Origin of the sequence: Halanaerobium salsuginis, from assembly GCF_900114545.1 — a bacterium.
Lineage (GTDB): Bacteria > Bacillota > Halanaerobiia > Halanaerobiales > Halanaerobiaceae > Halanaerobium > Halanaerobium salsuginis.
Window position 1 is genome coordinate 1 of record NZ_FOTI01000002.1, and the last position, 57,671, is coordinate 57,671.

Annotated in this window: 56 protein-coding genes and 6 tRNA genes (1 of these 62 running past the window's edge); 11 read left to right on the top strand and 51 right to left on the bottom strand. The window is 32.8% G+C overall.

Translation table 11 applies throughout. The features are described 5' to 3' along the window. The 3 genes from BMZ74_RS00950 to BMZ74_RS00960 form a co-directional block, all read left to right on the top strand. On the top strand, positions 1–275 hold a 275-nt coding region (locus BMZ74_RS00950), incomplete at its 5' end, for a transposase (RefSeq protein WP_143070132.1). Between the two features lie 173 nt (positions 276–448). Next, positions 449–1,000: an HAD hydrolase-like protein gene (locus BMZ74_RS00955; protein ID WP_245750779.1), complete on the top strand. Its 552-nt coding sequence runs from the start codon at positions 449–451 to the stop codon at positions 998–1,000. Between the two features lie 110 nt (positions 1,001–1,110). Next, positions 1,111–1,560: a 2-thiouracil desulfurase family protein gene (locus BMZ74_RS00960; protein ID WP_089858253.1), complete on the top strand. Its 450-nt coding sequence runs from the start codon at positions 1,111–1,113 to the stop codon at positions 1,558–1,560. Here BMZ74_RS00960 and BMZ74_RS00965 read toward each other — a convergent pair. Next, positions 1,552–2,430, bottom strand: a complete 879-nt coding sequence (locus tag BMZ74_RS00965) for an NAD(P)/FAD-dependent oxidoreductase (RefSeq protein ID WP_089858256.1) — start codon at positions 2,428–2,430, stop codon at positions 1,552–1,554. The two genes, BMZ74_RS00960 and BMZ74_RS00965, sit on opposite strands and share 9 nt — an antisense overlap. A gap of 188 nt (positions 2,431–2,618) precedes the next feature. Between BMZ74_RS00965 and BMZ74_RS00970 the strand changes: the two genes are divergently transcribed. The 4 genes from BMZ74_RS00970 to BMZ74_RS00985 all read left to right on the top strand — a co-directional run bounded on the left by BMZ74_RS00970 (position 2,619) and on the right by BMZ74_RS00985 (position 4,956). Then, positions 2,619–3,107 (top strand): flavodoxin family protein, encoded by a 489-nt coding sequence (locus tag BMZ74_RS00970; protein ID WP_089858259.1) that lies wholly within the window; start codon positions 2,619–2,621, stop codon positions 3,105–3,107. Between the two features lie 42 nt (positions 3,108–3,149). Beyond that, positions 3,150–3,926: an enoyl-ACP reductase FabI gene (locus BMZ74_RS00975; protein WP_089858262.1), complete on the top strand. Its 777-nt coding sequence runs from the start codon at positions 3,150–3,152 to the stop codon at positions 3,924–3,926. Positions 3,927–4,054: 128 nt separating this feature from the next. Next, positions 4,055–4,390 carry a tRNA-binding protein gene (locus BMZ74_RS00980; RefSeq protein ID WP_089858265.1) on the top strand — a complete coding sequence of 112 codons (336 nt, stop codon included), beginning with the start codon at positions 4,055–4,057 and terminating at the stop codon, positions 4,388–4,390. A gap of 47 nt (positions 4,391–4,437) precedes the next feature. Further along, positions 4,438–4,956 carry a flavin reductase family protein gene (locus tag BMZ74_RS00985; RefSeq protein WP_089858269.1) on the top strand — a complete coding sequence of 173 codons (519 nt, stop codon included), beginning with the start codon at positions 4,438–4,440 and terminating at the stop codon, positions 4,954–4,956. A gap of 428 nt (positions 4,957–5,384) precedes the next feature. Here BMZ74_RS00985 and BMZ74_RS00990 read toward each other — a convergent pair whose 3' ends face one another. From BMZ74_RS00990 to BMZ74_RS01000, 3 genes are all read right to left on the bottom strand, one after another. Continuing rightward, positions 5,385–6,335 carry an L-lactate dehydrogenase gene (locus BMZ74_RS00990; RefSeq protein ID WP_089858272.1) on the bottom strand — a complete coding sequence of 317 codons (951 nt, stop codon included), beginning with the start codon at positions 6,333–6,335 and terminating at the stop codon, positions 5,385–5,387. 105 nt (positions 6,336–6,440) lie between these two features. Next, positions 6,441–7,103, bottom strand: coding sequence for a YneB family resolvase-like protein (locus tag BMZ74_RS00995; protein ID WP_089858275.1), 663 nt, complete (start codon positions 7,101–7,103; stop codon positions 6,441–6,443). 275 nt (positions 7,104–7,378) lie between these two features. Next, entirely contained in the window at positions 7,379–7,735 is a 357-nt protein-coding gene (locus BMZ74_RS01000; protein WP_089858278.1) for a LysM peptidoglycan-binding domain-containing protein, read from the bottom strand. Positions 7,736–7,902: 167 nt separating this feature from the next. Here BMZ74_RS01000 and lexA point away from each other — a divergent pair, with 167 nt between their 5' ends. Further along, positions 7,903–8,526 carry a transcriptional repressor LexA gene (gene lexA, locus BMZ74_RS01005; protein WP_089858281.1) on the top strand — a complete coding sequence of 208 codons (624 nt, stop codon included), beginning with the start codon at positions 7,903–7,905 and terminating at the stop codon, positions 8,524–8,526. Between the two features lie 13 nt (positions 8,527–8,539). Here the strand turns inward: lexA and BMZ74_RS01010 are convergent, their stop codons facing one another. The 13 genes from BMZ74_RS01010 to gyrB form a co-directional block, all read right to left on the bottom strand. After that, the gene (locus tag BMZ74_RS01010) at positions 8,540–9,172 is read right to left on the bottom strand and encodes a uracil-DNA glycosylase (protein WP_089858284.1); all 633 of its coding nucleotides are present in this window, start codon (positions 9,170–9,172) and stop codon (positions 8,540–8,542) included. A 32-nt stretch (positions 9,173–9,204) separates the two neighbouring features. Further along, complete coding sequence (locus tag BMZ74_RS01015; protein ID WP_089858287.1) at positions 9,205–9,849, bottom strand: tetratricopeptide repeat protein; 645 nt, start codon at positions 9,847–9,849, stop codon at positions 9,205–9,207. A gap of 23 nt (positions 9,850–9,872) precedes the next feature. After that, positions 9,873–10,106, bottom strand: coding sequence for an RNA chaperone Hfq (gene hfq / locus BMZ74_RS01020; protein ID WP_089858290.1), 234 nt, complete (start codon positions 10,104–10,106; stop codon positions 9,873–9,875). 81 nt (positions 10,107–10,187) lie between these two features. After that, on the bottom strand, positions 10,188–10,565 hold the full coding sequence (locus tag BMZ74_RS01025; RefSeq protein WP_089858293.1) for a thioredoxin family protein: 378 nt from the start codon (positions 10,563–10,565) through the stop codon (positions 10,188–10,190). Beyond that, a complete protein-coding gene (gene miaA, locus BMZ74_RS01030; RefSeq protein ID WP_089858296.1) occupies positions 10,525–11,505 on the bottom strand; it encodes a tRNA (adenosine(37)-N6)-dimethylallyltransferase MiaA in 981 nt (326 codons plus the stop codon). The genes BMZ74_RS01025 and miaA overlap by 41 nt, the downstream gene beginning before the upstream one ends. Further along, entirely contained in the window at positions 11,502–13,490 is a 1,989-nt protein-coding gene (gene mutL, locus BMZ74_RS01035) for a DNA mismatch repair endonuclease MutL (RefSeq protein WP_089858300.1), read from the bottom strand. The genes miaA and mutL overlap by 4 nt, the downstream gene beginning before the upstream one ends. Position 13,491: 1 nt before the next feature. Continuing rightward, complete coding sequence (gene mutS, locus BMZ74_RS01040) at positions 13,492–16,107, bottom strand: DNA mismatch repair protein MutS (protein ID WP_089858303.1); 2,616 nt, start codon at positions 16,105–16,107, stop codon at positions 13,492–13,494. Positions 16,108–16,243: 136 nt separating this feature from the next. Next, positions 16,244–17,575 carry a tRNA (N6-isopentenyl adenosine(37)-C2)-methylthiotransferase MiaB gene (gene miaB, locus BMZ74_RS01045; protein ID WP_089858307.1) on the bottom strand — a complete coding sequence of 444 codons (1,332 nt, stop codon included), beginning with the start codon at positions 17,573–17,575 and terminating at the stop codon, positions 16,244–16,246. 36 nt (positions 17,576–17,611) lie between these two features. Beyond that, positions 17,612–18,265 (bottom strand): potassium channel family protein, encoded by a 654-nt coding sequence (locus tag BMZ74_RS01050; protein WP_089858310.1) that lies wholly within the window; start codon positions 18,263–18,265, stop codon positions 17,612–17,614. A 10-nt stretch (positions 18,266–18,275) separates the two neighbouring features. Continuing rightward, positions 18,276–19,598 (bottom strand): TrkH family potassium uptake protein, encoded by a 1,323-nt coding sequence (locus BMZ74_RS01055; protein ID WP_089858313.1) that lies wholly within the window; start codon positions 19,596–19,598, stop codon positions 18,276–18,278. Between the two features lie 160 nt (positions 19,599–19,758). Then, a complete protein-coding gene (gene rd / locus BMZ74_RS01060) occupies positions 19,759–19,923 on the bottom strand; it encodes a rubredoxin (RefSeq protein ID WP_005488503.1) in 165 nt (54 codons plus the stop codon). An 85-nt stretch (positions 19,924–20,008) separates the two neighbouring features. Next, entirely contained in the window at positions 20,009–21,280 is a 1,272-nt protein-coding gene (locus BMZ74_RS01065) for a chloride channel protein (RefSeq protein ID WP_245750773.1), read from the bottom strand. Between the two features lie 72 nt (positions 21,281–21,352). Beyond that, positions 21,353–23,269 (bottom strand): DNA topoisomerase (ATP-hydrolyzing) subunit B, encoded by a 1,917-nt coding sequence (gene gyrB / locus BMZ74_RS01070; RefSeq protein WP_089858317.1) that lies wholly within the window; start codon positions 23,267–23,269, stop codon positions 21,353–21,355. 140 nt (positions 23,270–23,409) lie between these two features. Between gyrB and gyrA the strand changes: the two genes are divergently transcribed. Beyond that, positions 23,410–25,797, top strand: coding sequence for a DNA gyrase subunit A (gene gyrA / locus BMZ74_RS01075; RefSeq protein ID WP_089858320.1), 2,388 nt, complete (start codon positions 23,410–23,412; stop codon positions 25,795–25,797). A 65-nt stretch (positions 25,798–25,862) separates the two neighbouring features. On the opposite strand, the gene BMZ74_RS01080 is transcribed toward gyrA, so the two are convergent. The 25 genes from BMZ74_RS01080 to mnmM all read right to left on the bottom strand — a co-directional run bounded on the left by BMZ74_RS01080 (position 25,863) and on the right by mnmM (position 45,445). Next, positions 25,863–26,456, bottom strand: a complete 594-nt coding sequence (locus BMZ74_RS01080) for a cell wall hydrolase (protein WP_089858323.1) — start codon at positions 26,454–26,456, stop codon at positions 25,863–25,865. A 21-nt stretch (positions 26,457–26,477) separates the two neighbouring features. Beyond that, a complete protein-coding gene (locus BMZ74_RS01085) occupies positions 26,478–27,227 on the bottom strand; it encodes an S-layer homology domain-containing protein (protein WP_089858326.1) in 750 nt (249 codons plus the stop codon). A 3-nt stretch (positions 27,228–27,230) separates the two neighbouring features. Further along, on the bottom strand, positions 27,231–29,180 hold the full coding sequence (locus tag BMZ74_RS01090) for a COG1470 family protein (RefSeq protein ID WP_245750774.1): 1,950 nt from the start codon (positions 29,178–29,180) through the stop codon (positions 27,231–27,233). Positions 29,181–29,232: 52 nt separating this feature from the next. Beyond that, positions 29,233–30,360, bottom strand: a complete 1,128-nt coding sequence (locus BMZ74_RS01095; RefSeq protein ID WP_089858332.1) for an energy transducer TonB — start codon at positions 30,358–30,360, stop codon at positions 29,233–29,235. 15 nt (positions 30,361–30,375) lie between these two features. Continuing rightward, positions 30,376–30,780, bottom strand: a complete 405-nt coding sequence (locus tag BMZ74_RS01100; RefSeq protein ID WP_089858336.1) for an ExbD/TolR family protein — start codon at positions 30,778–30,780, stop codon at positions 30,376–30,378. Then, positions 30,761–31,411 carry a MotA/TolQ/ExbB proton channel family protein gene (locus tag BMZ74_RS01105; RefSeq protein ID WP_089858339.1) on the bottom strand — a complete coding sequence of 217 codons (651 nt, stop codon included), beginning with the start codon at positions 31,409–31,411 and terminating at the stop codon, positions 30,761–30,763. Before BMZ74_RS01105 ends, BMZ74_RS01100 begins: the two co-directional genes overlap by 20 nt. A gap of 97 nt (positions 31,412–31,508) precedes the next feature. Beyond that, positions 31,509–32,909 (bottom strand): sensor histidine kinase, encoded by a 1,401-nt coding sequence (locus BMZ74_RS01110; protein ID WP_089858342.1) that lies wholly within the window; start codon positions 32,907–32,909, stop codon positions 31,509–31,511. Then, positions 32,909–33,586 carry a response regulator transcription factor gene (locus BMZ74_RS01115; RefSeq protein WP_089858346.1) on the bottom strand — a complete coding sequence of 226 codons (678 nt, stop codon included), beginning with the start codon at positions 33,584–33,586 and terminating at the stop codon, positions 32,909–32,911. The genes BMZ74_RS01110 and BMZ74_RS01115 overlap by 1 nt, the downstream gene beginning before the upstream one ends. A gap of 165 nt (positions 33,587–33,751) precedes the next feature. Continuing rightward, positions 33,752–34,012 carry a stage V sporulation protein S gene (locus BMZ74_RS01120; protein WP_089858349.1) on the bottom strand — a complete coding sequence of 87 codons (261 nt, stop codon included), beginning with the start codon at positions 34,010–34,012 and terminating at the stop codon, positions 33,752–33,754. Between the two features lie 105 nt (positions 34,013–34,117). Continuing rightward, positions 34,118–34,885 carry a TIGR00282 family metallophosphoesterase gene (locus BMZ74_RS01125; protein WP_089858352.1) on the bottom strand — a complete coding sequence of 256 codons (768 nt, stop codon included), beginning with the start codon at positions 34,883–34,885 and terminating at the stop codon, positions 34,118–34,120. Between the two features lie 92 nt (positions 34,886–34,977). Further along, positions 34,978–36,534: a ribonuclease Y gene (gene rny, locus BMZ74_RS01130; RefSeq protein WP_089858355.1), complete on the bottom strand. Its 1,557-nt coding sequence runs from the start codon at positions 36,532–36,534 to the stop codon at positions 34,978–34,980. Between the two features lie 132 nt (positions 36,535–36,666). Then, on the bottom strand, positions 36,667–37,137 hold the full coding sequence (locus BMZ74_RS01135) for a regulatory protein RecX (protein ID WP_089858358.1): 471 nt from the start codon (positions 37,135–37,137) through the stop codon (positions 36,667–36,669). A gap of 2 nt (positions 37,138–37,139) precedes the next feature. Continuing rightward, on the bottom strand, positions 37,140–38,180 hold the full coding sequence (recA, locus tag BMZ74_RS01140) for a recombinase RecA (RefSeq protein ID WP_089858361.1): 1,041 nt from the start codon (positions 38,178–38,180) through the stop codon (positions 37,140–37,142). 89 nt (positions 38,181–38,269) lie between these two features. Then, complete coding sequence (gene thpR, locus BMZ74_RS01145; protein ID WP_089858364.1) at positions 38,270–38,824, bottom strand: RNA 2',3'-cyclic phosphodiesterase; 555 nt, start codon at positions 38,822–38,824, stop codon at positions 38,270–38,272. Positions 38,825–38,853: 29 nt separating this feature from the next. After that, positions 38,854–40,065: a tetratricopeptide repeat protein gene (locus tag BMZ74_RS01150; protein ID WP_089858366.1), complete on the bottom strand. Its 1,212-nt coding sequence runs from the start codon at positions 40,063–40,065 to the stop codon at positions 38,854–38,856. Further along, positions 40,050–41,321: a competence/damage-inducible protein A gene (locus tag BMZ74_RS01155; RefSeq protein ID WP_089858369.1), complete on the bottom strand. Its 1,272-nt coding sequence runs from the start codon at positions 41,319–41,321 to the stop codon at positions 40,050–40,052. Before BMZ74_RS01155 ends, BMZ74_RS01150 begins: the two co-directional genes overlap by 16 nt. Before the next feature lie 86 nt (positions 41,322–41,407). Beyond that, positions 41,408–41,851, bottom strand: a complete 444-nt coding sequence (locus tag BMZ74_RS01160; RefSeq protein WP_089858372.1) for a phosphatidylglycerophosphatase A family protein — start codon at positions 41,849–41,851, stop codon at positions 41,408–41,410. Positions 41,852–41,863: 12 nt separating this feature from the next. Continuing rightward, on the bottom strand, positions 41,864–42,394 hold the full coding sequence (pgsA, locus tag BMZ74_RS01165; protein WP_089858375.1) for a CDP-diacylglycerol--glycerol-3-phosphate 3-phosphatidyltransferase: 531 nt from the start codon (positions 42,392–42,394) through the stop codon (positions 41,864–41,866). Beyond that, the gene (rimO, locus tag BMZ74_RS01170; protein ID WP_089858378.1) at positions 42,378–43,715 is read right to left on the bottom strand and encodes a 30S ribosomal protein S12 methylthiotransferase RimO; all 1,338 of its coding nucleotides are present in this window, start codon (positions 43,713–43,715) and stop codon (positions 42,378–42,380) included. The genes pgsA and rimO overlap by 17 nt, the downstream gene beginning before the upstream one ends. A gap of 106 nt (positions 43,716–43,821) precedes the next feature. Next, positions 43,822–43,898, bottom strand: a tRNA-Pro gene (locus BMZ74_RS01175). 100 nt (positions 43,899–43,998) lie between these two features. Beyond that, complete coding sequence (locus tag BMZ74_RS01180) at positions 43,999–44,292, bottom strand: DUF2103 domain-containing protein (protein ID WP_089858381.1); 294 nt, start codon at positions 44,290–44,292, stop codon at positions 43,999–44,001. A gap of 95 nt (positions 44,293–44,387) precedes the next feature. Continuing rightward, positions 44,388–44,463 (bottom strand) — tRNA-Thr (locus tag BMZ74_RS01185). 23 nt (positions 44,464–44,486) lie between these two features. Further along, a tRNA-Trp gene (locus BMZ74_RS01190) sits at positions 44,487–44,562 on the bottom strand. Positions 44,563–44,569: 7 nt separating this feature from the next. After that, a tRNA-Thr gene (locus BMZ74_RS01195) sits at positions 44,570–44,645 on the bottom strand. Positions 44,646–44,866: 221 nt separating this feature from the next. After that, a complete protein-coding gene (mnmM, locus tag BMZ74_RS01200) occupies positions 44,867–45,445 on the bottom strand; it encodes a tRNA 5-(aminomethyl)-2-thiouridylate-methyltransferase MnmM (protein ID WP_089858386.1) in 579 nt (192 codons plus the stop codon). A 202-nt stretch (positions 45,446–45,647) separates the two neighbouring features. On the opposite strand from mnmM, the gene BMZ74_RS01205 reads away from it, so the two are divergent. Both BMZ74_RS01205 and BMZ74_RS01210 read left to right on the top strand, forming a co-directional pair. Beyond that, positions 45,648–45,723: transfer RNA gene (locus BMZ74_RS01205), tRNA-Glu, on the top strand. A 22-nt stretch (positions 45,724–45,745) separates the two neighbouring features. Continuing rightward, a tRNA-Tyr gene (locus tag BMZ74_RS01210) sits at positions 45,746–45,830 on the top strand. Positions 45,831–45,908: 78 nt separating this feature from the next. Here the strand turns inward: BMZ74_RS01210 and BMZ74_RS01215 are convergent. The 9 genes from BMZ74_RS01215 to BMZ74_RS01255 all read right to left on the bottom strand — a co-directional run. Next, on the bottom strand, positions 45,909–47,051 hold the full coding sequence (locus BMZ74_RS01215; RefSeq protein ID WP_143070133.1) for a helix-turn-helix domain-containing protein: 1,143 nt from the start codon (positions 47,049–47,051) through the stop codon (positions 45,909–45,911). 280 nt (positions 47,052–47,331) lie between these two features. Then, positions 47,332–48,231 carry an ABC transporter permease gene (locus BMZ74_RS01220; protein WP_089858391.1) on the bottom strand — a complete coding sequence of 300 codons (900 nt, stop codon included), beginning with the start codon at positions 48,229–48,231 and terminating at the stop codon, positions 47,332–47,334. Next, positions 48,231–49,343 (bottom strand): ABC transporter permease, encoded by a 1,113-nt coding sequence (locus BMZ74_RS01225; RefSeq protein ID WP_089858394.1) that lies wholly within the window; start codon positions 49,341–49,343, stop codon positions 48,231–48,233. Before BMZ74_RS01225 ends, BMZ74_RS01220 begins: the two co-directional genes overlap by 1 nt. Beyond that, a complete protein-coding gene (locus BMZ74_RS01230) occupies positions 49,336–50,880 on the bottom strand; it encodes an ABC transporter ATP-binding protein (RefSeq protein ID WP_089858396.1) in 1,545 nt (514 codons plus the stop codon). The genes BMZ74_RS01225 and BMZ74_RS01230 overlap by 8 nt, the downstream gene beginning before the upstream one ends. Positions 50,881–50,968: 88 nt before the next feature. Beyond that, the gene (locus BMZ74_RS01235; RefSeq protein ID WP_089858399.1) at positions 50,969–52,051 is read right to left on the bottom strand and encodes a BMP family lipoprotein; all 1,083 of its coding nucleotides are present in this window, start codon (positions 52,049–52,051) and stop codon (positions 50,969–50,971) included. Positions 52,052–52,186: 135 nt separating this feature from the next. Beyond that, positions 52,187–52,882, bottom strand: a complete 696-nt coding sequence (locus tag BMZ74_RS01240) for a GntR family transcriptional regulator (protein ID WP_245750775.1) — start codon at positions 52,880–52,882, stop codon at positions 52,187–52,189. A 127-nt stretch (positions 52,883–53,009) separates the two neighbouring features. Next, the gene (locus tag BMZ74_RS01245) at positions 53,010–55,361 is read right to left on the bottom strand and encodes a DNA translocase FtsK (protein ID WP_089858406.1); all 2,352 of its coding nucleotides are present in this window, start codon (positions 55,359–55,361) and stop codon (positions 53,010–53,012) included. Positions 55,362–55,390: 29 nt separating this feature from the next. Continuing rightward, positions 55,391–56,170: an undecaprenyl-diphosphate phosphatase gene (locus tag BMZ74_RS01250; RefSeq protein WP_089858409.1), complete on the bottom strand. Its 780-nt coding sequence runs from the start codon at positions 56,168–56,170 to the stop codon at positions 55,391–55,393. Between the two features lie 100 nt (positions 56,171–56,270). Then, on the bottom strand, positions 56,271–57,671 hold the 3' portion of the coding sequence (locus BMZ74_RS01255; RefSeq protein WP_089858411.1) for a ribonuclease J. Its footprint extends 276 nt past the window's final position; the window shows 1,401 of its 1,677 coding nt (coding positions 277–1,677); its start codon lies beyond the right edge, outside the window — the gene reads right to left on this strand; the stop codon is at positions 56,271–56,273.

The window sequence follows — 57,671 nt, forward strand, 5'->3', positions numbered from 1 at the left end:
ATTTACTACAGATTCCTGATGTTAAAGAGTCTATTCAAGCTTTAAATAACTGGTATGAAAATGTTAGTCAGTCTAAATTAAATCTTTTCTATAGAGCTAAAGGAACAGTAAAACGCTGGGAACAACACATTATTAACTATTTTAAAACTAGAATAACCAACGGATTTGCTGAAGGATTAAACAACAAAATCAAATTAATCAAAAGAATTGGCTACGGTGTTCCCAAAGTTGAAAACTTAAAACGCCGAGTATTTTTATCATTGCTAAGTATTTAAGAGTAATTCAAAAAAACAAAGAGATAACATGATTCAAACGGTGCTATTTAGATTTCACAACATTTGTCAAAGAACCTATTTTATTTCATGATTGGACAGAAGAATTAAAATCATGGCAAATTTTTGCTGAAAAATTTTTTGATTTTAATTTAACTAAAGATAATTTCATTAAGATAGCTGCTTTTCATAACTATAGTTATCATAAAATTATTAATGATCTAGCTGGCAAGAAACTTGATAAAAGCAAATTAAATGACCTATTAGCTAAAAAATCAGTTATTTATCAAAATTTATGTTTAGAAAATAAATTAGATCTTAAAATTGATCCAGCTGCTAAATTTCTGCTAACTGAATTACAAACAAGAAAAGTAAAATTAATTTTAGTTATGATTAATAACAGTTTTAATTTTGATTTTTATCTAAATAATTTTGCTTTAAAAAATTATTTTAAAGCAAAAGATATTATTTTTTTAAAAGACTTCTTACCAGGGCCACCTCAGCCAAATTTTTATCAGGAACTAATTAATGAAAAAAATTTATCAGCCCAAAATACTATAGTTTTTGAAAATACTAGAGCAGGTATAAAAGCTGCTCAAAAAGCAAATTTAGGAAATATAATAATTTTTGCGCCTAAACATCGCAATTTTGATTATTTAAACATACCAGAAATAACCGATATAATTAATAGCTTTTATCAATTTAATCGTCTGCTTTTAAGAGAATAAATTTCTGCTAAATAGACTTGATAATCAGAATAAGCAGTGATATTCTTGTAACAGATACTATAAAAAATCAAGAGACAGAATATTTAAGCAAAAGTTAGGGGATTGAGATAATGTATTTAGTAAGTGCCTGTCTGGCTGGTATTAACTGCCGTTATAATGGTAAAAGCAGTGAGCAAAAAGAAATTATAGAACTTGTTAAAGAAGGAAAAGCAGTTCCAGTCTGCCCGGAACTGCTGGCTGGTTTGCAAACACCACGTCCTTGTTCTGAAATAATTAATCCCTTTTCAGAATCTCGAAAAAAGAAAGTAGTTAGTAAAGCTGGTCAAGACCTCAGCTCTCAATTTAGATCAGGAGCACAAAAGACATTAGCAATTGCAAAAATTATTGAGGTTGATCAAGCAATATTAAAAAGCAGAAGCCCATCCTGTGGTTATAATTTGATTTATGATGGCACTTTTTCTGGTAATCTAGTTCAAGCAAATGGAATAACTGCTGATTTATTAGAAGCAAATGGAATTAAGATTTATAATGAACATAATTTTAGTCAATCTCTAGCTTAATTTATTTTTTTCTTTTCGAATCTGACTGGCTGCATTTAGTGCTGCTAATTGACCTTCTGCAACTGCCTTGGCAACTTGATAGGGAGTCCCAGTACAATCACCAGCCGCATAGATTCCCGCAAAATTTGTTTCTAATTTATGATCAACTTTTATATGATTATCATTTAATTCTAGTCCATAAATTAATTTATCAGCTGGAGTAGTATCACGATAAATGAAGACACCATCGACTTCTAGCTGTTGATTTTCTAACTCAACTACTGGAGAATTATCGGGCAGATTAATTGCTGTTGGCTTTTCTTGAATAACACTTATTTCTGGTAAATTTGCTTCAGCTTCAAGTTCAAACTGAGGAATTAAATAAACCTGATTTGTTATTTCAGCTAAAAACTTAGCATCTTCAATTCCTTCAGGATTATAAGCAACAACAGCTACATTTTTTCCTTTATAAAGAGGACCATCACAAGTTGCACAATAACTAACACCACTGCCAACCAGATCTTCTTCACCCTGAATTAGTTTAGCTGTACTAATTCCAGGAGCTAAAATTATTTTATAACTGCGATATGTTTTATTTCTTGCCATAATAATATAATGATCATCAGCAGGATAAATGCTATCGACTTTAGCTTCTTGAATAGGAACTTCTAATTTTTTAAGATGAGTTAGAAATTTATCTTTTAATTCTAGCCCAGAAATTTCTGGCAGACCAAGATAGTTATTAATTTTTTCAGCTTTATAAAGCTTAGGACTGGAAAAATCTGATCCCATTAATAGTAAATCTAGATTACGAATCCTGGCATTAATTGCTGCTGAAAGTCCCGCTGGTCCACACCCAATAATAATTAAATCAAAGATTTTATCTGACATTTTTATATCTCCTTTACTTAGTACTTGGTTTGAAAATATGTAATTATTAATAGTTAATTATTAATAATTTCTAAAGTAATATTTTATAGTTATCGCAATTAAAAAGCAGTTAGCTAGCTTACAACTAGTCTTAATTGGGACAAATTATAAAATAACTAACTTAAAAAATAATAGAAAAGAGGAAAAAAATGAAACTTGCAGTTGTTTATCATAGTGAAAGTGGTAATACAGAAAAAATTGCTCATCTTATTGCAAACGGTGCTAATCAGATACAAAACGTAGAAGCTAAAACAATGTCAATTAGTAATATAAATGATGAATTTCTTAATTCAAGTCAGGCAGTTATCTTTGGCAGTCCAACTTATCATGCTGATTTTTCCTGGCAGTTAAAGAAATGGTTTGATAAATCAGCTAAATATGATTTGGCTGGTAAACTGGGGGCTGCCTTTGCTACAGAAAATTATTTAGGTGGAGGAGCAGATTTTGCTTTATTAACAATCATAGGGCATCTGCTAGTTAAAGGTATGCTGGTTTATTCAGCTGGTTCTGGAGAAGGCCATCCTTATACTCATTATGGAGCTGTTTGTTTAAAAGCTGGTAATAAAGAGCAGCAAAAAAGAGCCGAAATATTTGGTAATAGAATTGCCAGTAAAGCAATAAGTATTTTCGATAATTAATTTATTTGGAAAATATTTATCTTAAATTAGGAGGCAAATAAGATGTCTAAATTAATGACAGGTAAAAAAGGAATAATTATGGGAGTTGCAAATAAAAAGTCTATTTCCTGGCAGATAGCTAAAAAACTTAAGGCTGAAGGAGCAGAACTAGCATTTACCTATCAAAATGAGAAAATAGCACAAAAAGTAATTCCACTCTTTCAAGAAATAGGCTCAAACTCATTTTATCAACTTGATATCACAGATGACCAGCAATTTGAGCAGGTATTTAAAAAAATTGGAAATGATTTTGGACAAGAAGTTAATTTTTTAGTTCATGCGATTGCTGGTGGCCCCAGAAAAGCAGATTTGAAAGGCAAATATCTTAATACAGAACGCAGCAGTTTTCTACGCAGTCTGGAAATAAGTGTTTATTCTTATGTTAAAGCTTTACAATTAGCTTATCCCTTTATGAAAAATAATGGTGGATCGGCAATTACGCTTACATATTATGGAGCTGAAAAAGTAATTCCTAATTACAATGTAATGGGAGTTGCTAAAGCAGCACTAGAATCGTCTGTTAAATATCTAGCAGCTGATCTTGGTCAAGATCAAATTAGAGTTAATGCTCTTTCACCAGGCCCAATTTTAACTAGAGCTGCCAGTGGAATTTCTAATTTCAAAGGTTTAATGAATAGCTTTAAACAAAAAGCTCCGCTAGGTAAGCTTGTTAAGCAAGAAGAAGTTGCTGATAGCGCTTTATATTTACTCAGTGATTTATCAACTATGGTAACTGGAGAAATCATTCATGTAGATGGTGGTTATAATATTCAGGGCTAGTAATTTACAGGGCCAAATAATATAAAAATAAGCCCTGACGCTTTTATATTAAAAATAATTAATTTGTTTCAAAAAAATAATAATAAATAAAAATAGCAGCCCTATAATTAGAAAGGATCGATAAAATAATGCCAGAAGCAAATTTCTCAGATTTTATGAAACTTGATATTCGAGTAGGAAAAATAATTGAAGCAGCTGTTTTTCCGGCAGCAAAAAAACCAGCCTATAAACTTAAAGTAGATTTTGGGGAAGAAGTTGGAATAAAAAAAACAAGTGCACAAATAACTGATTTATATAAACCGGAAGATTTAATTTCAAAACAGGTATTAGGGATTGTTAATTTTCCAGATAAACAAATTGCTAATTTTATGTCAGAATTTTTGATTCTTGGTTTATATAGTGAATCAGGCGTGGTATTAATTGAACCAGATAGAGAAGTTAAACCAGGGTTAAAACTTGGCTAATAAAAAAATAGATAATTGAATTATTATTTTAAAGGGAGTGGCTCAAAATGGCAAATATTAATTTAAAAGAAGTTAAGTTTACTGAAGTACTCAATGATTATATCAATTTATTTCCCAAAGGAGCTTTTTTAACAACTAAACAAGAAGATAAAATTAATACTATGACTATGGGTTGGGGAAATGTTGGCTACATCTGGGGTAAAAATATTATTATGGTTCCAGTTAGAAAATCACGTTATACACACCAGTTAATTGAAAATAGTAATTACTTTACAGTAAGTGTACCTTTAAATAACCAGTATCAAAAAGAACTTAAATTTTGCGGTACCAAATCAGGACTTAATTATGATAAAATAGCAGAACTTAAACTGCCATTATATAAAACAGAATTAACTGATGTACCAATTATAAGCGGCAATGATCTGCATTTTATAGCTAAAATTGTTTATAAACAGGATATGAAATTAGAAAATTTAAGTCAAGACTATCAAAACAAAAATTATCCAGAAGCAGATATGCATAGTTTTTATTATGGCGAAATTATTAAAGTTTATCAAGAAGTTTAAATTTAAAAATAAGTTTCTTTAAGTTACCTAACTAAATTTGCTTTAATCAATTTAGATTAAAATACTTATCATATATATAAGATTAAAAAGACCTGGTTTTAATTAATTATCTAACAGCAATTTTTAAGCTAATTAATCTATTATAAAAAACCAGGTTATTTTTTATTTTAAATAACTTCGTAAAATAATAATTTTACGAAGTTATTGCTTTATCAAGTTAATTAATAAGAAAAAATTGCTAATTAGAAATATCGCTAGTTTTATCTCTTATTTTTCTGCTTTTGTCTCATATCTTAAGTAAACTTAGCTTTTTGGGATAAGAAAGTAAAAAAGCCAGTTTTGAAAAAATTAATATAACTGGCTTTTTTAGCTAACTATAGCTGAACTTTGATAAAGTATTTATTGACTAGCTCAACTGTGCCTTAATTTTAAATAGTAATATTCTTAATGGTTTCTTTCAATTTGGCAGCAGATTCTTTAAATGCCTTTTCTTCATTTTCTGCCAGTGGTAATTCTAAGACCTGTTTGATTCCATCTGAATTAATAAGAGTTGGTAAACTTAAACTCATATCATTGACTCCATAATAACCTTCCATTAAACTTGATACTGTCAAAACAGCATTTTCATCTCTTAAAATTGCCCTGGCTATCCTGGCAACTCCCAGAGCAACTGCATAAAATGTAGCTCCTTTTTTATCGATTATTTCATAGGCTGCATTTCTAACATCATCACTAATTTCAGTTAATTCATGTTCACGGCAACTTTTCGAACAAATTGGACAATAGTTTTTGATCTGAGTTCCAGCAATATTAGTCATACTCCAGACTGGAACTTCGCTATCACCGTGTTCTCCAATTATATAACCATGCACATTACTTGCAGCTACTTGACAGTTTTTACTCAATAATGTTCTAAATCTAGAGCTATCTAATACAGTCCCGGAGCCGATAACTCTTTGAGCAGGAAAACCAGAAAACTTCCAGGTAAAATAAGTTAAAATATCAACTGGATTTGTCACAACAAGTAAAATTCCCTCTTGATTATATTCAGTAATAGAATTAATTATATTCTTGAAAATACCTGTGTTTTTCTTAACAAGATCAAGCCTTGTTTCACCTGGCCTTTGTGCTGCTCCAGCTGTGATTACAATTAGTTTGGCATCAGCCAGATCACTATAGTCACCAGCATAAACATCAACAGGATGAACAAAAGAAGCACCATGTTGAAGATCCATTGCTTCTCCTTCAGCCTTATCCCGATTAACATCTATCAGTACAATTTCAGAACCAATTCCCTGAATCATTAAGGCATAAGCAGTTGTAGCACCTACTCCCCCTGCACCAATAACTGCAATCTTATTAGGATTAATTTCTGCCATTGATTTTATCACCTCTTATATAATTATTAAATTAAAGTTAATAAAAATAAACAAACTAAATCCTATTTATTTTAGTATATCACTTCTTAAACATTTAAAAGTTAATTACTTAACACTATTTTTCTGTTGTTGGCTTAAATATTCTTGATAACGCCTGTGGACTGTTGATTTAGAAACATCATAACCAAGCCCTCGCAAAGTAGCTGCAATATCTTTAAAAGTAAGCTCTAACTTTCTCAATCTAATAATTTCTTGAAGCGGTATTTCTTTTCTTTCCCTACCACCCTGCTCAATATTTTTTAAATTTTGGGCAGGATTAAAGTCTCCTTGTTTAATTTTATTTTTCATAGCTCGACTAATATTATGATTCCTTAATTCCTGCTGATAACTCTCTACAACAGATAATATTTCAAGAATCATTTTCTCTAAATCATTTAAAGCAATTGCACCTTGATCAGCTAAGGTATAAATTTGAGCATTCATTTTTTCGATCTGATGAATTAAAGCCATTTTAGCATTGCCGCGTCCCAGACGACTGCTGTCCTGAACCAATAAAATTTCTACTTTTCTTTTTTTTATTAAATTGAGAGCAGCAATAATTCCAGGTCGTTTTTCATCAAAACCACTTTCTTTTTCTTCAATAATTTTAATAACTTTTAATTCATTCTCCATTGCATAACTAAGTAATTCTTCCTTCTGTCTTTTTAGACTTGTACTTTGACTTTCTTTATCAGTACTTACCCGTGTATAAATAATGGCTTTTTTCATAGTTTAACTACTCCTTTGTATATAATCTTATTTTTATAAAATAATCGCTAAATATCTTTTTAAAAAATCACTTAAAACTTACTATAAATTTATTTGCTATTCTTATAACACCAAAAAATGATTGCCTGACAGTTTTTAACTGACTTTGGCAACCATTTTAAATTAAGCTTTCATTTAATAGCTTAAATTATTTTTATTGAATATGCAAATAATAATTAGTAGTAGCTTTTTTTAAGTTGAGTAATACTCACTATTTTTTAAAAAAATAATCTTATTTAGTCAAGAGGAATAGTTAAAATCTGCCCAGGAACAATTACAGCAGAACTTATTTTATTAAACTGTTTTATCCTATAAACTGCTTTTCGCAAGTCAACCTGTGGTCCATAATATTGAGCAGCTATTGACCAGATAGATTCCCCTTTTTGCACTTCATAACTGATAAAACTATTAGTATTTTCTCCTGCACCAATAAAAGAAAATAATATTGTTATAATTAAAGCCAGACTTAAAATAGATAATATCATTTTTATTAACTTAACTTTTATTAATTTTTTCCCGCTCAAACCGACAAATAGACCTTTATCCTTAACTTTCACTTGATAGTGTAGTGAATAATTATTAATATTTTGCATAAAATATTCCTCCCGTATGCTTTATCTAAACACTTGTACTAAACAACTGTTTGCTTAAATTAATTATAGCAATACGTATGTTCATTGTCAAGGACTATTTGAACGATTGTTTGTTTATTTTTATAGTTTATGGTATAATAAAGGAAAATATGAATGGAGGAATTTTGATGGAAGAACTTTCTAAAAGGCAGCAAAATATTCTACAATTTATTATAGATGAAATTAAAGCAAAAGGGTATCCACCTTCTGTCAGAGAAATTGGCAAAGCAGTAGGCCTTAAGTCTCCAGCTTCTGTTCACAGTCATCTTAAAACGCTGGAAAAACTAAAATATCTAAGACGTGATCCTTCTAAGCCAAGAGCTATAGAAGTTATTTATAATAATGATCAAGAATCAAAAAGTAATAAAGAAATGATAGATATTCCAGTAGTTGGTAGGGTTACAGCAGGTGCACCTATTCTGGCAGAGGAAAATATAGAAGATTATTTCCCTCTTCCCTTAAGCTATTTAAAGGTTGGTAATAATGATTTATTTATGCTCAGAGTAAGTGGCGATAGTATGCTGAATGCGGGAATTCATGATGGGGATTATGTAATAGCAGAAAAACAAAGTTATGCTAACAATAGTGAAATTGTAATTGCTTTACTGGAAGATGAAGCAACAGTAAAGAGATTTTTTAAGGAAGATGAACATATTCGTTTACAGCCCGAAAATCCAGCCTATGAACCAATAATATCAAAAAATGTTAAGATTTTAGGCAAGGTTACCGGGTTGTTTAGAAAATTTGATTAACTAAACTTAATAATTATAATTCTCCGTTGTTAGAAAGCTCTTTTATTCTAACAGCGGCTTTTTTTATTAATTGAAAATCATACCAACTATACTTCTTCATGTTATTATTTCGCAGTAAATAAGCCGGATGAAAAGTTGGTAGAAAAAAGATTTCTCCTCGTTGATACCAGTTACCTCTTGCTTTGGTAATGCTTTCAGGAGGATCAATTAAAAATTTGGTAGCTGTTGAACCTAAAGTGACAATAACCTTGGGCTGAATAAGTCTAATTTCTGCCATCAGGATTGAAACACAGGCCTCAAATTCATTTTGATGGGGAGCCCTATTATTAGGAGGTCTGCATTTAACAACATTAGTAATATATAAGTCCTCTCTTTTTAATTTAACAGCCTCCAGTATTTTATCTAAAAGCTGACCTGCTTTACCGACAAAAGGTCTGCCCAACCGATCCTCATTTGCACCTGGTCCCTCTCCGATTAACATTAATCTATTATTTACATTTCCTTCCCCCATTACAACACCATTACAGCCAGACCGAAGCTGACAGCGCTCACATTGTAATGCTTTTTCTTTTAAAGCTTGATAATTATCTTCTGGATAAGCAAAAAGCTGCTGTATTTTAAAATTTCCTTCTTGATCAAATAACATTAAGAACCTCCTAAAACTAGTTTAATAACTTTTTACTGAGTAAAGTCTTGATATTCTTCATCTGCCAGTGCCTTAAATAATTTCCGGGCTGAAGCCGCTTCAACCAGTGCTCTTATATAGTCCCCTTTTTTGTAATAAGCAACTCCTTTAATTAGATGGGAGTATTCATTTTCAGCCATAACAAGAGCTTGATTAGCATAGTCTAGGGCCAGATCATATCTATCTAATTCTAATAAAGCAGCAGCTAAATTATTTATCAGCCAATAATTATTTTGATCTAATTTGAGAGCATACTCAAATATATTAACTGCCTCAGCATATTTTTTATTAATTACAGCTTGAAAAGCAGCACAATTTAAATAAAACAAATTATCTGATTGCTGATAATTATACCAGTCAGCTAGATATGAAAAAACAGCAGCGTTAAATTCATGGCGACTAACACTGCTGCCAAAATTATCAATAATATCATAGGCTTTTTTTATCTCACCAGTATTAGCATAAGCAACTGCCAAACTATAATTTAATAAAATATCATCCTTATTTTCTTGCAATTGGTAATTAACTGTTTTAATTAAATTATCCCAATTATAATTTGACTCTGCTCCTACATTAATAGTTAACGAAACTACAAAAAATATTGTAATAATTAAAATTAATTTAGTTTTTCTTAACAAGACTGCAACATCCTTACTTTTAATTATTCTTCTAAATCAAGGAGACCACTAATCTTTTCAACTGGTGCAATTGTAGAAATAGCATGTTTATAAATCATCTGATCTCTCTGATCACTTCGCAAAATAATAGTAAAATTATCATACGCTGTTATCTTACCTTTTAACTGATACCCATTAACAAAATAAACAATCACTTCAATTTTATTTTCATGAATATGTTTTAAAATATGATCCTGATAATTAACATTATTACTCATTGCTGTAGCCCCCTTTTATATTTTTAACTTACTCTATATATTAAATTCAATATTTTTAAAAAAAATCCTGCAAAGATTACTTTAATTATTTTTTTCTAAATCACTATAATAAGAGTTTAAACCAGGTAGATAGTCTTTAAATTGATAATATAAATCGCTAACTTTACGTATGCCAAAACCAGTATAAACAGCTTCACCTTGTTTAAATATCTTGAGAACTGGTACAGATTGAATACTATATTTTTCAAAAAGCTGGGGAAAATCATTTAATTTTAAAACGTACAGTGTAAAACCAGGAAAATTAGCCAGAACCTGAGTAATATTTTGTAAGGCAATTTGACAATAACCGCAGTCTTCTCTCGAAAAAAGCACCAATAATGTTGCTTGAGAATCAAGCAAACTTTCAAATTCAGCTTGACTAGAAATTAATTTCACTTCGTTTTTTGTATTCTTGCTCATAATCGCTATCTCCTTTTATAATAGCTGTCATAACCTGTAAAATATCAGCTCTAGTTTCCTTTTCCAAATTAAAAATAAATATTTTTCCCTGCCTATATTCTCTTCTCAACCAGGTTAACTGACGTTTAGCAAAATTACGGCTTCTCTTTTTAATCAATCTAACTGCTTCAGTTTTAGAAATTTGCCCATCTAAATAAGACAAAAGTTCCTTATAGCCAAGAGCCTGTCTAGCTGTATCACTCAGATTATCATATTTATTTTTCAGATTTCTTACTTCATCCAGAAGGCCCCGGGCCAGCATCAACTCAACTCGCTGATTAATCCGCTGATAAATCATTTCTCTGCTGCGGACAAGACCAAACTTATAAGCAGAATAACGAGGCGGTCTAGCCTGCTGCTGTTCTTTATAAAAACTTTTGGTCTTACCAGTTGCTTTATAAATTTCAATTGCTCTAATTACTCTTCGCAAATCATTAGGATGTAATTTAGCTGCAGTTTGGGGATCATACTCAGTCAAAATATCATGCACAGCCTCAGTACCAGACTGATCAGCTAAGTTCTCTAAACGCTCACGCAAAGCAAGCTGGGGTTTTATTTCTGGCAGCATAAAACCTGCCAGAACTGCTCTAATATAAAGATTAGTCCCTCCTACCAGTAAGGGGAGCCGATCCCTTTTTTGTAATTCTGCTATTTTTTGATCACAATCATTTTGAAACTGTGCCAGTGAATATTCTTCAGTCGGCTTAATTAAATCAAGCAGGTGATGTTCAACTCTCTGCTGTTCCTCAGCAGTAGCTTTGGCCGTTCCAATATCCATTTCCTGATAAATCTGCATTGAATCAACCGAAATTATTTCTCCCTTAATCTGATTAGCAAGCTCTAAAGATAAGTCTGTTTTCCCCACTGCAGTTGGTCCAGTTAAAACAACTAAATCTCTCATTTTCTACCAAGCCCTTTTTCAATTTCATCCCGGCTAATATTAATCATAATTGGACGGCTGTGTGGACAACGATAGGGGTTTTCTGTTTGATATAACCCTTTAACCAGTTCAATGCTTTCCTGAGGAGTTAATGGCTTACCAGCTTTTATAGCAGTTCTGCAAGCTAAATATTTTAGCATGGACTCCTGAACTTCAGCTGGAGATAAAGCTCTTCCAGCCCGGGCCAACTCAGCTATCATTTCTTCAAGAATATTCCTAGTTGATCTATTTTTCAGTAAAACAGGCACTTCTTGAATTAAAATAGTATTACTGCCAAAATCACTAAATTCAATTCCAACCTGATTAATTTCTGCCTGATATTGCTTAACAATTTCCATTTCAGATGGAGATAGTTCCAATTTAACTGGTAACAATAATGACTGAACAGACTTATTTTTTTGATTATATTCTTGAAAAAACTTTTCAAATAAAATTCTTTCATGTGCATTATGCTGATCAACTATTTTAAGACCTAGATCAGTTTCAATTAGAATGTAACTATTAAAAATTTGAGCTAGATATTTAAAATATTCTTCATGAGCAGCAGTATCAGCTAAAGAATATTCTTCGTTTTCATTCTCACTAATTAAAGAAGTATCAGTTTGCTCGCTCTCTTTTAAATTATTTTTAGCCATAGATTGATTACCCTTATAATTATTCTTTTTACTAAAACTAGAGTAAGACTTATTAATAGCTCTTTTTTGACCAGCATCACTAGTACTATATTCTGTAAAATTAGAATCATTATTAGCTGCTAAATGTTTTGCATTAGCTGCTGAATTTTTAAAAAGACTATTGCTTCCCTGCTTTAAATCTATTTTACTCTGCTGTAGTGATTTTTGTCTGGAAGTACTGTTTTCATTATTCTCATTTTTTACTTCATTATTTGCTGTTTTAGAAGCTATCTCATTAGTATCAGTTGGACTCTGCTTGTTAAGTTTAATTCTAGTTGTTGGATCATTAGCTTTTAATACATTACGTACAGCTTTTTTAATTACATCATAAATAATCTGACCCCGACTAAATTTAACTTCCCGTTTAGCTGGATGAACATTAACATCAACTAAAATCGGATTAACTTTAATAAATAAAAAAACAATTGGTCTGCGGCCAGGGTCAATTAAGTGACTATATGCTGATTCTACTGCCCGGGCCACCAAATTATTATAGATAGGACGACCATTAGCAAAAAGTAATTCATGACTGCGGCTGGAACGGGTAAGTTCCGGGCGACAGAGATAACCACTCAATTTAATATAACGATCTTCGATCTCAATAGGAAACAAGTTAGCAGCAATCTCACTACCAAAAACTGCATAAATTGTATCCTTTAAACTCCCATTTCCAGGAGTTGAAATTATCTGGCGCTGATCATGGAAAAGCTGCAGGGCAAGCTTACTATTAGCTACAGCTTCGGCACTAACAATTCTAGAAATATGAGTAAACTCTGTAGTCGTTGTCTTAAGGTATTTATACCGAGCTGGTGTATTATAAAAAAGATCTTTTACCCTGACATCAGTTCCTACAGTAGCCCCAGTTGGGTTTTTTGCTAAAATTTCTCCACCCTTAAGCTTAATCTTAGTTGCTGCCTCTGCACTCTGGTGACGACTAATCATCTCTACTTCAGATACTGAAGCAATACTGGCTAAAGCTTCACCCCGAAATCCCAGACTATAAAGTGAGTAAAGATCATCAATATCTTCAATCTTACTTGTAGCATAGCGATTAAAAGCAGATTCCATATCATCAGCCATAATTCCCTGCCCATTATCTTTAATTCTAATTAAGTCACGCCCACCATTTTCTATTTTAATTTCAACTTTAGTTGCCCCAGCATCAATTGAATTTTCAAGCAGCTCTTTTACGATAGAGGCTGGCCGCTCAATCACTTCACCAGCTGAAATTTGGTTAGCAACATTCTGGGGAAGTTGTTTAATTATACCCATTTTAGCTACCCTCCTCACTGTTTTCCTTTAAATCTTTTTTCATTTTATACAGAAAATTCATTGCATCCATTGGTGTCATTGCCAAAATATCTTTTTTAGCAAGCTCTTTTAAAATTGGACTTTCTTCTGTTTTAAACAAAGGTAATTGCTGATGTTTTTCTGCCTGAACATGTTTTTCAAGATTACGAACTGGCAGTTTATTATTATTTTCCAAACGAGCTAAAACTTTCTGAGCACTAATAATTATTTCTTCCGGCAGGCCTGCTAGTCTAGCAACTTCAATGCCATAACTGTCATTAGCTCTCCCTTTACCAATACGGTGCAAAAAATGTACCCCATCACTATCTTCTTTAACCAATACATTATAGTTTTTAATTCCAGTATACTCATCTTCTAATCTAGTTAGCTCATGATAGTGTGTTGCAAATAATGTACGAGCTCCAATACGTTCTGGATTATTTAAGTATTCACTTACAGCCCAGGCAATTGAAACACCATCATAAGTACTAGTTCCTCGCCCCACCTCATCTAAAATAACCAGACTTTGAGCAGTACTATTATTAACTATATTAGCAACTTCGTTCATTTCTACCATAAAAGTACTCTGACCAGTAGTTAGATCATCACTAGCACCTACCCGGGTAAAAATCCGATCAGTTAAACCTATAACTGCTTTATCTGCTGGCACAAAACAGCCTATCTGGGCCATCAATACTATTAGAGCAACCTGTCTCATATAAGTAGATTTACCCGACATATTAGGGCCAGTTATCAAAATAAAACGCTGATCACTCTGATTTAAATAGCAGTCATTTGGAACAAACTGTTCAGAAAACATCTTTTCCACCACAGGGTGACGACCATTTTCAATAATTATTTCTGAACCCGAATTAATATCTGGTCGTTGATAATTATTTTCTCCTGCCAGATAAGCAAAAGCTAGCAAAACATCTAGTATAGCAATTAAATCAGCTGTCCGATTAATTCTTTCTACCTCAGCTGCTATTTCTTCTCTAATTTCTAAAAATAATTTATATTCTAGATCATTAATCTTTTCTTCTGCACCTAAGACTTCAGCTTCTTTGGCTTTTAATTCCGGAATAATATAGCGTTCACTATTACTTAAAGTTTGTTTGCGCTCATAATGTTCAGGTACTTTCTCTAAATGAGAATTTGTTACTTCTAAATAATAACCAAACACTTTATTAAAACCAACTTTTAGCGTATTAATACCAGTCTTTTCTCTTTCCTCTTTTTGCAGAGCTGCAATCCAATCTTTACCACTGCCAACCAAATCACGCAGTTGATCAAGTTCTGCAGCATAATTATCTTTAATTATTCCGCCTTCAGTAATAGTAGTTGGAGGTTCTTCCTTAATAGAAATTTCTAATAACTGTTGAATATCAGTTAAAGAGTCAAATTTAGCGCTCAATTTAGCTAACAATTCAGTTGAAAAGCTAGTAATTAAATCTTCGACAATTGGTAATTTAGCCAGTGAATTTTTTAAAGCAACTAAGTCTCTAGCATTAGCAGATTGATAAGTTATTTTGCTCATTATTCTTTCTAAATCATAAATATCTGCTAAGTTTGTTCGTAATTTTTCCATTACTATATAATTATTTTTAATTTCTGCTACTGCATCATGGCGGGCTGCAATTTCAGTTTGATTAATTAAAGGCTGATTAATCCATTTTTTAATTTTACGCCCTCCCATTGAAGTAACTGTCTGATCAAGAACAGCCAGGAGAGATCCATTACGGCTATTATCTCTAATTGTAGCAGTTAATTCAAGATTTCTCCGACTGGCAGAATCAAGTACCATATAATCCTCTAAGAAATAAGATTTTAAAGCAGTAATCTGATTAATTGTTCTTTTTTGAGTTTCAGATAAATAAAGCAAAATTTGACCAGCTGCATAAACAGCCGCTTTCATTTCTGCACAGCCAAAACCTTCTAGGGAATTAACATTAAAATGTTCTAAAAGCAGTTCTTTCAGCTCTTGATATTTTTTGCTTTCAACTATATTTAAAGTAAAATTATAATGTTCCTGCAGCTGTTTTAATTCTTTCTGCTGGGCAATTTTTTCCTCCAAAAGTAGTTCACGAGGAGAAATTCGATTAATCTCATCACTTAACTTAGCTGCTTGTGACTGAGAAAATTCAGTTAAATAAAATTCTCCTGTTGAGATATCAGTATAAGAAAAGCCAAATTTATCTCCATAATTAAAAGCTGCTGCTAGATAATTATTCTCATTCTCAGCCAAGATTTCATTTTCAATTACAGTTCCAGGTGTAATTACTCTGATTACATCTCTTTCAACTATTCCACTGGCTTCTGCTGGATCTTCAAGTTGTTCACAAATAGCAACTTTTATTCCCTGCTTAATCAATTTTTCAATATAAGAAGCAGCTGAGTGATGTGGTACTCCTGCCATTGGAATTTTTTCTCCTCCACCCTTATTTCGAGAAGTTAAAGCAATATCTAATAATTTTGCAGCTCTTTTTGCATCACTGCCAAACATTTCGTAAAAATCTCCCAGTCTAAAAAATAACATTGCATCCTGATATTTGTTTTTCAAGTCATGATATTGTTGCATCATTGGTGTTAAATCAGCCAAACTTATCCCTCCATTACAGTCAAGTCTATCGATTAAATTAAAATATTCAAAAGCCTGAAAGACTTTAAACTTATCTTTCAGGCTCATAAATTAACAAACAGCAATTTAAGTCTACCATTTATTTAGTATTAACAGCTTAAGCATTAACTACGTTGCCTTCTAAAGTCCAACTTTTTGCTGTTTTAATTTTAACTTTAACAAGTTTACCAATTAAATTATCATCCCGTTCAATAAAACATAGCTTATTAGTACTTGTTCTACCAGCAAATACTTCTGGATCATTGTCACTAGGACCAGTAACTAAAATTTCCTGAGTAGTACCAATCAACGCTTGATTTTTTTGATAACTGATTTGATTTTGCAATTTCATTAAGCGCTGCAGACGTTCTTTCTTAACCTCTTCTGGAACTTGATCAGTTCTTTTAGCAGCAGGTGTCCCACTTCTGGGAGAATAGATAAAAGTATAAGCCATATCAAATTTTAATTCTTCAACCATTGCGATTGTCTGTTCAAAGTCTTTTTCACTTTCGCCCGGAAAACCAACAATAAAATCAGTTGAAATAGATACCTCTGGTACTTCCTGCTGAATTTTTTTAACTCTTTCAAAATAGTACTCCCGTTTATAACCACGGTTCATTTCTTTAAGCACCTTATTACTTCCTGACTGGACAGGTAAGTGTATATGTTTAGCTACTTTGTCTAGTTCTTTTATTTTAAATAGTAACTTGTCTGAAAAATCACGTGGATGAGAAGTCATAAATCTAATTCTAAGCAAGCCATCTATTTCATTTAACTGGCTAAGCAATTCTGGGAAATCGGTCTCATCAGCTAAATCTTTTCCATAAGAATTAACATTCTGTCCCAGTAATGTTATCTCTTTAACTCCATCAGCCGCTAATTGCTGACATTCATTTACAATAGCATTTAGTGGTCGGCTTCTTTCTCTGCCCCTTACATAAGGTACTATACAATAAGTACAGAAATTGTTACAGCCCTGAATAATAGAAACCCAGGCTTCATTTTCTGATTTGCGTTGGGATGGTAGATCAGGAATTAGTCCTTCTTCTTCATCCCAAACTTCTACAACTCTCCCTTTACCAGCTGCTATTTTTTCAATTAAAGCTGGCAGATGATGAATATTATGTGTTCCAAAAATTAAATCAACATGCTGATATTTTTTATATATTTCAGCTACTGGTTCATCCTGCTGCATCATGCAGCCCCCAATTCCAATTATTAAATCGGGGTTTTCCCTTTTATATTGTTTTAATTCACCTAACTTACCATAAACTTTAAGTTCAGCATTTTCCCGAATTACACAGGTGTTCAGAATTATTATATCTGACTCTGCCAATTCTTCGGTAGGTAAATAACCCATTTCTTCCAGCATACCAGCTAGTTTTTCTGAATCATGCTCATTCATCTGGCAGCCATAAGTTATTATTTTATAATATTTATTTTTTAGCAATTAGTTCACTCCTATTAAAATTAAGCCAATTTAAATCTAATGATCAAAGTTTTTTAGTTGATCTAAACTTTCATTTTTCCCAATTACAACAAGTCGATCTCCTTCTAAAATTTTATCTCCAGCTCCAGGAGAAACGTTTAAATTTTCTCCTCTTTTAATTGCCATAACATTAACATTAAATTTGGATCTGAATTCTAAGTCTTGTAAAGTTTTACCGATCATTTTATCAGTAGCAATTATTTCAATAACTCCATATTCAGGTGCAAATTCAATATAATCAAGGACATTAGAAGAAATCAAATTATGCGCTATCCGGACTCCCATATCTCGCTCTGGATAAACAACTCGATCAGCCCCTACTTTAGTTAAAACTTTACCATGTAAAGCATCTGGTGCCTTAACTATTACATAAGGAACTTTTAGTTCTTTTAAAATTAAGGTACAGAGGATATTTGCCGATACATTGTCACCAATGCTAACTACTGCTACATCAAAATTTCTTACACCAAGTGTTTTTAGAGCTTCTTCGTCAGTTGCATCTGCTTCTACAGCATGAGTAACTTTATTAGCAATTCCCTGGACTCTTTCCTGATTTTGATCAATCGCTAGTACATCAAAATCAGCTTCTGCCAGGGTAGTAGCTACACTTGATCCAAAACGACCCAGACCAATAACTACAAACTGTTTCATCACTTACCTCCTAACCAACCATAACCTTTTCCGTTGGATAATGATAGGTTCCTTTGCGCTGCTTTTCTCCAATTGCTACTGCTAAAGTTAAGGGGCCAACTCGACCAGCAAACATAGTAATAGTAATTAAAACTCTACTAAGATCAGATAAATGGCCAGTAATACCTGTAGAAAGACCTACTGTTCCAAAGGCAGATACAGTTTCAAATAAAACATCTAAGAAACTAAAATCTTCAATAATTAGCAGTAAAGTTGTGACAAGTACTACTAATCCCGCTGAAAGCATAGTAATTGTAAAAGCTTTATAGATAATTTGTTTTTCAAAACGTCTATTATAGACTTCCATATCTTCTTTACCTGTAACCATATTCTTTAATGTAACCATCATTACACCAAAAGTAGTTGTCTTAATCCCCCCACCAGTTGATCCTGGAGAAGCTCCAATAAACATTAAAACAATAATTAAAAATAATGATGACTGCCGCAGCTGTCCAGTAGGTAATGTATTAAAGCCAGCTGTCCGGGGAGTTACTGATAAAAACATAGCTGAAAGAATTTTATCAAGCAGTGGTAAACCTCGCATAGTATTGTTATATTCTAAGCCAAACATCAAAATAAAACCAACTAAGAGCATGATTAAAGTAATAATTACTACAATTTTTGTCTGCAGAGTTGTCTTTTTAAATTTGACTCGATTATAAACTTCCAACATAACTCCAAAGCCAATTCCACCCAGAATAATTAAAGCCATAATCACAAAGTTAATAGTTATATCTCCAGCAAAATTTTCTAAACTATTACCAAAGAGATCGAAACCAGCGTTATTAAAAGCTGAAACTGAATGAAAAATAGACAGATAAACTGCTTTCCAGAAACTATAATCCTGGCTCAAACGCAGAAATAAAATTGCTGCCGCTGTTCCTTCTATAGTAAAAGTAAAGCCAAGTAGGTATTGAACTAGTCTAACCATTCCTGAAATTTGATACTGGTTTAAATCTTCTTGAATAATTAACCGTTCTTTAAGGCTTATTTTTTTCCCAATTACAAAGGCAAATAAAGTTGACATTGACATTATTCCCAGTCCGCCAATTTGAATTAAAAGCATAATTACTGTTGAACCAAAAATTGTAAAAGCTTCTTTTGTATTTACTACAATTAGACCTGTCACACAAGTGGCAGAAGTTGCTGTGAAAACAGCATCAATAATTCCCAATCCCTGACCATCATTAGTAGCTATTGGCAGCATTAAAAGGATTGAGCCAATCATAATAATTACAAAATAGCCGCTTACTAAGTATTGAGCCGGGGTAAGATTTTTCATTTTAAATTTCATACTGACTCAGCTCCTAGAATAAACATTTAGTTAAAATCGGACATATATTCGAGCTAATTATACTATAACTAATCTTAAAAGTAAAATAAAAACTGGGGTAACTACCCCAGCTCTTAAAAGTATATAAATCTTAAGTAACTAATTAAATCTTAAGTAATTCTTAGCCATCATAAGGTTCAAACATATCTTTGCCTACACCACATTCTGGACATGTCCAGTCATCTGGTAAGTCTTCAAAAGAAGTTCCAGGTTCGATTCCACCTACAGGATCTCCTTCTTCAGGATCATAAATGTACATACAAACTGTGCACTGATATTTTTGCATACTAAATTTCACCATCCTTATTAAAATAATAATATGTTTCTTTAATTATAGAACAAATTTATCAATCATGTCAAGTTTTATCCAACTAGATACGCTTGAAATAAGTTGGAGAATAAACTGATTTAATTCCACTCGAATTAGCAACTTGTTCAGCTATCAAGGACGCTATTAAAAGAGGAATAATTAAACTATAATTATGAGTAAATTCTAAAATAACAAAACTAGCAGTTAAGGGTGCTCTAATAACAGCACTTAAAACAGCAGCCATTCCAATTAAAGCTGCTAAAATAGCTGAATTAGCTGCTGTAGGAAAAATTATAATAAAAATTTGATTAACTAAGAGCCCGGTCAGACTACCCATTAATAAAGCAGGCGAAAAAATACCGCCTGATCCACCTGAAGCAAGCGTAAATACTGTCGCTACAAGCTTAAAAAATAAGATAACAAATAGAAAATAAAGATTATAGCTCTTAGAATTAAATAAATCAAGAATAATACGGTTGCCAGAACCAAGCACCTGTGGAAGCTTAAAAGCAATAAGCCCAACAATTAATCCTCCCAGAGCAGGTTTTAAAATAGAATTTATTTTTTGATAGTCATTGATCTTTTTTTCCATAAATTTCAAGCTATAAATAAAGATAATTCCTAGTCCAGCTGCAACTATTCCAATGATAATAGCCAGCAAAAAATTAACAGCATTTCCCGGCTGATTTAAATTTAAATTGGCCAAAAAAAGATCTCTGCCACTTAGCCTAATTATCATATCAGCTGCCACTGCACTAATTGTAACCATAATTAAACGATCCTTCTCTAACTGCTTAAATAAAACTTCAGTTACAAACATAATTCCGGCCAGTGGTGCATGAAAAAGCCCAGCAATACCTGCTGCAGCACCACAACCAAGCATAGTCTGATAATCAAATAGTTTCAGGTCAAGCTGATAACCAATTAAATCCCCCAGACCAGAACCTATTTCAATAATAGGTCCAATTCTACCTGCTGAACCACCTGTAGCAATAGTGATTGCAGAAGCAAATCCTTCCGTTAAAAGATCACGATAACTTAAATGACGTTCTTTACTCTCTATGGAAGCTAAAATAGCAGGTATACCATGGCCTTTAGCAGATAAACTACCATATTTAATTACTATTCCAACTAATAAACCTCCTAAAGCAGGTAGAAAAATAAAACCTGTACGCAGTCCAGCAGAAGAGTTTAAATCTATTTTAAGCAATAGAGAGGTAATAAAATTCAAAAAATTATTATAAAGCAGTGCAATCATACCTACCAGCAGCCCTAAAATTAAAGCAATTATTAATTTAAAATAACGATTATTATAATTTAATTTACCCAGCAATCTTTCTCCACCACCTGGCTGTTAAAAGTAAAGCTTTCGTTTAATTTGAATTCCAAATATTAATTAAAAAGCTTAAACATCAATAGTTTTAGCAAGTTCAGCATTATTAAAAATGAACTCTTTCCGTAAAGATGCATTAGAGCCCATTAAACGAGTGAAAATATCATCAGCTTCGAAATCATCATCAATTTCTACTTTCTGTAGTACCCGGTTAGCTGGATCCATTGTTGTCTGCCAGAGTTGTTCAGGATTCATTTCTCCTAGCCCTTTATATCTCTGCAGAGAAAAATTGCTATTTTCATTCTGCCTTCTATAATCAAATAATTCCTGATCACTGTATAAATACTGACTCTGTTTACGCCAGCTGACTTTATAAAGTGGTGGCTGAGCAAGATAGATATGTCCATGCTCAATTAGTTCAGGCATATAACGATAAAAAAGAGTCAAAATTAAAGTAGCAATATGGGCTCCATCTACATCAGCATCTGTCATAATAATAATTTTATGGTAGCGCAGTCGTTTAAGATCAAAATCTTCACCAATACCTGCTCCCAGAGCAGTTATAATCGAAGCAACTTCATTGTTATTTAAAATTTTATCAAGACGAGCCCGTTCTACATTTAATATTTTCCCTTTGAGAGGCAGTATAGCCTGAAATTTGCGCTCTCTGCCCTGCTTAGCCGAACCACCAGCTGAATCACCCTCTACAATAAACAATTCGCTATTTTCAGCCTTTTTACTGCTGCAGTCAGCTAATTTGCCTGGCAAAGAGTTAGAACTTAGCGCACTTTTACGTTTGGTCAGTTCTCTTGCTTTTTTAGAAGCTTTTCTAGCTCGTACTGCCTGAACTGCTTTATCAATAATACCTTTGGCAACTTCAGGATTGGTATCGAAGTAAAGGCTCAAATACTGATAAACTTCTGTTTCAACGATACTTCTAATTTCACTATTACCCAATTTAGTTTTAGTTTGACCCTCAAATTGTGGATCAGGTAATTTTACATTAATAACTGCTGTTAATCCCTCTCTAACATCTTTACCACTTAAAGATGAAATTTTAGCAGGCAGCTGATTATTATTTTTCGCAAAACTATTAATTGTTCTAGTCAAAGCTGTTTTAAAGCCAGTTAAATGATAACCTCCATCTATAGTGTTGATATTATTTGCATATGAATAAATTCTTTCATTATAGCCATCATTATACTGCAGAGCAATCTCTATTTCATAATCATCTGGTTGTGATTCAAAGTAAACAATTTCATTATTAATTGTAGTCCGATCTTTATTTAAATATTCAACAAAAGCTTTAATTCCCCCATCATACTGAAATTCATCTGATTTTATTTCTGAACCTCGTTCATCTGCCAAAGTCAGTGTGAGCTCTTTATTTAAATAAGCAGATTCCTGTAGGCGGTGTGCCAAATTTTCGTATTTAAATTCTACTACAGTAAAAATATCTGCATCTGGTTTGAAACGAATAACTGTACCTGTTCGATCAGTTTTACCAATTTTTTTTAATTTATCAACAGCAACTCCCCGACTAAAATGCTGCTGATATTTATTTCCCTGCCAGTGTGTTGTAATCGTTAATTTTTCAGAAAGAGCATTAACAACAGAAACACCAACTCCATGCAGACCACCAGAAACTTTATAACTATTATTGTCGAATTTACCACCAGCATGAAGAGTTGTTAAAACAACTTGAACTGCCGGTAAACCTGTTTCAGCATGAATGTCAGCCGGAATTCCTCTTCCAAAATCTTCTACAGTTATTTCATTATTTTCGTGAATTGTCACATTTATCTGACTGCCATTGCCAGCCAGGAACTCATCTATACTGTTATCTACCACTTCCCAGACTAGATGATGTAAACCTCTAATTCCAGTACTTCCAATATACATACCTGGTCTTTTGCGGACTGCTTCCAGACCCTTTAAAACCTGAATTTTATTTGCATTATAATCAGTCTTATTAAAAAGGTTATCCATAAATCTCACATCCTTCATTTCATAATTATAACAGAGCAATAGCTATAATGCCAGTATTTTTAAGCTTTAAATTTGCATAATCTATTCTGAGAATGATATTATAAATAAGCAATAATATGTTTTTTGAGAGGAGTAAGATAATGGAAGAAGAAATTTATCCAATTGCAATTGAAGATAAAATGAAAGATGCTTATTTAAGTTATTCACTTAGTGTAATTATAGGTAGAGCTCTACCAGATGTAAGAGATGGTTTAAAACCTGTTCACAGGAGGATTCTATATGCCGCTAAAGAACTTGGCTTAACTCACGAAAAACCTCATAAAAAATCTGCTCGACTAGTTGGTGAAGTATTAGGTAAATTTCATCCTCATGGTGATTCTGCTGTTTACGATGCTTTAGTCAGGATGGCCCAGGATTTTAATCAGCGCTATCAGCTTATTGATGGTCATGGTAATTTTGGTTCAATAGATGGTGACAGTGCTGCTGCTATGCGGTATACAGAAACTAAACTTACAGAAATAGCTGAATCTCTTTTAAGTAATATTGATCAGGAAACAGTAGAATTTGTAGATAATTTTGATGGAAGTCTCCAGGAACCGGAAGTTTTACCGGCTAAAATTCCTAATTTACTAGTTAATGGTTCCAATGGAATTGCTGTCGGAATGAGTACTTCTATTCCCCCTCACAATCTTGGCGAGGTAGTCGATGCTTTGCTTCATCTTCTGGATTATCCTAATGCCAGACTGGAAACAATTATTAAAAATTATCTACCTGGCCCTGATTTTCCAACTGGAGCAACTATTGTTGGCAATGATGGCATTAAATCTGCTTATCAAACTGGTAAGGGTAAAATAATTTTAAGAGCAAAATCAAAATTAGAGAAATCCGGTCGGCATCAAAATATTATTATCACAGAAATTCCTTATCAGCTTAATAAATCAAAATTAATTGAAGAAATAGCAGATCTAGTTAATAAAGGTAAGATAAATTCTGTAGCAGATTTGCGAGATGAATCTGATAAACAGGGAATTAGAATTGTAATTGAATTAAAAAGCAATGGTGATCCCGAATTAACTTTAAATAGATTGTATAAATATACTTCAATGCAGAGTAGTTTTAGAATCAATTTATTGGCACTTAATGATAAAAAGCCTGTAGTTATGGGATTACTAGAAATTCTGCAGCATTTTCTCAATTTTAGAAAAGAAATCATTCGCAAACACACTCGTTATGACTTAAATAAGGCTGAAAACAGATTTGAAATTCTTGAAGGGTTAAAAGTTGCTATTGATAAACTTGATCTGGTAATTCAGATTATTCGCAGTTCAAAAGAAAAAGCTGAAGCTAAAGCTAAGCTAGTTGAACAGTTAGAAATCAGTGAAAAACAGGCTCAGTCAATTCTAGAAATGCAGCTGCAGCGTCTGGTGGGTATGGAAATGGATAAATTAGAAGCAGATAAAGTAGATTTAGCTAAAAAAATATCTAATTATAAAAAAATATTAGCTGAAACTGCTGAATTGAATTCTGTTTTGAGGAATGAATTAAAAGAAATCAAAGCAAAATTTGCTGATCCAAGAAGAACAGAAATTATTGCTGATGATACTAAAGCAGAGATTAGTAAAGATGATTTAATTAAAGAAAAATCAGCTGCTATTTCTCTTTCCTATCGAAGTATAATTAAGCGAAGTGAAGATTTTAATAATCTAAAAGCAGCTAAAAATGATTATTTAATAGATGCAGTTCAGGGATCATCTTTAGATCAGCTGCTCTTCTTTACAGATCAAGGTGAAGTATATAATCTACAAGTTCATGATCTAGAAGAGCATCATGGTCTAGCAACTGGTGATAACTTAAATAAATATCTGCAAATACCTTTAAAAGAAAATGTAGTTTCACTTAATATTTTAAGTAAAAATAAGCAAACAGATTTTTATTATACTTTTGTAACTAAATCTGGCCAAATAAAAAGAACTGCAGCTGAAGAATATCGCAGTAATTACAGCCATATTAGAGCTATTAAATTAGCAGATCAAGATAAATTAATTAAAGTAATCAAAACTGATCAAGAACAAGAAGTAATAGTTGTTAGCAAAAATGGCTATTTAATCCGTTTTGGAGGCAGCAGCTTTTCAAGTACAGGTAGAAATACTCAAGGAAGTAGAGCTATCAATCTCACTGATTCAGATCAGCTAGTTTATTTTGATAAATATGAAGCCAATTCATATCTAGTTTCAGTTACAGAAGATGGGCGGGCAAATAAAATTAATCTGGCTGCATTTAACTCTCAACAGAGAAATGGTAAAGGAATTAGAATTTTTTCTAATCAAAATTATCGGCTTGCTGGGGCTGTTAGCTGCTCAGCTGGAGCTGAAATATTATTAACTGCTAAAAATGGAGAAATTTATCCAATTTCAATTAGCAAAATCCCTGAAACTACTCCAGGTGGTAATATGTATCAAATAACTAAAGATTTTGATTTCGAAAAAATAACTTCAGTTAATAAAATAATCTCTGTTAAAACTGATTAATTTAAATAAAAAAAGGGGCATCTCAGCTTGAGACGGCCCCTTTTTTCTAATTATTATTTAATTTACTATTTCAAAAAAACATGGTTGCCAATTCTAATTACTCTGGTTCGTTTAGCAAAAAATTGGGGATTTTCAGAGATAGTAGGATTATAGAAATATAAACAGCCATGAGTTGGATCAATTCCATTTATAGCATCATAAGCTGCTTTAAAAGAATCACTATTTGCACTTAAATTAATTGACCCATTTTCAACTGGTTTAAATTGACCCTTTTGATAAACAACTCCCCTGATGGTATTAGGAAAAGCAGGATCATAAACTCTATTCATGATTACTGCTCCAACTGCTACCTTACCTTGATAACTTTCACCTCTGGCTTCAGCATTAATTATTTTAGCTAAAACTTCAATTTCTGCCGCTGAAAAATTGTTTTGATCATAAAAGTCTTCCCGGTTAACTCTGGCTTTTGTTTTGTCTTTATCCCCTGCTAAAACAATTAAAAGAAACATTAAACCAAGTCCGGTATATAGATCATCTTTACTGATCGAACTAGCAGCTTTTACCTGCTGACCAGGTAGAATAACGGGCAGTAAAATACTATTAATAGCTAGAATAAAAGCCAGGCTAATTATAGTTTTATTTATTAGTGATTTCTGCATTAAAAACTCCCCTTAAAATTATTACAGGATTAAAGCAAGAATAGCTAGAGCTCCAATTACATAACCTGGTTTAATAGAATTTTTTTCACTTTCAATTTGATCATTTTTAGCTGATTTTTCAGCTTCTAACTCTTTAATTCTATTTTCTAATTCCTGAATTTTAGTCATATTAATACTCTGGTTATCTTCTAATTCTTGCATTTTTTGACCTGATAATCCTTCTGTCTTAAGTTGTTCTAGCTGAGATTCCAGAGAACTTAACCGCTGATTAATATTAGTTACATCACTGTTAAGTTGGGCTAAATTATCAATATGGTCGGAAAGAGATTGCACTTCTTCCTGTAATTCAGCAACTCTTACATTAACATCAGAAATATCTTCATCCTGAATCTGGTTCTGATCTTCAACTTCTTTAAGACGATCTTCAAATTTTTTCTGACGTTGAACAACATCAACTAACTCATCTCTAAATTCTAATGATAATTCACGGATTGTATCAACATCGTCTTCAGACAAATCCTGATTATTAGTTGTCATATTGTCAAGCAGATTAGCAATAACTTCTGCCATTTCATATCTAGTAACAGCTTGATCACCATTAAAATCTTCACCTGCATAAAGGCTTAAATATCCTCTTTCAGCTAATTTATGCACACTATCATAGGCCCAGTGATCCCTTGGAACATCACTAAACTCTTGAGCTGATACAGAAAATGTAAACACCATTGATAATAATAAAGTAATCATTAAAACTTTTTTTGCAATCGACATTAATTATTCCTCCTCAGAAATATTTTTAATTTTAATTTTAATCTCATTTCCTAACTCATTAACTGCTTTTAAATCACTAATACTTAATTTACCATGTTCTGGATCCTTTAATTTAAAATGAACTGTGGCAATTATTCCATTCGAAGTAGCAAATGGGAAATCCTGATTAAAATGCAAGTTTCCTCTTGCTGCCCGCTGCGGTCTATTAAAGGGCAGAAATTTACCGTTTCTAACAAAGAAATCTCCTCGCGAAACATGAGTTAATAATAGTTTATCCGCATTATAATTAAGGTCAAAACTAATATTATCAGCTTGACCAATATTAGCAGCAACTATATCAATTGAATAATAATCAGCATCTACTTTCCCTGTAGTTTCTTTAAGATAAATTAAAGGATTTAATTGAGGTAATTCAATTTCTTTAACTATTGTTTTCTCAAATCCATTCAATCCACTAACTTTCAAAGCAAAAGGTAATGTTCCTTCAACTCGTAAAGCTTTAATTGACCAATTTACTTTTAAGGATTCACCCGATTGTAAATTGCCGAGATTTTTAAGTGGTTTTTCACTTTCTGCTGGAACCAATCCTGGTGGAAAAATCAATTCGGACTCCACACCATAAAGAGCACTTTCACCAAGATTACTAATCTCTGCCTGTACTCTAAAAGGATTCGGTTCTAATTTACCAGCAACTGATTCGACTTTTTCCATTAAACTAATATCAGCATCTAGAACAGGTGGCCCTAAAAACTTAACCTTTCTTTCTACTTGATTAGAGTCAGTATTTGTTGCATCTGCTGTAACTCGATAAGTTATTTCTGCCGGCAGATTATCTAGGTCAAGTGGTCGAACATTCCAGGTTAATTGAGAAATACCGCCTGACTCCATATTGCCAATATTTTTAACTGACTGATCTGCTGTAAATCCAGCTGGTAGATCAAGCTTAATACTAACATCATTGGCTCTAATCTCAGAAGTGTTTTCTAAATAAGCAACCACTGGAAAACTATTATTATTTTGATCAAGTGTAACTTCAGCAGCTGATGTTACTCCCAGAGATAAAATCCCTGGTACAATAGTAATCCCACCAAGGCCGTATTTAGTTACATAAGTTTTAGTTGCACCAGCATCAATTATTTCAGGTACCCAGTACATCGCAACTGCACTGTCTGTTTCATACTCTCCCTTACGAATAAAATCTTGACCTGGATTAAAATCAAAATCCCAAACTCCATCGGCTAGACTACCCCAATCAGAAAAATAAACTCGGTCAGGAATAGTAACATCAGGTCCAATAAATGAACCCTGAGAAGTCACTTGCGGATCAGAAATACTGTCAAAAGCCTGCCAGAAATCATCAAGCTGTTTGTCATAATAGAGTTTATCAGAATCAATTGTATCTTCACCTAGTCTAAATGGTGCTCCATCATTTTCTCCCAGCATAGTATCAAGCATAATTCTAAGCCCAACTTTTTCTGATTCTGAACCATTATTAGTAATTCTATATTTAATCTGAGCACTATCAGCCAGCCCAGTTGTTGAACTTTTTACAATTGTCAAAATCTGTTCAACTACTACATCACCAAATTTAGTAGTTGTTATTACATTACCATCTTCAACTGTTGGGGGCTTTATTACTTCCCCATATTTGGCCCCTTTACCTGCTCGACGTTCAGTCTTACCACCAAAGACATACTTTTCATTATTAATCCAGAGTGAAGTATAAGATGTCCAGGGATTAGGCCTACCATAAATCAAAGGCTTATCATCATCATTCTCTCTAGCAGGGGCCCCACCGGTAGTTTCAACTGCAAATCTTCCTTGAGCGTTATCATTTTGATTAATAACTATCATTATATATTGATTACCATAGCGCAAATTGTTATATTCATCAACATTCTGAAAGAAATCATCTGCTGCTGTGGCCTGCACTGAAACCAATGCCAAAAACATAAAAAGACCGAATAAACAAAATATAATTCTTTTACTAAAATACATAGGCTGCCTACTCACCTCCATTAATAAATTCTACCTGACCAACTTCTACCTCAACCTGAGTATTATCAGAATCATCAACAAAATAATGAACCTGAACTGCTATTCGATATGGCTTTTGGTATTTTTTAAATTCCCAGCCTCTTTCTAGAGTTATCTGAGCAACTCTGTCCATTGAATCAAAACCAGAAGATTTTAAGACTTCAATTCCAGCTACTTCTCCCTGAACAGATATCTGAACCGAAAGTTCAACTGTTCCTTCAGCTCTTGTTCCAACTAAATCTTTTGGGAAAGTTGGAGTTGCGATTGTACTAATCAAATCACCAGAAGTAGGTGGTGGAGGTGGTTTAGGTTTTGATTTAGTTTCAGTTTTATCTTCAACAGCTAGCTGTTCATTTTCCGGTACAGGTTCAACTTGACTATCTGCTGATTTTTGCTGCTCATTATTTGCTGATTCCTCTACAGCCTGATCTTGAGCTTGATTTGACTGCTCACTTGTCTGAGCTGCCTGATCTTCTTGAACCACTTCAACCTCACTTTCGCTATTTTCACTACTGATAACTTCCTGTTCTGGTTCAGGATTTTCAGCTGTTTGAGTATCAATAGCTGGTTTTTCATTTAATTCTTCTTGTTCTGCAGTTTCAGCTGGTTCTGGCGTTGAATTATCTGCTGAATGTTGATCAGCCTCAGTTAATTCTGATTGATTATCAATTGCTTGATCTGTTTTTTCGGCTTCAATAGTCTTATCATTGTCTACCTGAGCAGACTCAATTTGTTCTTGTACTGGTTTATTTTCAGTTTCCTCTACTATTTCATCTAGCTCAGTTTCTTTTTCAGGCTGTTCAACTTCTTGTTCTGATTTTTCTTGATCATTTTGATCAATTTTATCATCAGACTCAACTATTTCTTCTTTAACTGGATCTTCTGTTAATTCAGCTTCTTCTTCGACTACTTTATTTTGCAGAGGAGCTGGCTGATATTCAACCATCTGTACATATCCATAATCATTTAAATTACTTTCACTTTTAACATTACCATTTAAAAAACCGAAAGGCAGAAAGTAAAGCAGTACAAAATGAAAAATAATCGATAAAACTATATAGAGAAATAAATTATTCTTATCATTATTATTTGGCATAAATTCACCATCCTATCAACTACCTTCTTTATCAGCAGCCAGAGCCAGCCTGGTAATACCGGAGTTTCTCATGCCATCCATTAATGATACTACATTTTCATATCTAGTATCTTTATCTGCGCTAATTATGATAGTTAAATTAGTATTTTCCTGCTGTTCTATCTCAGCTTCAGAAATAATCTGACTTAAATTAAGCTGCTGCTCATTATAATAATAATTACCCTGTTCATCTATCTCGACAACAAAATTAACGTGCTGTTGTTCAGTTGCTGTAACAGCTTTGGGAAGCTGCATATCAATTCCCTGAGGAGTAGTTTTAAAAGTTGTAAAGAGCATAAAAAATACCAATAAGAAAAAAATCACATCAATCATTGGAATTATATTAATCGATGTTTTTTTCTTAAGAGAAGTTTTGAACATCTTGTTCACCTCTATTTGAGCTTACAACATCAACAATTTCTACCATGCTCAGATTCATATGATGAGCTCGCTTTTCAACTTTATGAGCAAAATAGGAGTAAAAAATAGCAGTTGGAATCGCAATAATTAATCCCAGAGCTGTACTTATCAAAGCAGCAGCAATTCCAGAACTAATTTGTGCTGGATTAGCTGCCCCCGCAGCGGTACCTAAAATATTAAAACTGCTAATAATGCCCATTACAGTTCCTAATAAACCAAGCAAAGGAGAAATCATAGCAACCACATCTAAAATCGGGAGATGCCTTTCCATTTTTTTTATTTCATCTTCTCCAACAGCCTGTAAAACTTCCCGCAGACGAGCAGAATCTTCGCTATTATGAGCTAAAGCAGTAGATAATAATTTTGCATTAGTACTTTTATTGCCTTTTAATTCATTTAAAGCACCTAAAATATCTCCTTCTTCAACTAAAATTTCTATTCTTTTAATCAACCTAAAATTGTTGTCATTATTTTTGAAAAAAAAGATAGCTTTTTCAATAATTACAGCCAAACTAAACACAGAAGCTATCAAAAGTGGAATAGTCATCGGTCCACCTAAAGTTAATAAATTCCAAATACGAGTTAAATCCAATCAAATCACTCCTTAAGTCTTATTAATTTAAGAATTATATGCTGCCTATTAATATATTAATTTCTATATAAAAACTGATATTCCTTTATTCTTACTACTATTTACGGGGAATCTCAAGTCGAAAAGCTGTTCCTTTTTGCCTGCTTTTTACCTCAATTTTAGCCCCATGAGCCATTAAAAGTTCTTTAGCAACTGCTAAACCAATTCCAGTTCCTTTATTTTTAGAATTCCTTGATTTATCAGCACGATAAAATCTTTCAAAAATAAAAGGCATTTCTGACTCAGGTATTCCAATACCTGTATCTTTAATTTCTACAACTATTATATCTGTTCTGACCATAGTTTTGAGCTTTATTTCACCTGAAAATTCATTATATTTAACAGCATTCTGAATAATATTATAAAAAATTTGATAGATACTATCTTGATCAGCTAAAGTAAACGCATCTGCTGCTAGATCAAATTTAATCTGTAAATTTTTAGCTTTAATTTCTTTATCTAATTTAACAGCAACATTTTCTAAAATTTTATTTAGATTAACTTTTTCTTTTTTTAAATTAAAAGTTCTATTTTGCGCATCAGCAAAATTCTTCATCTGCTTAATTAAATGATTCATACGATTAATTTCTTCTTTCATTTCAACTATAGTTTGACTATTTAACGTAATCTTTTGATCTTCTAGAGCCTCTAAATAACCAAGTAAAGTTGTTACTGGAGTCCTTAATTCATGTGATAAATCAGAGGTTGAGTCTTTTCTTATTTTTTCCAGATTTGCTAATTTAGTTGTCATCTGATTAAAAGCAGTAATTAATTCTGCTAGTTCATCATTACTGTTAGCAGTCAACTTTTGTTGATAATCACCTGCAGCTACTTTTAAAACAGCATTTTTGAGATTTAGTAAAGGCTTAGTTATTCTTTTTGATAAGAAAAAAGCTATAATTAAAAATAAAACAATTACTATCAAAGCACTAAAAAGTATTGCCTGATATACCTTATTCTTAAAATAACTATAAAGATCATTATTTAAACCAGCCGGAGAAGCAAACTTCTGCCATAAAATAGTGGCCACCGGTTCTCCTTGAATAATAATCTCTTTTTTAGCAAATAAGTCATAATTAAGCTGCTGTTTTAACTGTAATTCATCTGAAAAATTATCTTCAGGCATCATTCCCATATTGCCATTGCCCATCATAGAATGCATTCTCCGCATAGAATTAGCAGGATAAATAATATTGCCAGCTTGATTTAGCAGTACAATCTGAATTCTATTTGTACGGCTAAAATTAGTTAAAATTTGATTTAAGCTAACCTGGCTAATATCTGGCAGTCTTTCACTCAACAGTGAGCTTAGTTCATTAATACTTTCTTCTCGTTGTAGATTAATAAAATCATTAAAACTTTCTCCAATAGAATAATTAATTATTATTCCGACCAAAGCAAGAGTAAAGAAAATGAGTAGTAAAAAAACAATAAATAATTTTTTCCCTAATTTAGACACTAAATATCCCCCTGAAATTTATAACCTGCCCCATAAACTGTAATTATATATTGATCCTTTTTAAGATCAAGCTTTTTACGAATATTCTTTATGTGAGCATCTATTGTCCGGTCAAAACCATTAAATTCCAGACCCAGGACTTTATCAGCCAGCTGATTTCTGCTTAGCACCTGACCCGAATTATTAATTAAAGTAAGTAATATTTTAAACTCAGTTGTTGTTAAGCTGCAATTATGGCCCTGCTTTTTAACCAACATTTTTTCTGGAAAAACTTCAATTTGACCTTCTTCCAATTTAATTATAGCAGCATTTTTTTTATTTTTGCTTCTTCGCAAAATTGCCTTTACTCTAACTAAAAGTTCTCTTGGACTAAAAGGTTTGGTTAAATAATCATCAGCACCATATTTAAAGCCACTAATTTTAGCCTCCTCACTACTTTTAGCAGTCAGCATAATTATGGGTAAGTTTGAAACCTGACGAATCTTTTGACATAATTCTTCGCCGCTTAATTTAGGTAACATTAAATCTAAAATAATTAAATCTAAATCTTCTTCCTGAAAAATATTTAACCCCAGCTGACCATCTTCAGCCATAATAATTTCGAAATCTTCTTTTAAATAAGAATTTATTATTTTCCTGATTTTATATTCATCTTCTACAACAAGAATTCTAGCCATGTTAGACACCTCAATTTTTACCAATAAAAAAAAGATACTCTAATATATATTATATATCCTCAGCGGGTTATAAAACAAGTTAAAATATGATTAAAATAAAAAAATCTGTCTGCCAAAACTTAACGGCAAACAGATTAAATAAACTTAACTAAAAATAGCTCATAACTATCTCGGTTCAACTATTAACTTGATAGCTGTTCTTTCTTCTCCATCAATTTCTATATCTGTAAAAGCAGGTATACATATTAAGTCGATTCCACTAGGAGCTACAAATCCTCTTGCAATTGCTACAGCTTTAACTCCTTGATTTAAAGCACCAGCACCAATAGCCTGTAATTCTGCATTACCCTTTTCTCTCAAAACACCGGCTAAAGCTCCAGCAACTTTGTTAGGACTAGAATTAGATGATACTTTCAATACTTCCATCTTCGCAAATTACCTCCTTGATTGGATAAATAATTAATTAGCTATCTATATATATAATATTATTCATTTAAGTAGCTAATTCCTGCTTATTAAAGAAATAATATTTTATTTTTGCTGTAAACTTAAAATATTCTGACAGCTGTTGTTTTCACTAATCTTTATTACTGCTCCCTCTAATTTAACATCTCCAGTTGCTACTTCATATCTAACCGGCAGAGATGTTTTCATTTTCTCTACCATTTTTTCTACTTTCATCCCCAGCACAGAATGGACCGCTCCAGTCAAACCAGCATCTGTAATATAAGCAGTTCCACCAGGTAAGATTTGAGCATCATTTGTCTGCACATGAGTATGTGTTCCTAAAACAGCTGTTACCTGACCATCAACTGCATGCGCAAAAGCAAGTTTTTCTCCCGTCGCTTCAGCATGAAAATCAACAATGATTAAATCAGAATCTTTGATTTCTGGATAAAGGTTTTCAAAATAGTGATAGGGAGAATTATTATTACCCAGATAAACCTGTCCAATTAAATTTACAATACTGATAGTTTTTTGCTGATGTTTAATAGTTGTCCAACCTTTACCAGGCAGATCTCCAGGATAATTTAGTGGTCTGATTAACCTTTTCTCTTGATCAATAAAATTAAATATATCTTTGTTGTCCCAGGTATGATTTCCCATTGTCAAAATATCTATACCATAACTATAAAGCTCAGCAGCCACTTTTTCTGTTATTCCAAAGCCACCTGCTGCATTTTCTCCATTTGCAATTACCAAATCAATATTTTTTTCTGACTTTAATTCTGGTAAATATTCACGAACAGCTCGCCGGCCTGCCCGACCAACAATATCACCGATAAATAATATATTCATTTCAAGATTCTCCTAATTAAATTTATTACAGATAGTTTTGCTATTTAGAAAAGGCTCCTCAAAGAGGAGCCCATTACTTTCAATATATTAACTTACTTTGCATAATCGACAACTCTGGTTTCTCTAATAATTACAACTTTTATCTGACCAGGGTAATCGAGATTTTTCTCAATTTTTTTGGTAATATCTCTTACCATCTTACTAGTTTCTAAATCATTGATTTTATCTGGTTCAACAATAACTCTGATCTCTCTCCCAGCTTGAATAGCATAAGCCTTTTCTACACCAGAAAAAGATTCACCAATTTCTTCAAGTTCTTCTAAACGCTTGATATAAGATTCAAGTGTTTCTTTTCTAGCACCAGGTCTAGCGGCAGAAATAGCATCCCCAGCTGCAACAAGAACCGCTTCAACTGATTTGAACTCAACATCATTATGGTGAGCTTCGATAGTATGAAGAACTTTTTCGCTTTCCCCATATTTTCTAGCAGTATCAACTCCAATATCAACATGAGTTCCTTCTACATCATGATCAATTGCTTTACCAATATCGTGTAGTAAACCACCACGTCGAGCCAGAGTAACATCAGCTCCCAATTCAGCAGCCATTATTCCTGCTAAATAAGAAACTTCCATTGAATGCTGAAGTACATTTTGGCCATAACTAGTTCTAAATTTAAGCCTTCCTAAAAGCTTAATTAATTCAGCATTTAAACCATGCACCCCTGTATCAAAGGTAGCTTGTTCCCCGATCTCTTTTATATGTTGATCTAATTCTTTTTTAGCTTTTTCAACCATTTCTTCAATCCGGGCCGGATGAATTCTACCATCAATAATTAATTTTTCTAGAGCAATTCTGGCAATCTCTCTTCTAATTGGATCAAATCCAGAAATAACAACTGCTTCTGGAGTATCATCAATAATTAAATCAATCCCAGTTAAACTCTCCAAAGCTCTAATATTTCTTCCTTCCCGACCAATGATACGACCTTTCATGTCATCATTGGGAAGATTAACTACTGAAACTGTTGATTCAGTTACATGATCAGCTGCTGATCTTTGAATTGCCAGTGAAATAATTTCCCGGGCTCTTTTTTCTGATTCTTCTCTGGCCTGAGATTCTTTTTCTTTAATCAACTTTGCATACTCATGATCAAGCTCTGATTCAACTTTATTTAATAAATAATCTTTTGCTTCACTTTCAGAAAAACTAGCAATTGTTTCTAATTTTTCTTTCTGCTGTTGTCTTAGTTCAGTAATTTTCTCTTCTGCTTCAGTTAAATTGCGATCTCGATCTTTAATACTCTGTTCTTTTCTTTCTAGATTTTCAGACTTACGATCAAGATTTTCTTCTTTATGCATTAAGCGATTTTCTAATCGCTGGAGCTCATCTCTTCTTTTTTGACTTTCTCGATTTGCTTCTTCTCGAATTTTATGAGCTTCTTCTTTAGCTTCAAGAGTGATTTCTTTTTGCTTTGCTTTAGCATCTCTTTCTGCATCTTTGAGTATTTTTTCTGCTTCTTCTTCAGCAGATTGCATACGTGCTTTTGCAATATACTTTCTACCTAAATACCCAGCTACAGCACCAATTACTAAAGCTATTATAAAATAAAATACACCTCCAGTAATAATATTCACCTCCTGTTCCATATTCAGTTTTTAGTTTTTTATATTTACATTTACTAATAATATTTTAACTTTTTTAACTAGCTATGTCAAGAAAGTTTAATTTTATGGATAAAAAAGGAAAAACCTGCTAAAGCAGGTTTTTTATTCAGCATTCTATTTTTTTGTGACCTTAAAAATAATATTGTTTGTAAAACCTTTACTAGCCAGATAATTTTTTAGTTTATAACTAGATTCAGTCTCTTCTTTACGACGTCTAAGCCATTTATCTTTTAACTCAACTGCCATCTCAGTTTCTGTCTCATTGCTTAAATGTTGATTAAGAGCCTGATTAATTAATTCTCTAGCAAGACCTTTATCACTCAATTCCTTATAAATAAGTCTTCGCCCGCGCGGATGATGTTTAACTCTAGAACGAATCCACATTTCGGCAAACCTTGCTTCATTTAAATAATTTTCTGCTAAAAGATAATCAATAACAGATTCAATAACAGCTGGAGAAAAGTCTTTTTTTTCCAGCTTAGTTTTCATTTCACTAATAGTTCTCTCTCGATAACTAAGAAGTTTAAATGCTTTATTTCTTGCCTTTGAAAATTCTTCTTGATCACCTTGATCATTTAATGCCATAACTATTCCTCAGCTTCCTCTTTCTGCTGTTCTTCAGCTTCAATTGTTCCTTCTTCAAGTCCAACTTTTTGTCTAATCTTTTCTTCTATTTCCTGCATTATTTCTGAATTATCTTGCAAAAAGTTTTTGGAATTTTCTCTTCCCTGGCCAAGTCTAACATCTCCATATGAATACCAAGAACCAGCTCGATCAATAATTTCTGTATCAACCCCAAGATCAAGCACACAACCAGATCTAGAAATACCTGTTCCATACATAATATCAAATTCTGCACTTCTAAAAGGAGCTGCTACTTTATTCTTTACTACCTTTACTCTGGCTGTACTTCCAATTAATTTATCACCATCTTTAATGGATTGAGAACGTCTCATTTCAATTCTAACTGATGAATAAAATTTCAAAGCTCTTCCACCAGGTGTTGTTTCTGGATTGCCAAACATTACACCAATTTTTTCTCTAATTTGGTTGATAAAAATAACGGCTGTTTTAGATTTACTAATTGCACCAGAAAGCTTTCTCATTGCTTGAGACATCAAACGCGCCTGTAAACCAACATGAGAATCCCCCATATCACCTTCTAATTCCGCTTTTGGGACAAGGGCAGCGACAGAGTCAATAACGACTATATCAACCGCATTACTGCGTACAAGAGCTTCTCCAATTTCAAGAGCCTGTTCCCCACTATCGGGTTGTGAAATTAATAGATTATCAATGTTTACACCCAAATTTTTTGAATATTTAGGGTCAAGGGCATGCTCAGCATCAATAAAAGCAGCTATACCGTCTAATTTCTGAGCTTCTGCAATAATATGCAGAGCTAGAGTTGTTTTACCAGAAGACTCATTACCATATAGTTCAATAATTCTACCCCTGGGAATTCCTCCTACTCCTAATGCTAAATCTAATGGTAGAGCACCAGTTGGAATAGATTCTACATTTAACTTATTTGATTCGCCTAATCTCATAATTGAACCTTTACCAAACTGTTTTTCAATTCGTTTTACCGCTTTATCTAATGCTTTTTCTTTTTCATTTGTAGCCAAGCTTATCTTCCTCCCCAAATTTATTTAAATTTAACCGCTATTTTGTCTTTAACAATATTATAGAACAAATGTTTACTTTTTGCAAGCCGCTAAATTAAATTCAAGCTAAATAATTGCCTGTATTCTGATCCAGCTGAATCTAATTTGCTTTCATAAAGAGCTATCCGTTTAAGTTTAGCATAAATATTAATAAAACTATTTTCTAAAAATTTATCTTCTATATTTACTTCAGCCTGGTTTTTTTGACGTGCTAAAGTAAGATGAGGGATAAAATTTCTTTTATCCCTTATTAATCCAGTTTTCATAAGTTTTTTCTCAAGATCCAATCGATAAGATTTTAGCTGATCTGTGCCATTAGCAGTTGCTAAATAAAGCACCTTCTTTGCAGCCAGATCAGGAAATGCTCCCAGTCGATCAAACTCCAAATACTCAGGCAATAAACTAAGCTTACTTTCTTCTAAAGCAACAACTAGACTATTTCGAAGCTGTTTATCTGCTTCAGGAATAAATTTTAATGTTAGATGAAAATTTTTCGAATCTACCCAGCGGTAATTATTTTCTAAAGATGATTTTAAAGCACGGGTTTGCTTAATAATTAGATCTTTGCTTTGTTGGCTAAAATCAACTGCAATAAATAATCTCATTTTAATCACCTGATATTTCAAATTAAAGCCTATTTGATATTTAAAATATTTTCAACTTTATCTAAGAGCTTTCGTGCTGGCTGATAGGTATCATCAATATGAAGAGCCTTACGTAGCTCAGAACGAGATGCTTCCATCATTTCTGCTCTATAATATGCCAGTCCTAGATAATATCTACTTTCTGCATATTCTGGATTTTTATCTACAGCAAGCGAAAACTTAGAAATAGCCTGATAATAAGCTTCTTTTTCTAATTGAACCTGACCTTCAGCCAAATAGGCCTCTACATAATCAGGATTATACTGGAGTGACTTATCATAATAATTAAGGGCCTGGTTATAGTTCTTTGCTTGTTTTGCTATATTGCCTAATAAAAAATAACCGTAATAGGAATTATGATTAATTTCGATAGCTTTTTCTAAAGCTTTTTGAGCAGCTGCATATTCTTCCAATGCAAAGTAACTTTCTCCTAAACCAATATAATAAGGAGTAAAGTTGTTTTTATTTTCAATTCCCTTTTTATAAATTGAAATTGCTGCTGCGTAATTATCTAATCTCTGATATAAATTACCTAAATTAAGATAAACAGATTGCTGTTCACTATCTAATTCTATGGCTTTTTCATAATATTCAACAGCTTTTTTATTCTTATTTTCTTTTTCCATTATTTTAGCAAGATAAACATAGTCTGCAGCAGTTGAATCAGCTTTAATGATTTCCTGATAAATTTGTTTAGCAGTATCAGTTTTACCAGTTTCTAAATAAGAACCAGCTAAATCACGTTTAAAAGCGGGAGTATCTTTACCCAGCTCAGCGGCTTTTTTTAAATACTTAAGTGCACTGGCAAAATCAGCACTATCAAACTGATTATTCTTATTTAAAAACAATTCACCAATTCGCCAATTCAAATCAGCACTTTGATATCCTCGCTCTTCAAGCATCTCAAGTCGAGAAATAGCTTTTTGAGTTTTTAAATTTTTAGCAGCTGTCATTGAAGCATAATAAAGCGCACTAAATTCAAGACCTTCATCTAATTGATAATCAGCTAATAACTGATCAAATTTAACTGAAGCAGCTGTAAAATTTTGCTTATTATATTCAGCCAATGCTTCTGAGAACAAATCAGAAGCAGTTAATTCTGTCTGAGAAGTACTAATGGAATTATTGTCAGCCAAAACATAACTCACCGGATTAAAAATCAATAAACTTAAAATAAATAAAATGGTCATTTTTTTAAACATAATTTATCCTCCTCTTTAATTTTAGTTAGCAAATTCTTTAATTCTAAAAATAAAAATTGTGAAGCATAAAATCTGTTCAGAGAACGGCCATAGCTTTTCTCTAATTTCCAACTACGAATCTCACCTTGATAATAAATTGCTACGAACATGGTTCCAGCAGGATGACCCTCCAAAGGATCAGGTCCAGCAGCTCCAGTGGCTGAGATTCCAATACTAGTCTCCAAAATATTAGCTACATTTGCTGCCATTTTTTCGGCACATTGTTTACTAACTGTACCATATTTATCTAATAATTTATTATTTATTTTAAGTAACTTATTTTTTAATTCTTTAGTATAAGCAACTACTGATCCTTTAAAGAATCCAGAGCTGCCAGCTTTGGCAGTTAAACGTTCTGCTAAAGTACCACCTGTAAACGACTCAGCTGCTGCAATAGTTAAACCCTGCTCTTGAAGTGTCTTAGCAACAATATCTACAATATCTTGATCATCAAAACTATAAAGATAGGTTGAAAACTTATCTTTAATTATTTCTGTAGCATTCTTAATTAACTGCTGCCCAATTTGTTCAGCAGCATAATTATTTTTACTATTAAACTTTATTCTTAGTTTAACTTCTCCTCTACCAGCCTGATAACTAATTATTAACCGCTGATCGAGTTTTAATTTTTCTATTTCAGCTGCCAGAGTTGATTCACCAATTCCAATAAAATTAAATTCCTGGCTAAGAAATTTGTTTTCTGTTAGACTTACTAAATCTGCTTTTATCTGCTTATTAAAAATACTTTTTAATTCAATTGGAACTCCAGGTAATAAATAAAACTGCTTTCCCTGAGCTGTGAATTTCAAAGCAGGTGCTGTTCCATGCCTATTTTCCAAAATTTCAGCTCCTGCCGGCAAATAAGCCTGCGAAAAATTATTTTCGCTTATTTCTGACTGAGTTTTTTTGAAAAATTTAACTAAACTTTTTTCGATTTCAGCTGAATAAGTCATTTCAATCCCTAATTCTTCTGCAAAAGCTACCTTAGTTATATCATCTTTAGTAGGTCCTAGACCACCACTAATAAAAATTAAATCTGCTGCCTGGCGAGCATAATTTATATTTTGTTTGATACTTTCTTTTTGATCTCCACAAATAAAAATATTTACTAGTTCTATTCCTACTTCTGATAATTCTCTAGCAATAAAATTAGAGTTACTTTCTTTGACTAAACCTGCAACTAATTCTGCTCCTGTCGCTATAACTGCTGCTCGCAAATTACTCACCTCATCTTTATTATAACATCAAAAAAAAAATAAATCGACCTGAAAAAGGTCGATTAGATTAGAATCCGATTAAATTATTAAATTAAATAAATCACTATTTTTAATATAACAAGAGAAAATAAGCCAGCCAATAAATCATCCAGCATTACTCCCCAACCAGCTGGCAATGATTGTATCTTATCTATAATTAATGGTTTAGTTATATCAAAAACTCTAAATAAAATAAATCCTAATAGTAAAATAGTTAGACTAGGTTTTTGTATTGTAAAAAAAGTTAATAGTTGACCTGCCATCTCATCAATTACTATTTTACTTTCATCTTTAATTCCGTTTTGTTTTTCTTCAAAATTAGCAATCGCAATTCCACCCAGGCTGAGAGCAAAAACTACATAAAAATTATTTAGCAGAGGGAACAAATATAACAAAAAAATCATTAATAAAGATCCCCATGTTCCTGGAGCAGTTGGTAGATAACCAACATAAAATCCAGTTGCTAAAAATCGACTAACTTTTTTCACCATAACTGCTCCTCCTTAAGAATAATCAACTTTTGTCCCTGCAAAATAAGTATACCCAGAATAAATTGTAATTAAAACTGCCAGATAGATTAAAGCATTAATTAAAATTACCGGCAAACTAATTAAGCCAGGGTTAAGCATAAGAGCAATTACAGTTATAATCTGAATAGTTGTTTTCCATTTACCCCAGTTATTGGCAGCAATTACTGTGCCTTGATTAGCAGCAATAACTCTTAAACCAGTTACTGCTAATTCTCTAGCGATAATAATTATAACTGGCCAGGCAGTAATTTTACCCAATTGAATAAAAACAACTAAACTAGCAATAATTAATAATTTATCTGCCAGTGGGTCAAGTATTTTACCAAGAGAGGTTATCAAATTATATTTTCGTGCATAATAACCATCATATTTATCTGTTAAAGCCGCCAGTATAAATATGATTAACGCCAATAAGTCACCAATAAAAGAGCCCTGTAATAAACAAATAATAATAATCGGAATTAATAAAATTCTTAGCAAAGATAGCTTATTTGGTAAGTTCATCCTTAATCTCTCCTATCAAATCATAGTGAAAAGCTTCTTTTATTACAGCCTGATATATTTTACCAATCTCTAAATTATTATCCCTAATTGGTAGATAAATTTGATTGTCAATTTCAGGAGCATCATAGCGAGATCTGGCTAAATAATTTTCTTCTTCCTTACCTTCAATAATAACTTCTAACTGCTGGCCAATTAACTCCTGGTTTTTCTGCAGAGAAATTTCTTGCTGCAGCTGCATAATTTCTTCTTTTCTAGCAGCTTTAACAGCTGCTGGTATTTGATCTGGTAAATTATAGGCAGCAGTTCCTTCTTCCCGGGAAAATTCGAAAACTCCTAATCTATCAAATCTATATTCCTCTACAAAATCTTTTAGTTCAGCAAAATCAGCCTCAGTTTCACCCGGGAAACCAGTTATTAAAGAGGTTCTTAATTTAATACCAGGAATTCTTTTTCTAAGCTTATTTATAATATTAGCTATTTCCTGACTATTTCCTTTACGATTCATTAATTTTCTTATTTTAGCAGCTGAATGTTGAATAGGTAAATCTAAATAGTTACAAATTTTTTCTTCTGCCGCCAGAACATCAATTAACTCATCGTCAATAAATTCAGGATAGCTATAGAGAAGCCTGATCCATTTTAGATCTTCTATCTCTACTAATTTTTTTAATAAAGGGGCTAAAGCTGGTCTGCCATAAATATCCACTCCATATTGTGTTGTATCCTGAGCAATAATTATTAGCTCATTAATTCCAGAATCAACAATCTTTACTGCTTCTCGATAAACATCTGCTATTGATCTGCTTTTAACAGGACCCCTAATTTGTGGGATACTGCAATAAGTACAGTTGTTATTACAGCCTTCAGCAATCTTTAAATAGGCAAAAACTTGATTATCAATTTCGCGTGGTAGAGCAGAATTATATTCAAAACCAGCCTTAGTAATTCCACCACTTTTCTTCCCAGCTAGACTTGCTTTGATTACCGAAGCTATTTGATCAAAATTTGAAGTCCCCAAAATCGCATCAATTTCAGGAATCTCAGCAGCTAATTCTTCACTATAACGCTGAGTCAAACAGCCAGTGACTATTACAGACTGACAGCTATATTCATTTTTATAATTTATTGCAGTTAAGATTGTATCAATTGATTCTTCTTTTGCATCCTGGATAAAACCACAGGTATTAATTATAATTGTATCTGCAGTTTCAAAGTCTGATGTATAACTAAACTCTTTTTCTTTACTCAAAAAACCCTGCATATACTGACTATCTACTTCATTTTTAGGACACCCAAGGGTAAGCAACGCATATTTTATCATTTTAACTCCTTTTTAATTAACAATTCAAAATAAATTAGAAATTTCACTTTTTAAGTCTATAACTACAAAAAAGCCCAAAATGGGCTTTTTACTTAACAAATCAAAATGGTCGGGCTATCCGGATTTGAACCGAAGACCTCTACACCCCCAGTGTAGCGCGCTACCAAACTGCGCCATAGCCCGCTGCCAACAAAAGCTATTATATAAAACTATTCAACTTTTGTCAAATAATTTTTCAGCTCAAAATTATACTTGATTTTACTGAGCTCAAACTGCCTAACTGTTACTTTACAAAGGTAAATTTTTTCAAATAAATCATTGCTTTTTCAGAATAATCTGTGACAACAAAAATTTCCTGCAAGGAAGCACTATTTTTACCAATCATTTTTATTCCAGTCGGAGTATTATATTTCAATTGTAAGTAGGCAGGAGTCCCACTACCTTTTCTTCTATTTATTCTTCCTGGAATAATACTCTTAATTAATCTAGAATCGGCTATTTCTTCCAATAAAGGTAAAATATCCTCGATAATTGTATGTTCTTGTTTTATTTTATTATGCCGATACTTATTAGCCATTATATCACATCCTGCTTTAAATTATAACACTGAAATTTCAGGACTGCAAATTAAGGCATAAAAAAAAGAAGTCACTAAGACTTCCAAAATACAAATGGAGCTGATGATCAGACTTGAACTGATAACCTGCTCATTACAAGTGAGCTGCTCTACCAATTGAGCTACATCAGCAAATATTTAATTAAAATTTAAAATGGCAGGGGAGACAGGACTTGAACCTGCAACCAATGGATTTGGAGTCCACGACTCTGCCAATTGAGCTACTCCCCTAAAAAAATGGAGCTGATGATCAGACTTGAACTGATAACCTGCTCATTACAAGTGAGCTGCTCTACCAATTGAGCTACATCAGCAAATATTGCTACCTGACTAAAATTATGTATTCAAAGATAACTACAGCTAAAAACTATAATTAAAAAAATCACCACCCCTGAAGAACAAAGGGCGTTTTCAATCAAGCAATAACTATTATAATGGAGTTAGCTCTTAAGGTCAAGTCATTATAAGCTGATTATTTTAGTTTAGATTGATTTAAATCCTAATTTCTTTTTTTTTCTTTAAAATACTGATAACCCTATCTTTTTTTTATTGCCGCTATTTCAGGGGGTGGCCCGGGCTGATTTAAAAATTTATAGCTCAAAACATTATATTCATGACAATTAAGTTGACTTACATAATTCAAAACTTTTGTTTTCTCTTGACTACCTCCAGGATGGCCACTGTAAATCACCAGAATAACTATTCCTCCCTGCTTAATTAATTTAAGTAGTTTTTTTACTGCAATAATTGTACTATCAGCTCTTGTAATAATACTTTTATCTCCTCCTGGTAAATAACCAAGATTAAATACAGCTGCTTTTATATTATCTTTTATATAATAATCGAGGTCAGCATGACTAGCTTTAATTAGCTGAACCTGACTATTTAACTTATTTTTAATTAATAGTTGTTTACTATTTTCTATTGCAGACTGTTGAATATCAAATGCATACACCTGCCCTTGATCACCTACTAATTCTGCAATAAACTTAGTATCATGACCATTACCAGCTGTTGCATCAACAGCTGCATCTCCTGATGTTAAATGCTGTTTTAATAAAAAATGAGAAAATGCAACTGCACTAGCAAAATCATTATTTTGTTTGCTTTTCATCTAGATCACTCCAGCTCGCTTAATTATTATTAATTTATATCAGCTTTAATTTTAAAATTAAAGTTGATAAGTATATTAGAACCTAAGAAAGATAAATAAATATATTTTAATTTAATAAGCTTTAAAGGTATATTAAGCCAATTGACCAATAAACTGCTTTACTGTATACTATTAATTGTGCTTGTCAATTGCACAATTGTGTGCCCTCATCGTCTAGGGGTCAAGGACACCAGGTTTTCATCCTGGCGGCAGGGGTTCGAATCCCCTTGAGGGTGCCATTATAATTTAATATTTAAGTTTGGAGGGGTGCCCGAGTGGTTAAAGGGAGCAGACTGTAAATCTGCCGGCGATGCCTACAAAGGTTCAAATCCTTTCCCCTCCACCATTTTCTTAAAATAATTAAACACCCAATAGCTGGGTGTTTTTGTTATTCATAGATATTATTAAAGATTAAAATTCTCAATCAATTACGCAAATTGTTTATTTCTAACTGCTGATCATTAATCTCTATTTCCGTCTCTGCTATTTGTCCAGCCTCAGCCCAGGGACCATACTCCTCGCCATTAATTTTAGCTTTAACTGCACTACCATTACCAATCTTTAAATATATCTTTTGTTTAAAATTAAAACTACGTGTATCACCTGCTGATAAAATACCGCTAAATACATTATTCCCATCTGTATCAACCCTAATCCAGACTACATCACTAGCTTCAATTTCTATCATAGTTTCGGAATCTGCAGAAAGATCACTAATTTCAGTTTTTTCTGCTATATTATTTTCATTTTCTAAACTAGCTGTATTTTGAACTTCTTCTGAATCTAAAGCTGAATTAGTACTTAGCTGCTCAATGGCCAGATCGTTACTATTATCTGATTCAGAATCAGCAGAATTATTAGCCACAGTAGTTTCACTATCAAGATCAGAAGAATTATTCTTGTTATTGCCAGCACTTAGATTATCCTCTGCAGTTGATAAAATATTCTCTATTGACTCAGTATTTTCCTCCAGTATGTCTGAACTAGTTTGACTATTGTTTGCTTGCTCCAAATTTTCATTATCTGCATTATCCAGAGAATTTAGATCAAGCTCTATTTCACTATTATCACTTTGGATCTGATTATCTGTTAAATCTTCTCCAGCTGAATTGTTATGTTCTATAGTATTCTCAGGTGGTAAAATAGATATCTCTCCCTGATTATAATATTGATAGGCAGCTGCTAAAGCAGTAATAATAAGGACAGCAATAACTAACAGTAAAAAAAAGCGCCAGGGACTTTTTTTATTTTCCCGCTTAAATGTGGACTTCTTATTTGCCTCATCAAGATAGCTAGTATTTAGCTTCTGATTATTTTCATTTGTGATATTAACATGTAAAATCTCATAATTAGCAAGTAATTGCTGATAATCAACTCCAACTTCTCTAGCATATCCTTTTACAAAAACTTTAAGATATACATTACCAGGCAGCACAGAAAAATCATTAGCTTCAATTGCTTCTAAATATTTTTTTCTTATTTTAGTAGCCTCTTGAATATCCTGTAGAGACAAATTTTTTTCCTGACGGGCATTTTTTAACAAAGTACCCAACTCAATTTCTTCCAATGTAGATCCCCCTTTATAATAAAATGATCTATTTAAAATATTAATTAAATTCAAATTTAATGACACTATTTAATATTATAACACATTTTTCTCTTTTGTTTAATTGTTTCTGCTTTTTATTTTCAATTTCTAATAAATAGACAATTTCTAATAAATAGACAATATATCAGAAAAAAATAATTAGGATAATTATTTATAAATTACTATAATTTTATCAAAAATAAAAGGATGGCCAGTAGCCATCCTTTTTAAATAATTTATTTTACTATAAATATAAAGGTTATTTTTCACCCTTATAATAAGGTTCACCAGATGCAGCAGGAGCAACTGATTTACCAAAGAAGCCAGCTAATACAACTAGAGTTAATACATAAGGTATTGCATTAATCAATTCCGAAGGAATGAAAGCAAAATCTACCCTGACAGCAATTGCTTCGGCAAACCCAAACAACATGGCTGCCCCAAAAGCTCCTAAAGGATTCCATTTACCAAATATCAAGGCAGCCAGAGCAATAAAGCCTCGTCCAGCCGACATCTCTCTAACAAAAGCACTACCATCTCCAATCGAAAGATGAGCACCAGCCAATCCAGCTAGAGCTCCACTGATTAAAACGCTTATAAAGCGCCATCTATTAACATTGATACCCAAAGTATCTGCAGCTGCCGGATGTTCGCCGATTGCTCTAATTCTTAAACCCCAGGGAGTTTTATAGAAAATAAACCAGACAATAGGCACTAAAACAATTGCAATATAAGTAATTGGATTAAATCTAACTCCAAAAATACGAAAAGCTGGTAGTCTATTAACCATTGGTGAAGTACCTTTTACTCCAAATAAAACTTGTAGTAAAAAAATAGTAATTCCAGAAGCGAAAATATTTATTCCGGTCCCAACTACTACCTGGTTAGCTTTAAAGAGAACACAAACAACTGCCAAAATTGCCGCAAATGCTACTCCAGCTATCATAGAATATAAAACTCCAATCCAGGGGTTACCGGTGCTTGCACTACCGTAAACTGCCGCAAAAGCACCAATTAAAATCATACCTTCTAAGGCTATATTAACTACTCCTGAACGCTCAGAAAACAAACCTCCCAGAGCAGCAAGAATTAAAGGAGTTGCAAATCTAAAACTAGCTAAGATTAAAGAAAGCGAAAATATTTGTTTTAAAGTTTCCATTATTTAACCCCTCCTTTAGCTTTCTTTTTACCAATATAAACCTTTAAAACCTGGAGGGTAGCAACAAAGAAAATAACAAGTGCCTGGATTATCATTACAATTTCTGATGGAATCCCGGAAAACTGCATTTCTAGACCACCCTGTGCTAAAGCTCCAAATAATAAACCACCTAAAATAACTCCAATTGGATGTGTTTGACCAATTAGAGCTACCGCAATCCCGGTAAACCCATAGCCAGCATCCATTCCACTCATAAAGCTTAAATGAGTTCCTAAAACTTCACCTACACCTGCCAGACCAGCAACTGCACCACTAATAAACATGACTACAATTATACTACGACCAGCATTAATTCCACCATACTCAGCTCCATCTGGATTAAAACCAACTGCTCTAATCTCATAACCAAGAGTTGTTTTAAAAAGTAAATACCAGAGTACTATAGCAGTTATAATCGCCAACACAAAATTAAGATGCAGGCGAATAGCAGGGTGATTAAAAAGTTCTGCTAAAGGCAGTTTACCTAAGATAGGATGATCAGCCAGCTGATTAAATCTAAGCATAGCTGCAGTATCCATAATTTTTGGAGTAGCAGGCCTACCTGTATCTCTAAAATAATTAATTCCATAATTAATTGTCAAAGCAATAGCTATATGATTCAACATTATTGTAGCAATAACTTCGTGCACATCCATTTTAGCCTTTAAAAACCCGGGCAAACCTCCCCAGAGACCTCCAACTAACATCCCAGCTATAATTGCAAAAGGAAGATGGATAAATCCGGGTAAAGAAGTAAAATAAAAACCAACTACCCCAGCAGCAAAGCCTCCCATTAAAAATTGGCCTTCAGCTCCTATGTTAAAGAGACCTGCTCGATATGGTAAGGCAACAGCCAGGCCAGTTAAAATTAAAGGAGTGGAACGCCACAAAGTATTAGCAATAGCAGAAAAATTACCAAAAGCTCCAATATAAAGGGCAGAATAAGCATCAAGGGGTGACTTATTAGTTAAAAATATAAAAAGTGTTCCTACAAGTAAAGCAATAATAATTGATAATAACGATAAACCTAATTCTGTCATAACAGATTTTAATTTAGCAGAAAAATTACTCATTCCCTTCACCTCCTGCTCCAGAGCGAGAACCAGTCATTAAAGCACCAAGTTCTTTTTCATCGGTTTCTGAAGCTTTTACAATATCAACGATTTCACCTTCATATATAACAGCAATTCTATCACTTAAAGAAAGAACTTCACTTAATTCAGCCGAAACAAGTAAAACTCCAGCCCCATTATCACGCCGTTCTACAATTTGTTTGTGAATAAATTCAATTGACCCAACATCAACTCCTCTAGTTGGCTGAGAAGCGATTAAAAATTCTGGGTCATGCGAGAATTCACGAGCAACAATTAGCTTTTGCTGATTACCACCAGATAAGTTTTTAGCAAGAGCTGTAATGCCTCCTCCGCGAACATCATATTTATCAACCAATTCTTGAGTATTTTCTGCTATTTTTTCATAATTCATAACTCCATGTTTAGAAAATGGCTCAAGGTCATGATAACCAAGGATTATATTTTCTTTTAAATCAAAGTCCATAATTAGACCACGTTTTTGCCGATCTTCAGGAATATGAGCTACCTTTTCGCGTTTAATTTCCCGGGCATTATAATTTGTAATATCTTCATTACGTAATAAGACCTGACCAGAATCTATCTTACGTAGTCCAGTTATAGCTTCAACCAGTTCGCTTTGTCCATTACCTTCTACTCCGGCAATACCAAGTATTTCTCCTTTTTTAACAGAAAGAGAAATTCCTTTTACTGCCTGAATATTACGATTATCACTAACTTCTAAGTTATCAATTTTCAAAATTTCATTACCAGGTTTAGCCTCAGTTTTCTCAACCTGAAGTAAAACTGGGCGGCCAACCATCAATTCAGCAACATCTTCCTTTGTAACATCTGCAGTAGCCACAGTATCAATACTTTTGCCAGCTCGAAGCACAGTTATTCGATCTGAGATAGTTTTAACCTCTTTCAATTTATGAGTTATAAAAATAATTGTTTTACCCTGTTCTTTAAGCGAAGTGAAAATTTCAAAAAGTTCGTCAATTTCTTGAGGGGTCAAAACAGCTGTTGGTTCATCAAAGATTAATAACTCAGCTCCCCGATAAAGTGTTTTGATTATTTCCACCCGCTGCTGCATTCCAACAGAGATATCAATAATTTTGGCATCTGGATCAATGAAAAGTCCGTATTTATCAGAAATATCTTTAACCTGTTTTTTAGCCCGTTTTTGATCTAGCATAATTCCTTTGCGAGGTTCACTACCCAACACAATATTTTCTGCAACAGTCAAGGTATCAACTAACATAAAATGTTGGTGAACCATACCAATCCCCAGATCAATTGCAGACTGGGGTTCTTTTAGCTTTGTTGGTTGGCCTTTAAAATAAATTTTCCCACCATCCGGGGTATAAAGACCATACAAAATATTCATTAAAGTAGTTTTACCAGCTCCATTTTCACCAACTAGAGCATGAATTTCGCCCTTTTTAATTGATAAATTCACATTATCATTGGCTTTTACTCCTGGAAAAACTTTTGTTATATTTTGCATATCTAAAATATAATTATCTTCCCTGGACATTATTATTCCTCCCTAAAAATCCTTAAATTTAATTAAGGCTCTGCTAATTAGCAGAGCCTTTAAATTACTTGTTAAATGTTCTAATTTATTAAAGGTCTTCTGGTCTACCAGTTACTCCCCAATTTTCAACCTCAATATCTCCACTTATAATTTTAGCTTTGATATCTTCTATCTTTTCTGCATAAGGAGCTGTAACATCTTTTTTCATCTGTTTAATAGTTGCCAACTCATCAGCAGTAATTGTTCCATTTTTTTCTGCCTGAACAACAGGTAAACCAACTTCTGTTAAACTTGTTAAATCTACACCCCCGTCAGCTAAAGTATAGAGTAAGTTTTGACCGCCTTCGTAATTGCCATCAACCACACTTTTTACAGTATCATAAACTGCATTATCTACTTTTTTAAGCATACTTGCAATAACATGACCTGGAGCAACAAAGTTTTGATTAGAATCTACACCAATAGCATAAATATCTTCTTCTTGAGCTGCCTGGAAGACACCAGAGCCAGAACCACCAGCAGCATGATAAATCACATCTGCACCATCATCAATCATACCAAGGGCAATTTCTCTACCACGAGCAGGGTCACCAAAAGAATCTGCATATTTGCTTTGAATAGTAATATCAGGATTTATATATTTTGCTCCCTGATAAAAACCACCTTCAAAACGGTGAATTAATGAGTAATCAACTCCACCAACAAAACCAATATTATTTGTTTCTGTTGTCAACGCAGCCAGAGCACCAGCGAGGAAAGATCCTTCCCATTCGGCAAAATTTAAGGTAACAATATTATCTGGCACATCTTCGAATGATTGATCTACATGAGCAAATTTCACATCAGGATATTCTGAAGCGACAGTTTGTAAGCTGTCTGCCATTTGAAATCCTACTCCTATTACAAGATCATAACCTCTTGAAGCAAATCTCCTTAACGCAGTTTGATCTTCAGAAGGATCTGCAGGTTCGATATAGTCAAAGTCAATTCCTAACTCAGATTTGGCCTTTTGTAATCCTCTGTAAGCTGCATCATTAAAAGATAAATCTCCTAAACCACCGGTAGATAAAACAATACCTACATTTGTTTCAGCTGCAGCAGGTAAAGCAACAAATGCAGCTAGCAAAACAACAGTTAATACTACTGCTAAACTAATAAATTTTTTTAACAAATTAATAACCTCCTTGAATTTTATGATGATGTTAAAATATGTGAATTATAAATATAATATAACATTTTTAATTTTCATTTGCAACAAAAAGGAAAGCCTTTAAAACAGTCAGAAGTGTTACTAAATTTAAAAAGTTTAGCGAGTTCTTAAGACTCTGAACTGAAACTGATCACTCCTAAAATAATTCTTTGAATAAAGAAATAATTGATCTTTTTCATCATAATGAAGCTGTTTTAATAATAGCAGCGGCATATTTGGCTGAACTTCAAGTTTAGAAACCAATTTTTGGTTAGCGATGACTGGATTAATTTCAGTTAATGCATATTTGATTTTTAAACCATATTTATTTTCTAAAAGATCAAATAAAGAAGCTGTAAAATTCTCTGTTTCTGCAAGTGGAAAAAGTTCAATATTCAAGAAATCTTCACAGTAAACAACCGGTTTGCCATCAGCAGTTCTAATCCTCTTTAGTTGTAATAATTTAGTGCTTGGTTTGACCTTCATTTGTATGGCCAATTTTTTGCTGGCAATTATAGACGCTACTTCTAGACCAATTGTCCCAGCCTGATAACCTTCTTTTTTAATTGTATCTGTAACACTAAACAGTTCTTCAATTCCTTTTTTAAATCGCGGAATAGGTTCAGCAATAAAAGTACCTACCCCCTGTGTTTTAATAATCTTACCTTCCTTTTCTAGCACTCTTAATGCTTCTCTTAAACTAGCTCTACTGACATCTAGTTCTCTAGCAAATGCTGTTTCAGAAGGAAGTTTGTCACCTGGTTCATAATTACCTGATGCAATTAAATTATCTATGTGTTCTTTAATCTTCAAATAGAGAGGCCGTTTATCATATTTTAAAATAGTTACTCCCTCCTTTCATCAGACGTCATACCTGTCTGACAACTAACTAAATAGTACCACAATTCTAAAAACTTGTCAAGATTTTTTATAAAACAGCTTAACCTAAGATAGAGTCTGCTGTATCATTATTTTCTTCTTCGGCAAATATATCGCCCAAGTCTTCTTCTTTAACCAGAACTTCTCTGGGTTTACTACCTGCATAAGGCCCAACAATACCATCTTCTTCCATGCTGTCAATTAATCTAGCTGCCCGGGAATGTCCAATATGCAGTCTACGCTGTAACATAGATATTGAGGCTCTATATTTAACTACTAGTTTTACTGCTTCTTCATAAAGCTCATCCTGTTCTTCATCTAGAGAAACTTCCACTTCATTAATATCGTCTTTTTCTATTTTATAATCAGCTGTGGCCTGTTCTTTAATAAAATCAGTTATCCGACTAATCTCTTCGTCAGTTAAAAAAGAACCCTGAATTCGCATTGGTTTCTGCATACCAACAGGAGCAAATAACATATCTCCTTTACCCAATAATTTTTCTGCTCCTCCCATATCAAGAATAGTCCTGGAATCTGTAGCAGAAGAGACAGCAAAAGAAATTCTACTTGGTATGTTTGCTTTAATCAAACCAGTAATAACATCTACAGAAGGCCTCTGAGTAGCAATAACTAAGTGAATCCCTGCAGCTCTTGACATTTGGGCCAAACGGCAAATATTATCCTCAACTTCACTAGCAGCAACCATCATTAAATCTGAGAGCTCATCAACAATTACTACAATATAAGGCAGCTTATCTGCTGAATCAGTTACCTGTTTATTATAAGATTCAATTCCTCTACTTCCAGTTTCAGAAAACAAATCATAACGGTGCTCCATTTCTGAGACAACTAATTTTAAAACATTGGCTGCTTTTTTCGGATCAGTTACAACCGGAGTTAATAAATGAGGCAGACCTTCATAAACATTCAGCTCTACTTTTTTCGGATCAACTAATAATAATTTAACTTCTGCTGGAGTAGCTCGATATAAAATACTACTAATTAAAGTATTTATACAAACACTTTTCCCAGAACCAGTTGCTCCAGCAACTAAAAGATGAGGCATTTTGGCAAGATTAAAAACAGCTGTATCACCATCGATCCCTTTTCCAAGAGCAAGAGTTAGTTTAGCTTTTGATTGTTGAAATTCCTCTGAAACTATTGCATCACGAAAAGAAACTGTTATATCATTACCGTGTGGAACTTCAATTCCAACTGCTGCTTTACCAGGAATTGGTGCTTCAATTCTAACATCACGGGCAGCCAATGCCAAAGCTATATCATCTGATAAATTAACAATTTTACTAACCTTAACCCCAGTTGCTGGCTGAATCTCATAACGGGTAATTGTAGGACCATGATTAACATTTATTACCTTAGCCTCTACCCCAAAGCTGCTCAAAGTCTCTTCTAGTAGCTCGCTTTTATTACTTAATTTGACTTTCTTTTTACCCTGATTGTTAAGCAGAGAAATACCAGGTAATGTATAATCGCCATGTTTTTCTCCTCTATCTTTAATATTTTTCGATTGATCTTTAGTAATATCAAAATCTTCAGTTGTTTCTGCAGGATCATCTTCTTTTTTAGCTGTTTTAAGATCTGAAGATTTTGCTTTAGATTTGACTTTAGTCTTTTCTTCAAGCGTTGATTTTGCCTTATTTTCAGCCAGTTTAGACTCTTTTGTTATATTAACTGATTCATTAATTTCACTAATTTTATTTTCAACTTCAGACTGATCTATTTCTGTTGAACTTTGAGAAGACTCTTCTACTAATTTTGACTTATTTTTTCGCCTACTAAATTTATTTCTTAATTCATTGAAATAAACCAGAGGATTAAGCTTAGCTAACAAGTTACCTACCCCAGCAGTTAATTTGGCAATTAACTGCAAAATATTTTCTTTAAAATTAAGCAAAAAGTCTTTTAAATCTTTAAAAATCTTATGTAGAAAAAGATCAAAAATTAATAGCAATGCAATTACAAGAATTGTGGAAAGAATTATATAAGCTCCACTAACTGCAAATAATTTACTGAGGCTAGAACTAATCCCATAGCCAATTATACCGCCTGCCTGATAATAGTTATTATAAACACTTAACTTTTCAGTTTGAGATCCTAAATCAATTATTGAAATAATAGCTAAAAAAAGAATAATAATCCCCAATAAACGTCCGTTAAATTTAATTTGTTTTGATCTAATTAGCTGGATACCCCAGTAAATAAAAAATATAGGCAGTACATAACTACCACTGCCAAAAGTAAAATAATAAGCCTGACTTAAATAATTACCAATCAGACCAGCCGAACTATTAAAAATAGCAAAAAAACTTATCAAAGCAAATGCTATTAAAAATAATCCCAGAATTTCATTTTTCCTTTTTTCTAATTTAGAATCTATTTTACTTTCTTCCACTCCAGGCTCCCCCTATAAATAAAATTAAATCAATTTAAATAGTTGATTAAAATAACAATCACTGCAACTAACCAGCAATAATAAGCAAAATAATTCAATTTTTTTTCAGCTAAGATTTTCAATAATATTTTAATAGCAAAATACCCTGAAACTGCAGCAGTTAAAAAACCAGTAAAAATAATTTTAAAAGGCAAATCAAAACTGCCAACTTTTAAAAGATCAAGAAGCTGTAAAAAACCCGCTCCTCCAATGACTGGAACAGAGATTAAAAAAGAAAATCTAGCAGCTTCTTTCCGACTTAACTTTTGGGTTAGAGAAGCGGCAATTGTAGTACCAGATCTTGATATTCCAGGTATAATAGCAAAAGATTGGGCCAATCCAATTAAAATTGGCTGCCAGAATTTAAGCTCGTTTACTTTTTTATTGCCAGTTGCAATTTTTTCTGTAAAATATAAAATAAAACCAGTAACTAATAACATTAAAGCAGTTAGATATGCATTAGCAAATAAATTAGCAAAAAAGTCTTCAAATAACACTCCAATAATCCCTGTTGGTATAATAGCCAGTAAAATATAGCAGGTTTCTTTTCTTTTAGAAGGTTTAAAAGAAATAATATCTTTAATATCATCCCCAAAAATTATAAAAATTGGAACTAAGGTTCCCATATGTAAAATAATATTAAATAACATCTGATCTTGCTTTATGTTTAAAAAATATTGAGTAATAACTAAATGACCAGAACTACTAACCGGAATAAATTCAGTTAAACCTTGAATAACACCTAATAAAACAGCTTCAAAAAAATTCAATTTTTTTCACCCTATTCTTCTTATATTATATCATATTCAGAAACATATGTTCAAATTTAAAACCAGCTGTTTTTAAACAGCTGGTTTAAGTAGTTAAAGTTTAAACTTCCATAATTACAGGTAAAATCATCGGATTTCTCTTTATTTTTTGATAAATATAATTATTTAACGAATTGCGAATGGTATTTTTCAAAACTGACCATTCAGTTATATTACTTTCTTCACATTCCTTTAGGGAATCTTTAACACGCTTAGTTGCAGCTTCTATTAATTCTTCAGATTCACGGATATAAACAAAGCCTCTTGTTATAATATCAGGTCCAACAAGAATATTACCTTTTTTGTCAATAGTTACCACTACAATAATAATTCCATCTTCTGATAATAATTTACGGTCTCTCAGCACAATATTACCAACATCACCAATGCCAAGACCATCAATTAAAATATCACCTGATTGAATATTACCTTCTTTTGCAATCTTCTCATCAGTAAACTTGATTTTATCGCCAACTTCAGCAATATAAATATTATCGCGTGAAATTCCTGTTTTTTCAGCTAGAGCTGCATGTTTATAAAGATGACGATATTCACCATGAGTTGGCACGAAATACTTTGGCTTAACAAGATTAAGCATTAGCTTTAATTCTTCCTGACTTGCATGACCAGATACATGTACTCCAGAAACATCTTCATAAATAACATTTGCTCCCCGACGGTAAAGCTTATTAATTGTCTGCCCAACAAACTTTTCATTACCCGGTATTGCAGAAGCAGAAATCATAACTGTATCTCCTTCTTTAATATTGATGTGATAATGATCACCCCGGGCCATCCTTGTCAAAGCAGCATACGGTTCACCTTGACTACCAGTAGTAAGCAGAACAATCTGACTATCAGGCAGACTTGAACAATCCCGAATATCAACAATCATATCATCCGGAATCTGCAAATACCCAAGCCGCCTTGCTATATCAACATTATTAATCATACTTCGACCTGTAAAAGCAATCTTACGATTGTATTTAAAAGCTGCATCTACAATTTGCTGAATCCGATGGATATTGGATGCAAAAGTGGCAATAATTATCCGCTCACGTGCATCACGAAAGATCTCATCAACAGTTTCTCCTACTACTTTTTCTGAAAGTGTATAACCTTCTCTTTCTACATTTGTACTATCAGAAAAAAGCGCAAGTACTCCCTGTTCACTATCTCCAAGTTCAGCCAATTTATGAAAATCAGCAACCTCACCATCAATTGGTGTTTGATCGAACTTAAAGTCACTAGCATAAACAATTGGACCAAGCGGGGTATGAATTGCAAGGGCACAGGTATCTGCAATACTATGATTTACCCGAATAAAATCAACAGTAAAATTACCTACCTTGACCGCTTTACCTGAATGAACTACTTTTAAACGTGTATCTTTAAGTAAATTGTGCTCTTTTAAATTACCTTCTAGTAATCCTAAAGTAAGCTTTGTTCCATAAACAGGTAC

Bases quoted from the DNA above. Each gene is read 5' to 3' on its own strand.
- mutL (WP_089858300.1), bottom strand. From the start codon at position 13,490: ATGGGTATAATTAAACAACTTCCCCAGAATGTTGCTAACCAAATTTCA.
- gyrB (WP_089858317.1), bottom strand. From the start codon at position 23,269: ATGGATAACCTTTTTAATAAGACTGATTATAATGCAAATAAAATTCAG.
- BMZ74_RS00985 (WP_089858269.1), top strand. From the start codon at position 4,438: ATGGCAAATATTAATTTAAAAGAAGTTAAGTTTACTGAAGTACTCAAT.
- gyrA (WP_089858320.1), top strand. From the start codon at position 23,410: ATGGAAGAAGAAATTTATCCAATTGCAATTGAAGATAAAATGAAAGAT.
- BMZ74_RS01085 (WP_089858326.1), bottom strand. From the start codon at position 27,227: ATGTCGATTGCAAAAAAAGTTTTAATGATTACTTTATTATTATCAATG.
- BMZ74_RS01180 (WP_089858381.1), bottom strand. From the start codon at position 44,292: ATGGCTAATAAGTATCGGCATAATAAAATAAAACAAGAACATACAATT.
- BMZ74_RS01115 (WP_089858346.1), bottom strand. From the start codon at position 33,586: ATGGCTAGAATTCTTGTTGTAGAAGATGAATATAAAATCAGGAAAATA.
- BMZ74_RS00995 (WP_089858275.1), bottom strand. From the start codon at position 7,103: ATGAAAAAAGCCATTATTTATACACGGGTAAGTACTGATAAAGAAAGT.
- BMZ74_RS01100 (WP_089858336.1), bottom strand. From the start codon at position 30,780: ATGTTCAAAACTTCTCTTAAGAAAAAAACATCGATTAATATAATTCCA.
- BMZ74_RS00965 (WP_089858256.1), bottom strand. From the start codon at position 2,430: ATGTCAGATAAAATCTTTGATTTAATTATTATTGGGTGTGGACCAGCG.
- lexA (WP_089858281.1), top strand. From the start codon at position 7,903: ATGGAAGAACTTTCTAAAAGGCAGCAAAATATTCTACAATTTATTATA.
- BMZ74_RS00970 (WP_089858259.1), top strand. From the start codon at position 2,619: ATGAAACTTGCAGTTGTTTATCATAGTGAAAGTGGTAATACAGAAAAA.
- pgsA (WP_089858375.1), bottom strand. From the start codon at position 42,394: ATGAACTTACCAAATAAGCTATCTTTGCTAAGAATTTTATTAATTCCG.
- hfq (WP_089858290.1), bottom strand. From the start codon at position 10,106: ATGAGTAATAATGTTAATTATCAGGATCATATTTTAAAACATATTCAT.
- BMZ74_RS01000 (WP_089858278.1), bottom strand. From the start codon at position 7,735: ATGCAAAATATTAATAATTATTCACTACACTATCAAGTGAAAGTTAAG.
- BMZ74_RS01090 (WP_245750774.1), bottom strand. From the start codon at position 29,180: ATGTTTTTGGCATTGGTTTCAGTGCAGGCCACAGCAGCAGATGATTTC.
- BMZ74_RS01150 (WP_089858366.1), bottom strand. From the start codon at position 40,065: ATGTTTAAAAAAATGACCATTTTATTTATTTTAAGTTTATTGATTTTT.
- BMZ74_RS01220 (WP_089858391.1), bottom strand. From the start codon at position 48,231: ATGGAAACTTTAAAACAAATATTTTCGCTTTCTTTAATCTTAGCTAGT.
- miaA (WP_089858296.1), bottom strand. From the start codon at position 11,505: ATGAGAGATTTAGTTGTTTTAACTGGACCAACTGCAGTGGGGAAAACA.
- thpR (WP_089858364.1), bottom strand. From the start codon at position 38,824: ATGAGATTATTTATTGCAGTTGATTTTAGCCAACAAAGCAAAGATCTA.
- BMZ74_RS01050 (WP_089858310.1), bottom strand. From the start codon at position 18,265: ATGAAACAGTTTGTAGTTATTGGTCTGGGTCGTTTTGGATCAAGTGTA.
- BMZ74_RS01225 (WP_089858394.1), bottom strand. From the start codon at position 49,343: ATGAGTAATTTTTCTGCTAAATTAAAATCTGTTATGACAGAATTAGGT.
- rimO (WP_089858378.1), bottom strand. From the start codon at position 43,715: ATGATAAAATATGCGTTGCTTACCCTTGGGTGTCCTAAAAATGAAGTA.
- BMZ74_RS01010 (WP_089858284.1), bottom strand. From the start codon at position 9,172: ATGTTATTTGATCAAGAAGGAAATTTTAAAATACAGCAGCTTTTTGCT.
- BMZ74_RS01230 (WP_089858396.1), bottom strand. From the start codon at position 50,880: ATGTCCAGGGAAGATAATTATATTTTAGATATGCAAAATATAACAAAA.
- BMZ74_RS01125 (WP_089858352.1), bottom strand. From the start codon at position 34,885: ATGAATATATTATTTATCGGTGATATTGTTGGTCGGGCAGGCCGGCGA.
- BMZ74_RS01025 (WP_089858293.1), bottom strand. From the start codon at position 10,565: ATGAGCAAGAATACAAAAAACGAAGTGAAATTAATTTCTAGTCAAGCT.
- mnmM (WP_089858386.1), bottom strand. From the start codon at position 45,445: ATGAAAAGCAAACAAAATAATGATTTTGCTAGTGCAGTTGCATTTTCT.
- BMZ74_RS01095 (WP_089858332.1), bottom strand. From the start codon at position 30,360: ATGCCAAATAATAATGATAAGAATAATTTATTTCTCTATATAGTTTTA.
- BMZ74_RS00960 (WP_089858253.1), top strand. From the start codon at position 1,111: ATGTATTTAGTAAGTGCCTGTCTGGCTGGTATTAACTGCCGTTATAAT.
- BMZ74_RS01080 (WP_089858323.1), bottom strand. From the start codon at position 26,456: ATGCAGAAATCACTAATAAATAAAACTATAATTAGCCTGGCTTTTATT.
- BMZ74_RS01120 (WP_089858349.1), bottom strand. From the start codon at position 34,012: ATGGAAGTATTGAAAGTATCATCTAATTCTAGTCCTAACAAAGTTGCT.
- BMZ74_RS00990 (WP_089858272.1), bottom strand. From the start codon at position 6,335: ATGGCAGAAATTAATCCTAATAAGATTGCAGTTATTGGTGCAGGGGGA.
- BMZ74_RS01160 (WP_089858372.1), bottom strand. From the start codon at position 41,851: ATGGTGAAAAAAGTTAGTCGATTTTTAGCAACTGGATTTTATGTTGGT.
- BMZ74_RS00980 (WP_089858265.1), top strand. From the start codon at position 4,055: ATGCCAGAAGCAAATTTCTCAGATTTTATGAAACTTGATATTCGAGTA.
- BMZ74_RS01135 (WP_089858358.1), bottom strand. From the start codon at position 37,137: ATGGCATTAAATGATCAAGGTGATCAAGAAGAATTTTCAAAGGCAAGA.
- BMZ74_RS01055 (WP_089858313.1), bottom strand. From the start codon at position 19,598: ATGAAATTTAAAATGAAAAATCTTACCCCGGCTCAATACTTAGTAAGC.
- rd (WP_005488503.1), bottom strand. From the start codon at position 19,923: ATGCAAAAATATCAGTGCACAGTTTGTATGTACATTTATGATCCTGAA.
- rny (WP_089858355.1), bottom strand. From the start codon at position 36,534: ATGGAACAGGAGGTGAATATTATTACTGGAGGTGTATTTTATTTTATA.
- BMZ74_RS00975 (WP_089858262.1), top strand. From the start codon at position 3,150: ATGTCTAAATTAATGACAGGTAAAAAAGGAATAATTATGGGAGTTGCA.